We start from the raw sequence: 56,253 nt of genomic DNA on the forward strand, positions 1-56,253 counted from the left end.
ATCGATGTCGGCCGCTTCGACCACGAGGAGAACACCGCGCTGCTGGAGAAGCTCGCCGTGCTGAAGCAGCCGAAGTTTTTGATCCTCAACAAGATCGACACGATCCCGAAGGAGAAGCTGCTCGCCATCACCGCGGCGGTGAATGAGAGCGCCACGTTCGAGACGACCTTCATGGTCGCGGCGCTGACCGGCTATGGCGTCAAGGACATCCTGAGCTGGCTGGAGACTCGGCTGAAGCCCGGCCCCTGGCTTTACCCGGAGGACCAGATCTCGGACGCGCCGCTGCGCTTCCTCGCCGCCGAGATCACCCGCGAGAAGATCTTCGAGCGCCTGCACGACGAACTGCCCTATCGCTCGACCGTCGAGACCGAGAGCTGGCAGCAGCGCCCGGACGGCTCGGTCCGGATCGAGCAGACGATCTATGTCGAGCGCGAAGGCCAGCGGAAGATCGTGCTCGGCGAAGGCGGCCAGACGATCAAGGCGATCGGCCAGAAGGCGCGTGTCGAGATCGCCGAGGCGGCCGAAGCGAAGGTGCATCTCTTCCTGTTCGTCAAGGTTCGGGAGAACTGGAGCGACGATCCGGAACGATATCGCGAGATGGGGCTGGAGTTTCCGAAAAGCTGAATAGTGCGGCTTTCGCACGCGCAAATGGCAAAATTCGCTCGCAACCTTGCGCGGTACGCCGCATTCACCACATAAACGCCGAAGGGCTGCTCGATTTGGAGCGCCAGCCTGACATTATTCAACCTTGATCCGTGCCGATTCTTATTGATCGACCGTATTTGAGCCAGGAGCCATTACATGGCAGGTGAGCCGCGCATCGCGCTCTTCATCGACGGTGCCAATCTCTATGCGACATCGAAGCAGCTCGGCTTCGATATGGACTACCGACGTTTGCTCAAGGAGTTCCAGGGTCGCGGCAATCTGATCCGGGCCTTCTACTTCACGACACTGGTGGAAAGCGAAGAGTACACCTCGATCAGGCCGCTGGTCGACTGGCTCGACTATAACGGCTACCGGGTCATTACCAAGGCCGCCAAGGAGTTCACCGACGCGACCGGCCGCCGCCGCGTCAAGGGCAATATGGATATCGAGCTGGCCATCGAAATGCTCGAGCTCGCCCCTCATCTCGACCACATCTACCTGTTCTCCGGCGATGGCGACTTCCGCCCGCTGGTCGAGGCGGTGCAGCGCAAGGGTGTCAAGGTCTCGGTGGTCTCTACCATCAACACCAATCCGCCCATGGTCGCCGACGATCTGCGCCGGCAATGCGACGAGTTCGTCGAGCTCGCCAGCCTGATGCAGAAGGTCGGGCGCGACCCGGCCGAGCGAGCCGCCCGGGCACCCGGCCAAGCCAATCCGGGGCTGGAGCGCCGCTATGGCATCCGCCAGGGCGACGAGACGCCGGAAGGCTGAACCTGCCCCACCCTCTCGCGTTGTCGATCGAAGAGCAGTGGCGTCGAGCCGCGGGCACTTGACCGCGACCGCGGCTCGCGCAAGCTCTGTTTCCGCAACGACACCCGGAGGGCACGCCTTGGAACGCCGCAGCTTTCTTACCGGCCTCGCCGCCGGCTCCGCCTTCGTGATCGCCCGCCCGGCGCTGGTCCTGGCACAGGCGGCACCAGCGCCGGCTCCAGCCGCCGCGCCATCGGTCTTCACGCTGCCGAAGCTCTCCTATGGATACGAGGCGTTGGAGCCGACCATCGACGCGCAGACCATGCGCATCCACCACTCGCTGCACCATCAGGCCTATGTGAACGGCGCCAACGCCGCCGCCGGCCAGTGGGAGGCGCTGAAGACCACGCCGATCGAGACGGTGCTGGCCGATCTCAGCGCCGCGCCCGACACTGTCCGCACCGCGGTGCGCAACAATGTCGGCGGTCACTGGAACCACAGCTTCTTCTGGGAGCTGATGACGCCCGGCGGCGCACAACAGCCCGGCACGGAGCTGAAGAGCGCGATCGATAGCGCCTTCGGCTCGGTCGACGAATTGACGAAGCGGGTCAATCAGGCCGGCGCCACGCGCTTCGGCTCGGGCTGGGCCTGGCTGGTCGTCGGCAAGGACAAGAAGCTCGCGATCATCTCGACGGCGAACCAGGACACGCCGCTCGAGCTCGGCGCCAAGGCGGTGCTCGGCGTCGATGTCTGGGAGCACGCCTACTATCTGAAATACCAGAACCGCCGGCCGGAATACCTCACCGCCTGGTGGAAGACAGTGAACTGGGACAAGTCGAACGAGAATTTCAAGAAGGCTATGGCATAGCGAGGGAACTTCCCTCGGCTTCTCCCGTTACGGTTGCAATGGGGAAGCCTGGGGTGGCGAATGTCGCATGATGCCAGCGAGATCGCACGCGCCTGCTACCAGGCCTATGTCGACAACGATCGAACCGCGATCGAAGCGCTCATCGCCGAAGACTTCCACTTCACCAGCCCGCTCGACAACCGCCTCGATCGCACAGCCTATTTCGAGCGTTGCTGGCCCAACTGCGAGCGCATCCGAGCCTGCGGGTTCAAGCGCCTCGTAGCGATCGGCGAAACGGTGTTCATCACCTATGAGGGCGAGGCGGTCGACGGCAAGGGATTCTGCAATACCGAAATCCTGACGATCCGGGACGACAAGATCGTCGAGGTCGAGGTGTATTTCGGCTGGTCGCTTCCCCATCCGGCGCCGGAGGGAGAATTCATCGAGGCAAATGGGCTCACCGGCTAGAGCATTCTCGAGCGAAGTGGAGACCGGTTCGCGTGAAGAAAATGCGATAAAACAAGGATCTAGAGCAATTTCGCGATTCGAAGAATTGCGAAATTGCTCTAGCCGGAGCCTCAGCGCCTACCCGCCCGTCTTCAGGATGCGGGCCTTGTCGCGGTTCCAGTCGCGGGTCTTCTCGGTCTCGCGCTTGTCGTGCAGCTTCTTGCCCTTGCCGAGGCCGAGCTCGACCTTCGCCCGGCCCTTGTCGTTGAAATAGACCTTGAGCGGGATGACGGTGTAGCCCTCGCGCTGGATCGCGCCCATCAGCTTGTTGATCTGGCGGCGATGCAACAGCAGCTTCCGCGGCCGGCGGACATCGTGGTTGAAGCGATTGGCTTCGAGATATTCCGGGATATGGGCGTTGAACAGGAAGAGCTCGTTGCCCATCGGGCCGGCATAGCTCTCGCCGATCGTCGCCTTGCCGCCGCGCAGCGACTTGATCTCGGTACCCTGCAACGCAATGCCGGCTTCCAAGGTCTCGGTGATGGCATAGCTGTAGCGCGCCTTGCGGTTGTCGGCCGCAAGCTTGTAGCGCTCTGGATCTGGCTTGCTCATCGAAACACTCCGGTAGTCGGCATGGCCGACTACCTCACTTAAGCATTCAGCAGGCCGGCGTGAACCATGGCGCTGCGAATGACTTCGCCCGTCGCCGGCGTCACCGGCAGCAAAGGCAGGCGGACCTCTTCCTCGATCCGGCCGAGGCGCTTCAACCCATGCTTGGCGCCGGCAAGGCCCGGCTCCTTGAAGATGGCGTCGTGCAGCGGCACCAGCCGGTCCTGGATCTTCAGGGCGCCGGCGTAGTCGCCCTTGAGGGCGCAGGCCATCAGGTCGGCGCAGAGCTTGGGCGCGACATTGGCGACGACCGAGATGCAGCCATGGCCGCCGGCGGCCATATAGGCCAGCGCCGTCATGTCCTCGCCCGAGAGCTGAATGAAGTCGGGGCCGAGCACATGGCGCTGCTGCGAGACACGGGCGAGATTGGCGGTCGCGTCCTTCACCCCGGCGATGTTCTTCAGCTCATAGAGCCGGGCCATCGTCTCGACCGACATGTCGACCACCGAGCGCGGCGGGATGTTGTAGATGATGATCGGGATGCCGATCGCGTCGTTCACCGCCTTGAAGTGCTGGTACATGCCTTCCTGGGTCGGCTTGTTGTAATAGGGCGTGACCACGAGCACGGCGTGCGCACCGGCCTTCTCGGCGTGCTTTGCCAGCGAGATCGCCTCGGTGGTGTTGTTCGAGCCGGCGCCGGCGATGACCGGCACCCTGCCCTTGGCCTGGTCGATGACGATCTCGGTGACGCGGCCATGCTCGTCATGGCTGAGCGTCGGGCTCTCGCCGGTGGTACCGACCGGAACCAGCGCGGTCGAGCCGCTTTCGATCTGCCAGTCCACCAGCGCGCGCAACGTCGCCTCGTCGATCTTTCCGCCCTTGAAGGGCGTCACCAGCGCGGGCATAGAACCGGTGAGTGGCGCATGCTTGGTCATGGACGGTCCTGAAAACGACAAAGTTCGGCGTGAAACGGTTTCCCGCCAAAAAAACAGGCGACAGACATAGCCTTTCAGCTGCAGTCCGCAAAGCCGGCAACCCATCAAAAATCGTGGCGGCATGGTTAGGACTTCCTAAAGCTCCCTGCGGGAGCATGGACTATCGCTACGATCCGGCTTGCTTGGGGGGACCCCTTGATGGCGCTATCGCCGGGCCGACGGTTCTTCGGAGCTGGCCTGACGCTTATCCTTGTTGCTGTTGGACCCTGCTCGGCGGGCCCTGACGGCTCGCATCCGTTGCAGCTCGAGCGCCTGGCGCGCGTCGATACGAGCGACGATACCGGACCAGCGAGTGTCGATGTCGGCGTGACCGCCTCGCTCGCGCCGCAGACCGGGCCAGCTGCACCGCGCGTTCCACCGGCCGAGATCGCTCGGCCGGAAGAGCGTATCGATCTCGCCCCCCTCAAGAAGGCAGTCGCGGCCTACCGCGCCGGCAAGCTGGAGGAAGGCGACGCCATCGCTCGCGGCATCGACGACAAGGCGGTGCGCGGCATGCTCGAATGGGTGGCGCTGCGCAGTCTCGCCAATGTCGTCAGCTTCGAGCGCATCGCCGACTTCCTCGACGCCTTCCCGAACTATCCCGGCACGACGCCGTTCCGCCGGCGGGCCGAAGCGGCGCTGATCAACGACCGGCGCTCGCCCGAAATCGTCCGCGCCTTCTTCCATGGCCGCGAGCCGATCAGCCCGGCCGGGCGCGTCGCACTCGCCCGCGCGCTGGCGGCCGAAGGCAAGCAGGACGAAGCGCAGGCTCTCGCCCGCCGGACCTGGCTCAAGGACCATCTCGGCACCGGGCTCGAGAAGATCGTGCTCGACAATTTCGGCGACAAGCTCACCACCGCCGACCATCGCCTGCGCACCGAGCGCTATCTCTTCGCCGGCAAGAGCGAGGAAGCGCTGCGCAATGCCGCGCGCGTCTCGCAGGACTATGTCGCGCTCGCCAAGGTCCGCCTCGCCAGCGCCAAGGCCAAGGGGCCGATCGCGCAAAAGCAGATCGACGCCGTGCCGGCGGCCATGAAGAAGGACATCTCCTTCGCCTTCCTGCAGGCGCAGCAGGCCCGCCGCTCCGGCAAGCCGGCCGATGCTGCCAAGGCGATCGCCGAGGTGCCACGCGACCCCGCCGTGCTCGGCGACGGCGACGGCTGGTGGGAGGAGCGCCGGCTGATCGCGCGCAAGCTGCTCGACGAGGGCGACGCCAGGGGTGCCTATGCGGTCGCCGCCGGCCATGGCGCCGAGGACACGGCCGAGCGCATCGACGCCGAATGGCATGCCGGCTGGATCGCCCTGCGCTTCGAGAAGGATGCCGAGCGGGCTGCGAAACATTTCGCCGAGGCCGCCAAGATCGCGGAGACGCCGATCTCGGTGGCGCGCACCACCTATTGGCAGGGCCGCGCCGCCGACGCACTCGGCAAGACCGAGGAGGCGAAGACCTTCTACAGCCGCGCCGCCGAGCACCCGGTCGCCTATTACGGCCAGCTCGCCCGCGCCCGGCTCGGCCTCAGCGACCTGCCGGTGCGGCGCACCATGGCGGCGCCGCTGGCGCATCTGCCCGGTTTCAAGGCGGCCAAGCTGCTCTATGCGATCGAGGCGCCCGACCTCGCCGGGCAATTGCTGATCGATCTGTCGCAGCGCCTGCACGATACCGCAGCGCTCGAAGCGATCGCCGACATCGCCCGCCAGCGCGCCGACGCCAGGACCCTGCTCACCATCGGCAAGATCGCGCTGCAGCGCGGCTTCCCGCTCGACGAGGCCGCCTTTCCGACCTTCGGCGTGCCGGAGTTCCCCTCGGTGGGAGACCCGATGGAGCGCGCCATCGTCCACGCCATTGCCCGCCAGGAAAGCGCTTTCGATCCCGGCGCGGTCTCGCATGCGGGGGCGCTCGGCCTGATGCAGATGATGCCAGCGACGGCCCGCGAGACGGCGCGGCGGGCGCAATTGCCGTTCGAACTCGACAAGCTGACCAAGGACCCGCTCTATTCGGCCAAGATGGGCGCGGCCCATCTCAACGACCTGCTCGGCGACTGGCGCGGCTCCTATATCCTGACCTTCGCCGCCTATAATGCCGGCTCGGGCAATGTGAAGAAGTGGATCACCGCCTATGGCGACCCGCGCTTGCCCGAGGTCGATGCGGTCGACTGGGTCGAGCGCATCTCCTTCACTGAGACGCGCAACTATGTGCAGCGGGTGATGGAGAATCTGCAGGTCTATCGCCAGCGCCTCAACCAGCGCACCGCCTACATGATCGACTACGATTTGAAGCGCGGCGGCAAGCGCGACTGAGCGCCCTTCTCCTTCTGAAGCCCCTCTCCTCCCCGGCCCGCCGCAATAATCGCGACGCGAACCTATCCCATGCCTGGCAGCACACCGTCGCAATGATTGTTCCTGCCAATTGCAATATTTGAAACTTTCAAGTATCCGCCCTTCCAAACGCACGAGGGAGGAGTTCAGATGCTGCCGGATATCGCCGCGCATGCGCCGACTTTGCAGGCTTGGCGCCGCGACCTTCACGCCCATCCCGAAACCGCCTTCGAGGAAGTCAGGACCTCGGCCTTCGTGGCTGAGACGCTGGCCTCGTTCGGCGTCGCCGTGCATCGCGGCCTCGGCGGCACCGGCCTCGTCGGTGTGATCGAAGGCGCCGCACCCGGCCCGACCATTGGGCTGCGCGCCGACATGGACGCCCTGCCGATGGACGAGGAGACCGGGGCCGACTACCGCTCGACCGCGCCCGGCCGCTTCCATGGCTGCGGCCATGACGGCCACACGGTGATGCTGCTCGGCGCCGCCCGGCATCTCGCCGCCAACCCGCCCAAGCGCGGCAAGGTCCATCTGATCTTCCAGCCGGCCGAGGAGGTCGGGCTCGGCGCCAAGCGCATGATCGAAGACGGGCTGTTCGAGCGTTTCCCCTGCTCGGAGGTCTATGCGCTCCACACCATCCCGCTCTATGCCGAAGGCACCGCCGCGGTCCGCCCGGGCCCGACGCTCGCCGGCATCACCGCCTTCGAGGTCAGGATCGACGGTGTCGGCGGCCATGGCGCCGCGCCGCACACTACGATCGACCCGCTGCAGGTCGCGGCCCGGCTCGCGACCGAGATCTCCTCGATCGTCGGCCGGCATGTCGATCCGCTCGCACCGGCGGTGATCAGCCTCGGGCGGCTCACGGCCGGCACCGCGCCCAACATCATCCCGGCCTCGGCCGAACTCAGCGGCACGATCCGCACTTACGACCCGGCGGTCGAGGCGCTGATCCTCAAGAAACTCGACGCGATCTGCCAGGGCTTTGCGCTGATGTCGGGCTGCACGATCGTTTGCAGCCAGAAGGCGAGCTGCCTGCCCTGCGTCAACGATCCGCGTGCCGCGGCCGCCGCAGCGGCTACCGCCGGCGAGGTGCTCGGCGCCAGCCATGTCCACACCGACATGAAGCCCCTGCCCTTCTCCGACGATTTCGCGCTAATGCTCGACCAGCGGCCGGGCGCCTACATCTTCCTCGGCCAGCCCGGGGCGATGTGCCACCACCCGACCTTCGATTTCGACGACCGTCTGCTGCCGGTCGGCGCCAGCATCCTCGCCCGCATCGCCACACGCCAGACCATGGAAGGGGCGAACGCATGACCGCTGCCGCAATCGATTCCGCCCAGCCGCGCTCGGCCTCGATGGTCCGGCGCGCCGTCATCTCCTCGGTGATCGGCAACGGGCTCGAATGGTACGACTTCCTGGTCTACGGCTTCTTCTCGACGATCATCGCGCAGGTCTTCTTCCCCAGCTCGGACCCGCTGGTCTCGGCGCTGCTGACGGCGGCGACCTTCGCGATCTCCTTCCTGGTGCGGCCGGTCGGCGGCGTGCTGCTCTCGACCTATGCCGACCGCTTCGGCCGCAAGCCGATCCTGACGGTGATGATCCTGATCATGGGATTCTCGACCGTGCTGATCGGGCTGACGCCGAGCTATCAGACGATCGGCGTCTTGGCGCCGATCCTGATCATCGTCGCGCGCATCCTGCAGGGCATCTCGGTCGGCGCCGAATTCGCCAGCGCGACCGCGATGCTGGTCGAATATGCGCCGCCGCGAAAGAAGATGCTCTATGGCAGCTTCCAGATGTGCTCGCAGGCGCTGGCGCTCGCGCTCGCGGCCTTCTCCGGCTACGCGCTCTCGACGCTGATGACGCCCGAATCGCTGCAGGACTGGGGCTGGCGCATTCCCTTCCTGCTGGGATCGCTGATCACGCCGCTCGGCTTTTATATCCGCCGCTTCGTCGATGAATCGCCGGAATACGAGAAGGATAGCGGCCCCAAGGTCAAGCAGACCCCGTTCCGGACGGTTCTGGCCGAGCATCGCAACGCCCTGCTGCGCAGCTGCGGCATCATGATCCCCGGCACCGCCTCGAACTATGTCTGGTTCATCTTCCTGCCGGGCTATGTGGTACGGCAACTGAAGCTGCCATTCACCAGCGCGATGCTGAGCTCGCTGATCGGCGGCATTCTGCTCTTCATCTTCGTGCCGATCATGGGCCAGCTCGCCGATCGCTGGAGCCCGCGCCGCGTCTGGCTCTGCGGCGTCCTCGCCTTCGCCTTGCTCTCCTATCCGCTGCTCTCCTATGTCGTGGCGGTACCGAGCTTCGAGCGGCTGCTGATCGTGCAGGCGATCTGCGCTTTGCCGATCGCGGCGATCTGGGCGCCGACGCCGGGGCTGCTCGCCGGGATGTTCCCGACCACCGTCCGCTCGACCGGCATGTCGATCGCCTACAACATGGTGGTGCTGCTGTTCGGCGGGCTCGCGCCCTTCACCCTGACCTGGCTGGTGGCCAAGACCGGCTCGGACCTGATGCCGTCCTACTACCTGCTCGCCTGCACGGGCCTGGCGCTGCTCGCGCTGTGGCAGGCCGATCGCGGCGAGGCCCGGCGTTGAGCTGGAGCTGCGAAGTCGGGTAGGACGATCCTCACCACGAGAAGGAGGCTCGACCTGCCCGAAGCGTTCCTGACCTTCCGAATCGATCAGGTCAATCAGACCGCGATGGCGCGCGCCTCGCGGGTCTATAAGGAGAAGCTCGGTCTGAACATCCGCGAACTGCGCGTGATCAGGACGATCGGCGACCGGCCCGGCCTGTCGTCCAAGACGCTGTCCGAGGCGAGCTTCATCGAGCAGACACTGGTCTCCAAGCATCTGCGCAAGCTCATCGCCGAGGGCTATATCCGTCGCGACCTCGAAAGTGACGATGCGCGGCGGGTGGCGCTGCGCCTGACGGCGACGGGCGAGGCCGTCAGGCGCGAGGCCGACCGGCTCGGCGAAGTGATGGAGCGCGACTTCCTCTCCGCGCTGACGTCGGAGGAACTGGAAGTCTTCAACCGCTGCATCACCAAGCTGAAGAGCTGGGGAGCGTCGTAGCTTCCGTCATGACATTCTAAGCCCTCATCCGAGGAGCCGCGCAGCGGCGTCTCGAAGGATGCTCCAGGAGGTTCCAGAGACATCTGGAGCATCCTTCGAGACGCGATCTGCGATCGCTCCTGAGGATGAGGGCTGAGGGAAACCCGCCTTCCGCCTACCGCATCGCCATGGTTAGGTGCAAAGGGCCTGCCCTAGCCTCCGAGTCCTCCATGAATTCCGATACCGGTTTCCGCCCCCTCTTCATCAGCGCCCGCGACGGGCTGAAGCTGCATGTCCGTGAATACGGGCCGCAGGCGGCCGCGGTGCTACCGATCATCTGCCTCGCCGGCCTGGCGCGCACCTCTGCCGATTTCCACGAGCTCGCGCTCGCCCTAGCCGAGGACGGGCCGCGGCGGGTGCTGGCGCTCGACTATCGCGGCCGCGGCCGTTCCGACTACGCCAAGGACTGGCACGACTACGATATCCGCGTCGAGCTCGACGATCTCATGCAAGTGCTCGCGGCTACCGGCGTCGAGGAAGCCGTGTTCGTCGGCACCTCACGCGGCGGGCTCCTGACCATGGCGCTGGCGGCGGCACGCCCCGGAGCGATCCGCGGCGCCGTCCTCAATGATGTCGGCCCGGTGATCGATGCGCGCGGCCTGCTGCGCATCCGCGGCTATGTCGGAAAGCTGCCGACCCCGCGCAGCTTCGCCGAGGGCGCCGAGATCCTGAAACGACTCTCGGACCAGCAATTCCCGCTCTTCGGCGGGGCCGAATGGGAGATGATGGCGCGCCGGACCTGGACCGAGCGCAACGGCGCGCTGGTGCCGGACTATGATCCGCGCCTGCTGAAGACGCTGGAGGAGCTCGATCTCGAAGCCCCGCTGCCCGAGCTCTGGCCCTATTTCGCCGCGCTGAACCATGTCCCGGTGCTGGCGATCCGAGGCGAGAACTCCGATTTGCTGGCCGAGAAGACGCTGGAGGAGATGGGGCAGCGCCATCCGCGCTGCGAGACCTTCACCGCGCCGGGCCAGGGCCATGCGCCCCTGCTCGGCAGCAAAGACATGGTCCGCCGCATCAGCCGGCTGATCGCGAAGGCGGAGAAGCAGGCGGCTTAGAGCATTTTCGAGCGAAGTGGATACCGGTTCGCGTGAAGAAAATGCGATAAAACAAAGGTCTAGAGCATTTCCGTAATTCGGAGAAACACGGAAATGCTCTATAACATCGGACCGAAAAGTGGAATCCACTTTTCGGAAGAATCCGATGCGATAACAATGTGATCGATCATCTTTATCGCGTCCGATCGGACGCGCGATGATCTAGCGGCTTCGTCCTTGTTCTCCGTCATGCTCGCCCTTGTGGCGAGCATCCACGTCTTGGACACCGGTCTCGACCGGCAGAGCGAAGATGTGGATGGTCGGGACAAGCCCGACCATGACGCGCAACTCAGCGCTTCTTCTTGCGGCGCTTCGCCTTCATCGCACGCGAGTGCTCGGTCTCGCCGCCACCCGCGAGGATTTTCGCCTCGGCCTGCCATTGCTCGGCGACATCGCGGCCCGGGAAGCCGGTGTGGTGGGCAAGGAAGCGCAATTCGTCCGGCCCCAGCGCAACGATCTGATCGAAATGCCAGATGCCGAGGCCGTTCAGCGTCTCGGCGATCGCCGGGCCGACACCGTCGATCAGGCCGAGATCGTCCGGCTTGCCGCCGCGCGCGCCCGGCAGGAGATTGCCCGGCCGCTTGCCTTCGAGCGCCGCGCCGGAGAGCCGAACCGTCGCCTCCGGCTCGACCGTCGTCGCGGTCCGCGCCAGCGCGGCCGCCTGCGCCACCCAATCCTCGCGCTCGATCCGGCCCGGAAAGGCGAGATAAGTGCCGACCCATCGAACGTTTTCGGGCGTCCAGGCGGCGATCTGGCTGAAATGCCAGATGCCGAGCGCCTGCAGGCGCTCCTCGTTCTGCCGGCCGATGCCCTTGATCAGCTTGAGATCGTCGGCCTGCCCGCCGCGAGCGATCGCAAAGCCGGACGGGCGCTTGCCGGCGATGGCATCCTCACCCTCGACCTTCGGCATCGCTGCCGGCTCGGCGGGGGCCGTCCCGACAACGCTTTCCCGCGCGGTCGGCCCAGGCAGAGCCGGAGCAGGCTGGGGCAAGGCGAGGCGCGGCGACGGCGGCGCGAGTGCCGGCAGAACCTCGCCGGCCCGGCCAGCGAACAGCCCGCCGATCAGGCAGCCGGCGGCATAGGCCAGCAGATAGAGCAGCGCCGTCTCGATCCAGAACGCCGGCTGATCGTTGACGAGCCGGAACCAGACCGGTGCCGCCAAGGCAGTCCAGAGGACGGCGAGACTCGCCATCGGCCCGGCGGCAGCGCCGCGCCGGCCGGCACCGAGTGTCAGCCAGCCGAAAACCAGGCCGATGGCGAAAGCGGCGAGGAGGAACCAGGCGAACTGGATCGCAAGATAGAGCATCGCCGCCCCCTATTTCGCCACGGTGAACTGGACGCGGCGGTTCTTCACGCGCGCATCGGGATCGCCATGGGCGACCAGCGGCCGGTCGGTTCCATACCCCCTGACCTCGAGCTGGGCCGGGCCAATGCCGCGGCGGATCAGCTCCTCGCGGACGCGCAGCGCCCGACGGTTCGACAGATCGAGATTATTGAAGCCGCTGCGCTCACCGTCGAGATTGGCATGGCCCTCGATGGTGACGCGCGAGGCCGGGCACTGCTTGAGGATGGCGGCGGCCTCGGTCATCGCGCGCTCGGTCACCGGGTCGAGCGTGACGACCGCCGTGCCCTGGCCGAACATCACATAATAGCGCTGGGTCAGCGCATCGAGCTCGTTCTGGCAGGTGCTCGGCGGATCGATGACGCAGCCGGTCTGGCGCATGCCGATCTCGGCCTTGCCAGCGAAGCCGTCGGGCAGGCCGCTCGCCAGATTGGTCTCGACCTCGTCGCGGATCAGCGCCCGGCAGGTCAGCCCACGCACATTGACCTCGCGATCGACCACGCTGGCCGAGCCCAGATCAAGCCGTAGCAGGTCCTGAACCACCCCGCGCGCCGCCACTCCGAATCCGGTCGGCGCCGCCGGCAGGATCTCGGTTTCGTCGCTGACGCGCCCGCGCAAGGGCGAAGCCTCGATCAAGGCCGCAATCGCGTCCTTGGCCGCAGCATCGGGCAGATAGCCGCCCAGATAGCCACCGGATTTGTCGATCGAAGCGGTGAAACCATAGCTGCGCAGGGCGAGCAGCGGCCGGCCCGAGAGCGAGAGCCCTGCCGGCAGCGCCTTGCCCTTGAGCGCATCCTCCAAAACCTGCCAGCCAGCCTTGTCCGCCGCAGCACCGGTGAGGCTGAGCGCGGAACCGGCCAGCGAGACGCTGCCTTGCGCCATCCTGCCGAGGAGCCCGAGGGCGTAACGGGTCGCCTCACCATAATCGGGGCCGCCGCGCGGCACAGCTTCGACCACAGTCCGATCGACGACCTCGCCGCCGGATAGCGCTGCGCGCGCCGCCTCCAGGACAGCCGCCTTGGCCGCAGCATCGGGCGCGACACCGGACAGGACGATACCGTTTTCGGATTTTTCCGCACGCCATTGCAGCGGCCGCGGCGCTGTGCGTGGCGCAGGCTGCGGCTCGATGGTCGTAGCCGGGCCAGGCGTGACTGGGGCTGGATTGGCCGGTGCCGGCATGCTCGGCGCCGCCGAATCGGCTGGCGGCGCATTGGTCGATGGCGCCGGCGCCGGCTCGCTCTTCGGCGCCGGCGGCTGAGGCGGGCAGGCGATGCTGGCGAGCGCGACGGAATCGGGGCCGTCGCCCTGTGCGATGTTCAACTTCAACGCCTCGCAGGCCTCGTAGCTCTCCGGTCCCTGCCCGGAGATGCGATAGGCGTCGCCCTCGATCTCGGTCTTGCCACTGCGCAGGCGGGCGAGATCGGCGATGGCACGTGTCACCCTGGCCGCGAAGGCTGGCGGCTCGCCGGCCGCCGGCAGCATGCGGTCGCTCACCGCGCCGGCCGCGGGAAAAGCGCGCCCGAGCAGCGCCGTGATCTCGCGGCGCATCGCGTCGGATGGATAGTGGCCGGTGACCGAGACCGATCCGGAGGCATCCTTCTCGGCGCTCCAGCGATAAGGCGCCACCGTTGGCGGGCTGAGCGTGCAATCGACGCGGGTGAAGCCCTGGGGAGCGGCCAAAGAGGCCCTCTCGCGCAGGGATACGAAGCTCTGCGGTGTCGCGGCGGTGCCCTCGACGCAATAGCGGGAATCGTCGAGCGCGACCTTGCCGGCAGAGAGTTGGCCGAGATCGCGCATCAGTAAGCCGGCCAGATCGGCGAAACCGACCGGCGCGCCGAATGCGATCTTCTGCTGATCGTCGATCCGCAGTCCCGGCCCCAGAGCCCGCGCCGCGCCAAGTATCGCCAATGCGGTGGCTTCGTCCGGCACGAAGCCCGCGAGCGTCACGAGCCCCCCCTGCCGTGCCGCCGACCAGCTATAGGGCCTTTGCGCGATGACCTGAGTCAGGCCGCCGAGCACGCGCCGGACGCCGAATTCCGACTGAAGCTGTGCCAGCGCCTTGTTGGCGCCGTCGGACGTGACCGCCTCACCATCGAGATAGACATCGCGGCCGCTGATTCTGACAGATATCCCGCGCGCGCCGGACGCCGCTCCCGCGACCGCGCTTGCCGCAAGCGCCCTCGCCTCGATATCGCGCCTGATCGACTCGGTGTGCAGCACGTTGGCGGACGCCCAGACCAGGGCGACCGGAACGAGCCCCCAGAGCCAACCGGCGTGCCGCACCATGCCGAAAATCCCGTCTTGTCCCAAGGACCGCTAGCGCCGAATCCGGACGCTCGCAACCGCTTGCAATCACGCCCCATCGCGGCCCCAAGTCAAGCAAGGGGCCGATCCGCCATTGCGACAGTCAGATGATGTTTCGACGAGGCAAGGCCCGCAGCAAACGAAAAAAGCCCCGGGTTTCCCCGGGGCTTCTCTTGAACGATCGGACGATCGATCAGAAGTCGCGCTGGATGCGGAGGCGGCCAGCCCAAGCATCGTCGTTCTTGATGCCGACGCCGACGATGCGGTTGCCCGCGTTGTTGACGGCCAGAACGCGCGAGGCGAGCTCAGTGCGGGTGTAGAGCACTTCGACACCGATATCGAGACCCGAAACCGGCGACCAGATCAGGTTACCAGCGACGATGAACTCCTTCGGATCAAGCGGGCGAATCGCAGCGCCAGGAGCGTAGAAACCAGCCGGGGCCAGATAGCCGAGCTTGATTTCCGAGTACGAGCCGTAGAGCTCCGAACGCAGCTGCGGGGTCCAGAAGTGACGCAGACCGGCGACGATCGACCAGCCGGTCGAGCTCTTCGTGTTCCCGAGCACCGACACACCGATGTCGCCGATCAGGAGCTGGTTCGCAGTAGTCGCCGAAGCGAGACGGCCCGGACCGATCTGACCACCCCAGCCGAGATAGCCGAGAGCGCCGTCGGCATAGGCGGCCTGCAGGAACAGGTGATCGCCAGCCGCGAGCATCGGCAGGTTGATCTTCACACCACCCTGGATGGCGAAGCCATACTCGTCGGCGCTGCCCTGCGTCAGGACACCGGCCGCGTTGAAGGTCGAGAGAACCTTGCGCTGGGTGAGAGCACCCGACAGCTGAGCGGAACCCCAGCCCTGATCGACGCGCAGCGAGGCGACGACGTCCGGGAAGTCCTGACCGCCGAGAACCAGACCAGTGCCGGTAAAGCGGCCGAACGCGCCGTTCTCACGGACACCGGTACCGGTGTTGCGATCTTCGAGCGAGATCGTGGCCGAGAAGCCCGAACCGAAGGTGGCGGTGTAGGCCAACAGGTTCAGACGCGAGTCAGCCGTACGCAGCGTCGAGAAGCCGAAGTCGTTCGCGTAGAAGTCGAAGAACGACTGGGCGCGACCAGCGGTGATCGGGCCGAACTGGACGAAGGCCAGATCGAGGTTCGACGCAGTGGTGGCGCCGGTGTTGCGGCCGGTACCCGGGGCGATGACGCCCTGGTTGCCGTTGGTCGTGCCACCGTAGAAGCCCGAGCTGACGGTCAGCTCGTAGCGGAAGAAGGTACGCAGCGTGCCATAGGCGGTCGCGGTGCGGGCGTCGACGTTCAGACGACCGCGCGAGCGGGTGCCGTAAGCGTCCTGGCCGCTGCCGTAGCGGGTGCCGACCGTGTACTCAGCACGGACACGACCACCAACGCGAAGGCAGGTGTCGGTGCCCGGGATGTAGAAGAAGCCCGCGCCATAAGCGGAGCAAACGCGAACGTACTCGACCGGAGCGGCCTTCCGCGAAGGAAGGTCGGCGGCCTGAGCCCCGGCAACCGCGGCGATGCCGGCGGCGGAACCGAGGAGGAGGCTCTTGACGAGCTTCATTTGATTACCTCCAAAAGAGTTTCGAGACCCTCGGGCGTCGGCGCGTTCCAATCCGGTGGCCCCAGGAGACCTGTCCGGCGAACCCGCTTATTCCCGGTCTTTCGCCCGCGTCCCCGAACCGTTCGGAGGCGAAGACGAAAAACAGCGACCGGGAACGTCCCGCCGCACAGTCACCATTACGAATGCCCGGCCTCCGATCAACCACGATCACGCCACAGTCCCCATCCCAGACCCGCTTTGCCCCCCGGTGTTGCAACCGAGCCACGCTTTGACCGGCGAACTTAAGAGAGCGTTAACCGCATAGGGTGGTTTGCGGGCTTCCGGAGCCGTCCGTTCGTCGTCCTGACCGCGAATCTGCGGCGTCATCCCGGCGCTTGAGTCGGGACGTCAGTATTCCCACTCGGCGCCGACACCGACCGCGGCACTGCCGTCGGCATTGGTTTCGGCCTGGAGCTTCAGGCGGCGGGTCACGTCGATGCCGACCGAGACGCCGCTGTCCTCCGGCTTGGCGCCGGCCTTCACCCCGAGGGTGATATTGTCCGAGACCGCGCGGGAGACGCCGACCGTCGGGCCGCCCGGCCCCATCTGCACATCGAGGTTGTCGACGCCGAGCGAGCGGCGGATGCGCTCGAAGACATCGTCGCCGCCGGCGCCCGAGAACTGGGCCGCGGTCTGCGCGAGCTGCAGCGCCTGGAAAGGAGAGAGCGAGCCGGACGCACGGGCGAAGAGCAGGCGCGAGAGCACCTCGTCCGGCGGCAGCTCGGGAGAGGAGGTGAAGGTGAACTCAGGCGCAGAAGCCTCGCCGGACACGATGATCCGCGCGGTGACATCGGCGGCGCGGGTCTCGGCGACGAAGTCGAGCGTCGGAATGACACCGCCGGAGAAGGTGATGCGGCCCTTGCTGAAGTCGAGGCGCTGGCTGGCGAGATTGAGGCGTCCGCGCCGGAGCTCGAAGCCACCGGACAGCGCCGGCGCAGCCGAGGTGCCGCCGACGCGCAGGTCGCCGCCAAGCTCGGCATCGATTCCCCGTCCCCGGATGAAGACGCGGCCCGGCGCCGAGACGGTGATGTCGAGCACGGCATCGAAGGCCGGCGCGCGGGCTCCCTTGCGATTCGCGACGGCGCGCGCCCGGCGCTCGGCGGCAAGGCGGGCGGCCGCCTGGCCCTTGGCGTTGACATGGCGGATGCCATCGACCGGCCGCGAGCTCGACGGCAGGCGATCCGGCACCGAGACCTCGATGGTGACGACATTGACGCGTCCGGCGATGCGCGGCCGCTGCGCCAGCGGGCCGGCGAGGTCGAGGTTGAGATCGGTGACCACACGGACCAGCCCGCTGTCGACGAGCTGGGCGCGCTTGCCCTCGATGCGAATCGTGCCGGGGAAGCCGGCCTGCGGATCGAGCTTCACGTTGCCACGAGCCGAAAGCGTGCCGTTGCCGGGCGTCTGCGCGGCGAAGCGCTCGATGACGAGTTCTGGCCCGTTGGCCGCGACGCGCGCCTCGATGCCGGTCAGCTTCACGCCCTGGAGCGCGTCGCTGAAGCTGCCGCCGGACAGTGTCGCGCCGCCGGAGAGGCGCGGCGCGGCAAGCGTACCGCCGGCACGCAGGTCGAGCGCAAGCTGGCCGGTCAAGCGTCGGCCGTCGGCTGCGAGCTGGGCGTTGGCGAGCTGAGCGTCGGCTTTTCCCTGTATCGAGAGGTCGAGCGCGCCGTCGCCGCCGAGCGGCGCCCTGCCCTTGGCCGTCAGGCTGACGAAGCGGCCGGCATTCAGGCTGGCGTCGAGGCTGGTGTGGCGGCCATCGAGCGCGCCCTGCCCCGTGATCTCGATCGGCGGCAGACCGGCGGAGCGGGTCTGCGGCGCGACGAGGCGGGCGATACGCAGGCGCCAGGGACCGGTCGGCGCCTCGGGCGTGCCCTTGATCGTCGCCTCGGCATCAAGCGTGCCTGAAAGGTCAAGAGTAGGCGAAGCGAGGCGAACGGCCGAGAGCGGCACGTTCTGCGCGGCAAAGCGCAGGTCGAGTGCCTTGCCGGCCTCGCCGTCGAGCGTGATCCGGCCACCGTCGAGCGCGATGGCGAGATCGCGGATCGCGACGCCACCATCGATCGCGGTGAAGCTCGCGGGCTTGGCCAGCGCGATGCGGCGGCCGTCGCGGGTCGCGGTGAAGCTGGCGAGATCGAAACGCAAGGGATCGGCGACAGAGAGCCGGCCCTTCGAGGCGAGCGAGAAACCGCGCGCCGTGGCGTCGAGGCTGATGTCGCTGACGTCGGCGGCGCCCTTGGAGACGAGGCGGATCGCGCTCACCGGCTCGCCGGCGATGACGGCGCGGTCGACCTGCACGTTGCCATTGATCAGCGGCTTGCGCAGCGCATCGACGATGGCGACATCGGCATCGAGCCGATCGAGCGAAAGGCTCGGCGCGACAAGCTTCTGCGCGCTGGCCTTCAGATTCAGATTCTGGCCGCCGGTCGGGCGCGCCAGCGTCACGTCGGCTTCGATCCGGCCGCCAAGCTTGGCGAGCGCCAGCGCCGAGAGATCGTCGAGATTGCGGGCTGCGAGCTTGAGATTGCCCTCGGCCAGATTGGAGGCGTCGAGATCGAGCGCGCCGTTCAGCGTGACCGAGCCAATGGCAATGTCGAGCTGTGGCAGCGCCCAGCCGCCGGGGTCGCGCTTGGCAAAGCGCAGGGCGCCGCTCGCTGGCCGACCGTCGACCTCGCCAGAGAGCGTGGCGTCACCGGAGAGTGCGCCCTGCAGATCGCGCAGGCTGGCGTCGAGCGCGAGGCGCGGCACCGGCCGGCCGAGCGCGGTCGCGTTGGTGATGCCCGCCTTCAGCGTCGCGTCGAGCTTGTCGAGCGGGCCGGTCAGCGTCGCGTCGAATGCGCCCTGCCCTGAGAGTTTCGGATCGGCCCGGCGCAGATCGGGAATCGCGATGTTGGCCTTCAGGCTCGAGCCCTGGGCGCCGAGCGCGCCGTCGGCCGTGGCCGCGACATGGGTTCCGGCGATTCGCAGGCCGTTGACGACGAGGCCGCCGCTGCCGGGCACTCTGATCTCGCCGCCGAGCGAAAGCTTGCCGGCGAGCAGGCGGTCGAGCGCCTCCTGGCCGAGCGTCAGCGACTCGGCGCCGCCATCGAGCTTGACGGCGTAGAGCCGCTTCTTCGGCTCGGCGTCGACATTGGCGGCGACCGTGGCGGAACCCTTGAGCGGGCGGCCGGCGAGCGTGCTGAGCCGGGAAAGATCCGGCAGCCGCGCCTCGACCTTGCCGAGGATGCGAGCCGGCCCAAGCTGACCGGCATAGCCGAGCTCGGCACCGCCGAAGGCTAGCTTCAGCGTCTCGAACATGCCGCCGCCTTCGGAGGCCGTGCCGCGCAAGGTGAAGCGCAGGCGATCGCCGATGAAGCGGGCGAGCCCGGGTTCGGCGAGCGCGACGCCCGAGGCCTCGCCGTCCGAGACGAGCACGGTGCGCGTCGCCGGATCGTTCAGCGCGCCGGTCGGTGTCGCGGTGAAGCTGAAATCGAGCTTGGCGAGCTTGCCGGCCGGAACGCTCGCGCCTTCCACCTGCAGGCTGGCATTGACGCGTGGGCCGGCGGCCGGGCCGCGGATCGTCGCGTCGAAAGCGAGCTTGGCGATCTCGGCGCCGGAAGTGACGGTACGACCTTCCGCATTGGGACGGGCGGCGGCGGTGATCTTGAAGTCGAGATTCTTGTCGGCGCTGTAGACGCCATTCACGTCGAGCTGGGCCAGGGCCGAGACCAGCGCCATCTGGTCGACCGAGACGGCGCCGCTATCGGCCAAGCCGACCGTGCCGTCGAGCCGGGTCGAACCCTCGAAGACCGGCGCGACCGGCGGCGGCATCAGGCCGGCGATGCGCGAATCGAGCGCGAGCAGGAGCCGCCTGCCAGCTCCCTGGCGGCTGAGGTCGGCAGTGCCGTTGGCGCCGATGGTCGGGCCGGCGGTGAAGGCGAGCGTCGCCCGGAAACGGTCGAGCGGGCCGTCGCCGGTGAGGTCGAGCTTGACCGGCGGCCGGTCCGGCAGGTCGGCGATGGTCGAGATCAGGCCCCCCGCCGGCTCGTCGAGCTTGACCGCGAGCTGGAGCTGCGTCGTCTGCGGCACGAAGCGCAGGGTGACGTCGAGCATGCCGCCCATGTCGAGCCGGCGCCCTGCGAGCCGGAAGTCGAGGCCTTCGTTCGGCGGGCCGAGGCGGGCAGCGCCTGTCGCCGACAGCCTGGCCGGCGCGCCGATCACGGTCGGGCCGAGCGCGAGCTCACCCAGCTGGAAGGTCTCGACGATCACCTTCAGCGGCAACTCAGGGAGAATCGGAGAATTGTCGGCCGGGGGCGGCGCAGCCGGATCGGGCAGCGGCTTGCGCAGGATTTCGAGCTTGCCAATCTCGAGCCGGTTGACCTCGAGCCGGCGCAGCAGCAGGGCCGAGCGGGTCCAGATCAGCCGGGCGCGATCGAGCCGGAGCCAGGGGCCGTCGCGATCGGAGATGACGATGTCGCGGATCGACGCGTCCGAAGACAGCGCGCCGTCGACCGCGCCGATCGAGACCTGGCTGCCATCGGTGGACAGCGCTTTGGAAATCAGGTCGGCCAGGACGCCGCGCTCGCCTGCGTTCTGGGCGAAACCGCCGAGGCCGGTGACGAGGACCAGCGCGGCGGCGATGACAAGTGCCGCGAGCCCGGCGAGCCATCGCGAGATGCGGAGCGCGCCCATCAGAAGGCCTGCCCGATGCTGATATAGAGCGCGACGGGCTTGTCACCCTTGCGCGGGTTGAGCGGAGCGGCGACGTCGAGCCGGATCGGCCCGATCGGCGTGTAATAGCGCAGGCCGAGGCCCGCCGCGTATTGCATCTTCTCCTTGAAGTTCGGGAACTGCGATTCGAAAGCCATGCCGGCGTCGAAGAAGGGCACGATGCCGATCGTGTTGGTGATCTTGATGCGCGCCTCGACCGAGGCCTCGAACAGGCTGCGCCCGCCGGTCAGGTGATTGAGCGGGCCAAGCGGCGAGAGCGTGCGATAGGGATAGCCGCGCACCGAGCCGCCGCCGCCGGCATAGAAGCGCCGCGTTGCCGGGACCTCGTCCAGATCGGCGCCGGCGATCGAGCCCAGCCCGATCCGTCCGGCCAGGACGTAGCGGGCGTCCTCGTCGAGAGCGTAGTAGCCGGAGACCGAGAACTTGCTCTGGATGAACGGCGCGTCATTGTCGCCGAAAGCGGCATAGGGCGTGACCGAGGCGGCGAGCCTGATGCCGCGGGTCGGGTCGAGCTGGCTGTCGGTCGAATCATAGCGCAGCGAGAGCGGCACGCCGACCAGCATGTAGTCGACCTGGCCGAGCACGTCGCTGGTCTGGCCGCGCTCGGCCTCGAGGCCGGCCTGGATCGAGAAGACGTCGCTGAAACGATGGCGGATCGCCGCAGTGACATTGGCGTAGCGGGCGGTGTAGCCGCCATAGCGGTTGGTGCCGACGCGCTCGCGCACAGCGGAAGCGTCGATCAGCAGGTCGTTGCGGCTGCCACCGAGCGCCGGCTTCAGGAAGCTCGCCGAGAAGCGCGCGCCGAGATCGCTGCGCTCGAAATCGCCGAAGCGCTGGATCTTGGTGCCGTCGATGCGCGGCGCGAAGAAGACCGAGGCCTCCAGGCGCAGCCGCTCGGCGCCGCCGAACAGATTGCGGTGCTCCCAGTAGGTCTTCACCGCTGGACCGTCGATCGTCGAATAGCGGGCGGAGAAGCCGAGCAGGCGCTTGGGCCGTTCGTTGACCTCGACGAAGATCGGCAGGTTGCCTGCCTGGTCGAGACTCGTGCCCTCGCGGATGCGCACCGAGCCGACCGCGGGGATCGTCGCGATCGACTTGCGGGTGTCCGTTAGCGCCTTCGGCGAATAGGGCTCGCCCGGCTCCAGATAAATGAAGGAGCGGATCACCTCGGGCGGGATGTCGCCGGTCTCGGTGACCGAGACGTCGCCGAAACCGGCAACGGGGCCGGGATCGACGACCAGCGCCACATCCATCGTCTTTGCCGCATGATCGACGACGGGGCGCACCTCGACGACGCGGGCGAGCGGGCGGGACTTGCCGCGCCAGTAGTCGACCAGGGCGGCCTGCGCCGCCCGGATCGAGGCCGAGGTCGCGGGCGCGCCGGGCACGAGGCCGGAAACCTTGCCGGGATCGGTAATCACCGCCGTGGGGTCGCGGCGGGCGCCCGGCACGATCTCGACATTGCGCAGCGAGAACAGCGGGCCGGGATCGACCGTGACCACGATCGGCGCCGGGGCGCGGTTGCGATAGCGCTCGGCCGTATGCGCGAGCCCAGCCGGCGGTTCGCCGGCCTGGGTCACCGCGACGCCGTCGACCGCGATCGCGACCTGCGCGTTGAAATAGCCCTGCGCCCAGAGCGCGTCGATCAGCGGGTTGATGTCGGCGGCTGCGCGGCGGGCCAAGGTCTCGCCGTCCGGCGGCGCGTCCTCGCGCAGGCGATAGAGCAGCGATGCGTCCTGCAGGCTGCGCTTCAGCGCGCTGGCATCGGGCACGTCGCCGAGCTCGAACTTCAATTCATAGGGCAGCGTCGTCGGGCTGATCGGCGGCGGCTTGTCCTTGCTGCCGAAGAGATTGAAGACGTCGAGCGACGACAGGTCGAAGGCGCGGGCCGGCGAAATCTCACCGGCAAGCATCGCCGCGAAAGCAACCAAGCCTCCGCCGGCAATGCCGATCCTGCCCCTTCGCCATGACCGCATCAAACCTCCAACGCAACCCAACTAGAACGCAGCGAATGCGTTGATTTTGTGATCGCGCCTCCAGTTGATCACAATTCGACGCTCGAAATGAACGCACCATCAACCGAAAACCTGAACGAATCGTTGGCCATCCGGACTTCGCCGAATGGCCGAAATCAGCGCGCAGCCCGGCTCAATCGCCATGCTCCGCCAGGGCAAAGGAGATCGCCGTCACCGGATCGAGCCGAGCGATCACCGGCCCGACCGTCGGAGCAAGCACGCCGCCGCAGAGGCTGCCGGTGGTGATGATCTGGCCGGCCTTGAGCGGGCCGAGCGGCCCCTCGACCGAGCGGTTCGCCCAGGCGAGCGCCGTGACCAGCGGATCGCCATTGGCATGCAGGGCCTGGCGGTCATAGAGCACGTCGCCGTCGAGCTCGACCGTGCAATTCAGGGCCGAGACGTCGTCGAAGATGCTGAAGGGAACCTCGGGGCCGATGAGATAGCCGCCATGGCCCATCGCATCGGCGAGCCAGAGCGGGAACGGCACATTGGTCCAGTCGGCGATGCGGCTCTCGACGATCTCGATGCCGACGAGCGCGGCGTCGCAATGATCGATCAGTTCCTCGCGGGTATAGGGCTGGCCCGGCCGCAGCGGCATGTCGCGGCCAAGCCGGATCGCAAGCTCGATCTCGACGCGCAGCTCGGCGCCGTGCACGCCGCGATAGGTGTCGCCGGATTTGAGCCAGGGCCCGGGCATCAGGCCGGCCATCGGCCGGCCGCCCTCGCCGAGCGAGACCTTCCAGCCGGCGAGCGGATAGCCCATGCCCTGGTTGACCTCGGCCTGCGCGGCGAAGCCGGCATCGACATCGGCGGGGACCGGCAAGGTCGCGATGTCGACCAGCTTGTGGCCGCGGCGGGCGGCGATGAAGGCGCCAGCAGGAGTCTCGGTCGTCACAGCCATGGTCGTCTCGTCCCCGTCGTCAGCGTGGCGGAACCGCGCCGCCTGATCCTCTCTGGCTACAGCATCGACCAGCTTCCGGGAACCCGCAGATCGCGCGACAGCTACTTCCGGCTGGCGAGGACGACGCCGAGCACGGCGACCACCATGCCGGCGAGCTGGATCGGCGTCAGCGTCTCGCCGAAGAGAATCCAGGCCTCGACAGCGACCGCCGGCGGCACGAGATAGAGGAAGGTCGCGATGCGCGAGACCTGGCCGCGGCGGATCATCACGAGATAGAGCCCGATGCCGCCGAGCGAGAGCGCCAGCACCGACCAAGCCAGCACCAGGCCCATGGTCAGGTTCCACTCGATCCGCATCGGCTCGAGCAGGTAGGCGAAGGGCAGCGTGAACAGGAAGGCGGCGATGTACTGCACCGCCGTCACCGTGCGCAGGTCACCCTCGACGATGCGGGCCTTCTGCCAGAACGAGCCCAAGGTGACGGCGAACATGCCGATCACGTTGACGATCACCGGCAGCGCCACGGCCCGCAGCACCTCGGGCGGAACCCCGACCAGCTTCGGTTCCAGCACCAGCGCGATGCCGACGAAGCCGAAGACGATCCCGAGCCAGCGGATCGGCGAGATGCGCTCGCGCACCAGCAAGGGGGCGAACAGGGCGGTCAGGACCGGCTGCAGGCCGGCGATCAGACCGGAGACACCCGCCGGCAGCCCGTGGCGCACCGCCCACCAGACGCCGCCGAGATAGATGGCGTGCAGCAGGATGCCGGCAACGATGCAATCGAAGAGAGCACGTCGCGTCTTCGGCCAGGGGGCGCCGAGCACAATCGCGAGGATGGCGAGCGCCAGGCCGGCACAGCCGAAGCGGACCGAAAGGAAAGTCAGAGCGTCCGAATAGCGCGCCGAATAGCCGGCGACGATCCAGCCGCTCGACCAGAGGAAGACGAAGAGCGCCGGCGACAGGCGCAGAAAGAGCGGAGAATCGAACATGGCGGCAGCCTCGTCCGGGCGCTGATAGGCTAGAAAACGACGATTGTCGCTGCATGGGGACGCCGTGGCGGCATGTTCCGCGCACTTGCCACCGTCACGACGAACCACCAAAGATCGAGCCGGCCGCCCGAGACCCGCATGTCGCTACGTTCCGTCCCCGCCCTCGCCTTCGAGCGCTTCATCGCCCATGACGGCTGGGCGATCGCCAGCCACATCGCGCTTTCTGTGCTGATGTCGTTGTTCCCCTTCCTGATCCTCGTCACCGCGCTCGGCGGCTTTTTCGGCTCGCAGGCCGCGGCCGACGAGGCCGCGCAATTGCTGCTCGAAGCCTGGCCGCGCGAGGTCGCCGAGCCGATCGCGCGCGAGGTCCGCTCGGTGCTGACCGCGGTGCGCAAGGACGCGCTGACGCTCGGCGCGATCCTGGCGCTCTACTTCTCCTCTTCCGGGGTCGAGGCCGTCAGAGTCGGGCTCAACCGCGCCTACGAAGCCTATGAATGGCGCTCATGGTGGCGCACCCGGCTGGAATCGATCGTCTATGTCGTCGGTGGCGCGGTGTTCATGCTCGCCTTCTCGCTCCTGGTCGTGCTCGGCCCGCTGCTCTGGCGCGGCATCGTCGGCTTCGCGCCGGCGCTCGCCCCGCTCGGCTTCCTGCTCGCCTTCCTGCGCATCGCGGGCGCGACCGTGCTGGTGGTGCTGGCGCTCAGCGTCGCGCACAAGCTGCTGCCGGCCCGCGCCCCGCATATCCGGGCGATGTGGCCGGGCATATTGATGACGCTGGTGGTCTGGCTGATCGGCGGCGTCGGCTTCGGCTGGTATCTCGATTCGTTCGCCGGCGCCTATGTCACCACCTATGCCGGCCTCGCCACGGCGATGATCGCGCTCGTCTTCCTCTACTGGCTGGCGGCGATCTTCCTGTACGGGGCCGAGCTCAACGCCGCCATCGCGCTGGTCAGAGCGCCGGAGAAGTCGACCGGCGACGTGCTGAGCTCGCTTTGAGCGGTCCGAATCACCTTCACATGGACGATTCTCGATGACGATCGAGCCCCGCACCGAAGCCGTGCTGGAAGACTGGCTCGAGCTGCGTCGTTCGCTCTGGCCGGAGCCGTCGGCCGGGAGCCATCGCGTTGATATCCGCGACTTGCTCGACAGATCCGACAGCGTCGCCTTCCTGGCCCGCGATGACGATGGCCGCGCCATCGGCCTTGCCGAGGCCGCCTTGCGCCACGACTACGTCAATGGCTGCGAGACCTCCCCGGTCGGCTTCCTCGAAGGCATCTATGTCGTATCGGACCAGCGCTCACGCGGCGTGGCGCGGGCACTCTGCGCCGCAGTGGAAGCCTGGGCGCGGGCTAGCGGCTGCAGCGAGCTCGCCTCCGATACCGGCCTGACGAACACCGCCTCGCAAAGAGCCCATGCCGCCATGGGCTTCGAGGAGACCGAGCGTGTCATCTACTATCGCAAGCGCCTTCGGAAGGCCTGGCGCTGACGCCCACCGGACGCCTGTCGGGGTTCGGCTCAATTATGAACCGCTGTCCATCGTTGCCAGGGCAGAGCGTTATAACGGGCAAAATCGCCCTTGCCTGTGAACCGTCGTTCGAACGCCTCATTTGACGACACCGATCCAGGTGCAGCCTATCGCGGAGCCGCCGGGCGAGGCGGTCACCGATGAGGCTCCATCATGGGATTCAAGCTTTCGACCCTGCTTCTCGCGGGTTGCGTTCTCACGAGCGCCGCTGCCTTCGCGCAGAGCGCCGACGACAAGAAATGGATCGACCAGTGCCTGAGCGACAACAAGGAGGCGAAGGTCACGGCCAGCGTCGTCAATAGCTATTGCACCTGCATGAACGGCAAGATGGGCGACAATGAAAGCCGCTCGATCACGCAGTGGGAGAAGGACAATCCGGGCGCTCGAAAAGCCTGCGAGCAGGAAGCTGGCTGGAACTGAGCAGCCCCCTGTTGCGGCGGCCACATGACTTGCGGCCGCCATGAGCACAAAAGCGGTCAAGGCCTGAGCGCGGCGAGGCTCTCGCGATAGCGGCGGCTACCGGCGAAGCTCTCGCCTGTATCCGTCTCGACATCGAAATCGCCTGAGGGTTTGCCGGCGATGCGCCGAATGCGGCGCTGATTGACCAACCTCGTCCGGTGGATTCGAGCGAAGCCGAGCGGCCGCAGGCGTTCCTCCTCGGCCTGTAGGGTAGCGCGGATCAGATGCCGCTTGCCGCCCGCCAGACAGTACTCGACATAGTTTCCGGCGGAGACGACGGCGACGATCTCATTTGGTTCGAGGCGCAGATTGACCGTCCCGTCGCGCAACCAGAAGCCCGAAGGCGCAACGGCAGTCGAGAGTGTCGCTTGCGGCTGCGGGCGCCTACGCCAGAATTCGAACAGCCAGAACAGGGCGGCGAGCAGCAGATAGACGAGGACATCCTTGCGCAACTCGTAGAGCAGGTTGCCGCTGGAGAAGCCGAAGCTGTAGTCGCCGGCGCCGGCGGCCCAGTAGCCGAGCTTGCGCAGCAGGACCATGCCGGCGACATGGAGTGTCGAGAAGGCGATGATCGCCCCGGCATGCAGCACCGCGAGCAGCCATGGCCGATTCGCCAGCACCACCGAGGCCAGCACCAGCCGGCGGATCAAAGGTGCCAGCGCCAGGACCACGACGCCGCTCGACGCCTCCCAGAGCAAGGGCTGCCAGAGCGGCACGACGCGGCCGACGCGGGCAAGGTCGTGCAGGGTCGAGAATGCGTTGACGAGACAGGTCAGGGCGGTGCCGAGCACGATCGCCAGATAGGGCAGCCAGCCCGGCAGACGACCAGCGCCGCCATTCGTCACGGCCGCACCGCCGCTCGTCCCGGCCCGCTGGCTTTCGTCACGCAGCATCGGCTGCTCGTCCCGCACCGTCTCGACCTTTGCGCAGGCATACCGGTCTGCTCGGGGCGAGCAAGGGATAGCCGCCATGCCTGCGCAGACCGATCATTCGCCACCACAGAGAACCGATCGCCGGCTCGATCTCGACTGGATCAGGATCGGCGCCTTCGGCCTGCTGATCCTCTACCATGTCGGCATGCTCTATGTGTCATGGGGCTTCCATGTGAAGAGCGCCCACCTTCTGCGCGAGCTCGAGCCGCTGATGCTGCTGCTCAACCCCTGGCGGATGGCGCTGCTCTTCTTGGTCTCGGGCGCCGCGACGCGCTTCATGCTGGGCAAATACGAGGTCGGCGTCCTCGCGCGGCGACGCTCCGCGCAACTGCTCATCCCCCTCGCATTCGGCATGCTGGTGGTCGTGCCGCCGCAATCCTTCGCGGAGGTCGTCGAGAAGCTCGGCTTTTCCGGCAGCTATCCCGGCTTCTGGCTGCGGCACTATCTCGCCTTCGACCAGGGTTTCTGCCGGATCGAGAACGGCAGGCAGGCCTGCATTATCCTGCCGACCTGGAACCATCTCTGGTTCGTCGCCTATCTCTGGCTCTACACCATGATGCTCGCCGGGCTGGTCGCGCTGGTGCCGGGCCTGGCCGCTGGCGGCGAGCGGCTGCTGGAGCGCGCTTTGCCCAGCCTGCTCCTCCTGATCGGGCCGGCGCTGCTGCTCGGGCTCAACCGCTTCCTGATCTTTCCAGCCGCGCCACCGACCTACGTCGTCGTCGGAGACTGGTACCAGCACGTCCTCTACGGTTTCTCCTTCCTGTTCGGCTTCCTCGCCGCGCGCTCGCAAGCCCTCGCCGAGCGGACCGAGCGGCTGCGCTGGCTCGCCCTCATGCTCGCCGTCGCAGCGTTCCTCGCCATGATGTGGCTCCGCACGCAGCCGCCGGGCGATCTGCGCCGCCTCGCCGGGCCGTTCGTCTACGGGCTCGACCAATGGTGCTGGATCGTCGCGATCCTCGGCTTCGCCCGTCGGCACCTGTCACGCAGCGACGGGCCGGTGCGGCGCTATCTCGTCGATGCCGTGTTCTGCTGGTACATCGTCCATCAGACCGCGATCATCCTCGCGGCGCACTGGCTGAAGCCGTTCGCCCTGCCGGCCGGGCGGGAAGCGGCGCTGGTCATCGCGATCACGGCGCTGTGCTGCGCCGCGAGCTACGAGATCGCACGGCGTGTCGGCTGGCTGAGACCGCTGTTCGGGATCGCAGCGGACAGGCGCAAGCGCCTGCCCGCTTCAGGCCTTCAGCCCTCCAGCGCCTCGACCACGTCCTCATAGGTGCGCAGGCCCGTGCGCGGTGCGTAGACCAGGACGGCCATGTTGCCCGGCGCATGCTCGTTCTTCCACATCTTGTGGTGCGCGAGCGGGATCTTGTCCCAGGGGAAGACCTCGGACATGCAGGGGTCGACCCGGCGGTCGATGACGAACTGGTTGGCGGCGCTCGCCTGTTTCAGATGGGCGAAATGCGAGCCCTGAACGCGCTTCTGGCGCATCCAGACATAGCGGGCGTCGAAGGTGATGTTGAAGCCGGAGGTGCCGGCGCAGAACACCACCATGCCGCCGCGCTTGGCGACGAGGCAGGAGACCGGGAAGGTCGCCTCGCCCGGATGCTCGAAGACGATGTCGACGTCCTTCTTGCCGGTGATGTCCCAGATCGCCTTGCCGAACTTGCGGGCCTCCTTCACCCAGGCGTCATATTCGGGCGAGTTGACCGTGGGCATCTGGCCCCAGCAGTTGAAGTCCTTGCGGTTGATCACGCCCTTGGCGCCGAGGCCGAGCACATAGTCGCGCTTGGTCGCGTCGGAGATGACGCCGATCGCGTTGGCGCCGGAGGCCGCGCAGAGCTGCACGCCGAAGACGCCGAGCCCGCCCGAGGCGCCCCAGATCAGCACGTTGTCGCCCGGCTTGATGGTATGCGGGGCGTGGCCGAAGAGCATGCGGTAGGCCGTCGCGAGCGTCAGCGTGTAACAGGCCGATTCCTCCCAGGAGAGGTGCTTCGGCTTCAGCATCAGCTGGCGCGACTGCACCCGGCAGAATTGGGCGAAAGAGCCGTCCGGCGTCTCATAGCCCCAGATGCGCTGAGACGACGAGAACATCGGGTCGCCGCCATTGCACTCCTCGTCGTCGCCGTCGTCCTGGTTGCAGTGGACGATGACCTCGTCGCCGACCTTCCAACGCTTCACCTTCGAGCCGACGGCCCAGACGATGCCGGAGGCGTCGGAACCGGCGATGTGGAGGGAGCCCTTGTGCACGTCGAAGGGCGAGATCGGCTGGCCGAGGCCGGCCCAGATGCCGTTATAGTTGACGCCGCCGGCCATCACGAGGAGCAACACCTCCTCCTCGCCGATCGACCAGGTCGGCACCACCTCGACCTTGAAGCTGTCCTGCGGCGGGCCGTGGCGCTCGCGGCGGATCGTCCAGGCGTACATGTTGGCCGGGACATGGCCGAGCGGCGGCAATTCGCCGAGCTCGTAGAGATCCTTCAACGCGGGCTTCGCGACGGGTTGCAGCTGTGACATCCGATCTCTCCCTTGTCGCCACGCCTCTAGATCCGGTGGCGTTGCCGGCATCATGCAGAGCATTGCTGCGCTGCGCCATACGCCTATCGAATTATGCCGCAGCGCAAAAAACAAGGGAAAATGAGCAAGGTTCCAGCGGAACCTCAGCCAGCCCTCCCCGCCGCCAGCATGTAGTTGACGTCGAGATCACGCGAGCGCGACCAGCGATCGGCGAGCGGGTTGTAGGCGACGCCCTCGCGGGCGAAGACCGAAAGCCCGCCGGTCTCGATCGCCGCCTCCAGCTCGTCCGGCGTGACGAACTTCTCCCAGTCATGGGTTCCGCGCGGCAGCCAGCGCAGGATGTATTCGGCGCCGACGATGGCGAGCGCATAGGATTTCAGCGTCCGGTTGAGCGTCGCCATGACGAGCAGCCCGCCCGGCTTCACCGCGGCGCAGCAGGAGGCGACGAAGGCCTCGACATCGGTGACATGCTCGACCACCTCCATGGCGAGGACGATGTCGAAGCGCGCGCCCGAGGCGACCACCGCCTCGATCGTCTCCTCGCGATAGTCCACCGCGATACCCGCCTTCTCGGCATGCGCCCGGGCGACGGCGATGTTGGTCGTGGCCGGGTCGAGCCCCGTCACCTTCGCGCCCAGGCGCGCCAGCGGCTCGGACAGCACGCCGCCGCCGCAGCCGATGTCGACGAGGCTCAGCCCCTCCAGCGCGCGCAGCGACTTCGGATCGCCGCCGAAGCGCTCGCAGGCGAGGTCGCGGATAAAGGCGAGACGCACCGGATTGAACTTGTGCAGCACCGCCATCGGCCCCTTCGGGTCCCACCAGCTTTTCGCCAGCGCGTCGAAGCGCGCGACCTCGGCCGGGTCGATGGTGGAGGCGCTCGCGGCGGCAGCCATGCCTGTTCCTTCCTGCGGGGCCGGCCTCGTGCCGGCGATCTGCCTGGACCTCTACACCCGGAGCCAAAAACAGGCGAGCGCGACGCATGGCCTCGCCCTTGTCGCGCCGCCACCTATCTCGTATATACGAGATTGATGAAGATCGTCTGGGATGAGCCGAAGCGGCTCGCGAACCTTGCCAAGCACCAGCTCGATTTTGCCACGCTCGACTTCGCCTATTTCTTGCGGGCGGTGGTTTTACCGGGGCACTCTGGGCGGATGCGAGCCGTTGGCGTCTATGACGGCGTGCTTGTGACAGCCGTCATCTTCGTACCTCTCGGCTCGGAAGCCATCTCGGTGATCAGTATGCGCCCCGCCAATCCCAAGGAAAGGAGGCATCTGAATGCCCAAGCTCCATAAGGAATTTGTCCCGGGCCAAGGCTACAGCAAAGAGGATTGGGACGCGGTCTCCGATAATCCGGAATGGACCGCGGAGGATTTCCGCAAAGCTCGTCCTTTTGCCGATGTCTTTCCTGATCTGGCCGCCAGCCTCAGGGAAGAGATTCGCAAACGCGGCCCAACCCGCACCAAGGAAGCGATCTCCATCCGGCTCGACATGGACCTGGTCGAGAAGCTCCGGGCGACCGGGCCCGGCTGGCAGTCGCGGGTCAACGACGCGCTGCGCGAATGGCTGGAGAAGAGCGCCGCGTAAAGATGCGCCGCATTGACAGCATCGCCTGCGCCCGGCATGGACACCCGCCCTCGCCCTTCGAGGGAGATATGCGCCCGGCCCTCGCCGGGTCCGTTGCTGAGAGTCTTTGGACGTCATGGCCCGTCTAGTGATGAAATTCGGCGGCACTTCGGTCGCCACTGTCGAGCGCATCAAGAACGCGGCCCGCCACGTCAAACGCGAATTCGACGCCGGCAATCAGGTCGCGGTGGTGGTCTCCGCCATGTCGGGCAAGACCAACGAGCTCGTCGCCTGGTGCAAGGAAGCCTCGTCCGTCTACGATCAGGCCGAATACGACACCGTCGTCGCCTCGGGCGAGCAGGTCACCTCGGGCCTGATGGCGATCGTGCTGCAGGAGATGGGCCTGCCCGCCCGCTCCTGGCAGGGCTGGCAGATTCCGCTCTACGGCTCGGACGCGCATGGCTCGGCCAGGATCGAGGGCGTCGACGGCGCCGGCATTCTCGCCGGCTTCGACCGCAATCGCGAGATCGCGGTCTGCTCCGGCTTCCAGGGCATCAACCCGCGCAGCCACCGCATCGTCACGCTCGGCCGCGGTGGCTCGGATACCAGCGCGGTCGCGCTCGCCGCAGGCCTGAAGGCCGATCGCTGCGACATCTACACTGATGTCGACGGCGTCTACACCACCGATCCGCGCATCGTCCCGAAGGCGAGGCGCATGGACAAGGTCTCGTTCGAAGAGATGCTGGAGATGGCCTCTCTCGGCTCGAAGGTGCTGCAGGTGCGCTCGGTCGAGATCGCCATGGTCCAGCGCGTACCGACCTATGTGCGCTCCTCCTTCGACGACCCCGAAAACCCCAATCCAGGCACCCTCATCTGTGACGAGGACGACATCGTGGAACAGCAGATCGTCACCGGCATCGCGTTTTCGCGCGACGAAGCCCAGATCACGCTCCGGCGCGTGGCCGACAAGCCCGGCGTCGCCGCGGCGATCTTCGGGCCGCTGGCCGACGCCAACATCAATGTCGACATGATCATCCAGGTCGTCTCCGACGACCAGGCGACCACCGACATTACCTTCACGGTGCCGACCGCCGACTATGAACGCGCCAAGGGCCTGCTCGAATCGAAGCACGACACCATCGCCTACCAGGACATCCAAGGCGCGACCGAGGTGGTGAAGATCTCGGCGATCGGCGTCGGCATGCGCAGCCATGCGGGCGTTGCGGCGCGCGCCTTCCGGGCGCTGGCCGAGAAGGGCATCAACATCCGCGCCATCACCACCTCCGAGATCAAATTCTCGGTGCTGATCGACGCCGCCTATACCGAGCTGGCAGTGCGCACCCTGCACTCGCTCTACGGGCTCGACGCGGCCTGAGATCAGGGCGAGATCCCGGCGGCGCTGCCCTGTTCGCGCCGCCATATGGTCACGAAATGACCTGATCGGGTTCAGCCTCAGATCCCATTCATGGTGTCGAATCGTCCTTCCACAACCAATGGAAGGACACGCCATGCGCATGATCACGATCGCCGCTGCGAGCGCCGCCATGATCCTGGCCGGTGCCGCCTATGCCCAGGCTCCCTCGACGGACCGCCCAGCAGCCAAGCCACCCGCCTCCCCGCAGGAAGCGCCGGCGAGCGCTCCGACGATCACCTCGGTGAAGGTCGTCGAGATCGACGAACTGCCGGAGGCCAGCAAGGCCCAGGTCAACCAGCTGGTGGCGACGCGCACGGCCGACGAGCTCGAGAAGCTGCGCCAGGCAATCGAGAAGGCGCCCGCCGTCAAATCCGCCGTCGAGGCCAAGGGCTTCTCCACGCGCGACGTCGTGCTCGCCCAGGTCAACAATGACGGCGAGCTGACGATCGTGACCAGGAAAACCAGCTGATCGGAGGCGTTTAGCGTCTCCCCCGAACGCCTACTTCCAGAACGGGCTCGCCGCTTCGAATTTGCGCCAACGCCGCTTGAGCTTGCGGCCAGCCTCGATGGTCTGGCGAGATTGCCAGCCATGCACGGCGCCGGCCGCGAAATGCAGCTCCGACCCGGCCTTGCCGCCACGCAGATCAGCGAGCAACTGATGCGTCGTGGCCGCGTCGTTGGCGAGGCCGAGCGCTTCCTGCAATCGCGACAATCGGCCGAGATATCGCCGCGCCGGCGCGCCGTCATGCAGCGGCAGGAAGAACTCGGCGGTATAGCGCAGCTTCTTCAACGCCAGCCGCAGCTGATGGCGCGCCTCGGGATGGAGGCTGCCGAAGCCGCGACCGCGCTTCAGCGCCTTGCGATGCGTCCGCGTGATGATCCGGCCGCCGAAATCCGCGGCCGGCTCGGCCAGCACCGCCATGGCTTCGCTGGCGAGGCCGTTGCGCCAGCCACGCCGTTCGATCAGGGCGCCGAACGACAGAAGGAAGCGGCTGGTCTGCGGGTTCGCCAGGCGCTTCAGCACGGCGGCATAGCTTTCGGCCTGGTGCGGCTCGGCCGCCGTCCGGAGCGCCGACAGGCCCGCATCGTCGAGCCCCTCGGCCTCGATATCCGGCACGGTCTGGGTGATGAAGACGTCCCAATTGCGCGCCGGGCCGAGCACATGGCCGAGGCGCTTCGCCTCCTGGCCGATCGGCTCGAATGCGGGCGCTGCGACCTCGCGCTTCAGCACGGACAGCGCCGAGCGCAGGCGGCGCAGCGACACCCGCATCTGGTGGACGCCTTCAGGACCGGAGCCGGCGACAACAGGCGCAAGATTGGCCAGGAGCTGCCCGTAGGTATTGCCGAGGATCGCCGCGATCGCCGCATCGGCATTGTCATGCTCGCCGAGTTCGATCGGCTTGGCCTTGCTGGCGCGCGGCAGGCGGGAGAAGGCTAGGCCATAGCCGCGTGCCGACTTGCTCTGCGTTTCGAGCTGCAGCGCGGCAATGTCGAGCAGAGCCAGACCCAGTTCGTACAGCGCCGCCGCCTCGCCCTCCTTGAGCTCGAGCTCGACCTCGGCGACCGGCAGGCGCTTCTCGCCGGCCTCGATCGTGCCGTCATCGAAGGCGATCTCGATCAGCGCGCCGGCATAGTCGAGCCGGCGCAGGCGCCGCCTGATGCGTGTGGTGAAGACCGGCGCGAGCTGTCCCGCCGACAGGCTCGCCAGGGGCTCGCCGATCTCGGCGAGCGGCAGCAGAGCAAGATCGAGCGTGCCGTCCGGCAGCGCGACCTCCCATTCGTCGCGCGACAGAGGATCACCCGAGCCGGAGCGCTTCAGCGTCTGGACATGGCGCTTGCCGCTGCGGCGCACCCGCAGCGACAGGCCGTTGCGATCGAGCAAACGGTCGGGCGTGTCGTAGTAGACCGCGTCGAGCCGGCGCGTGACGCCCTGATTGCGGGCATGGCGCGCGATCAGGTCCGCACCGCGCAGCGTCTCCAGCGCCTCTGGCGAAGCTGCCAGCTTCAATTCGATCTCGCGCGGCGGCGGCTGTTGCGACGTTGGGGCCGCGGCCTGTTCGGGCTGCGCGACCTCGTTGTTCGGCACGGCGTCCAAGGTTTCTCTCCACTGGGCGTTGCGTGACGCAATGGGGACAGGGATGTCGCCGCCGGCAACTTGGCACCACTCCGCCCGGATGTGAACCCGGGCGAAGTGGTTAGAACGTCAAAGCGCCAGCCGGATGGCAGCCTCGACCGGCGAATAGGCGCCGTCCGGCCGGTCAAGGCTGAGTGGCCCACGCGGCAGCAAGGGCGGCTGCGCCATGAAGCGCGGCATCGTGCCGCGATGCGGCTGAGCCGAATGCACCAGGAAGGGATGGCAGAGATAGACTGTCCCCGCCTTCCCCGTTGCGAGCACCTCCTCGCGCCCGGCGCTGCCGGCGAAGCCGTCAGACGCCAGTTCGCCCAGCGATAATCCCGCCTCTGCTGCCGGTGCGAGCTGGCGGGCGATGTCGCGATGCGATCCCGCCCGGATACGCGTCGGCGCATCGTTCTCTCCGACATCGGAAAACAGGAAGAGCATGAGCAGTGCCCTGCCTTTCGAGTTGATGTTGACGCGCCAGTTCATGAAGTCCGGATCGTCGAAGCCGAAGCTGACATCGACATGCCAGCCGGCGTCGCCTGGATCCTCCGGCGACGGAAAGCGCACCGGAAAGGTCCCCATGGCACGGCAGGGCAGCCAACGCCCCGCGCCGACGAGCTGATCGAAGGCGCCGTGCAGCAGCGACGTGTTCGCAGCCGCGACGAAAGGCGCATCGGTGTACATGCCGAGCCGGATCACCGGCTTGGTCCAGCTCGCCGGATCGTCGGGATCGCAGCCGAGGTCGCGCCAGAGGATGGCGCGGGCCTCCCCGGCGAGTGCGGGCGGGAAAGCGTGGTCGAGACGGACGAAGCCGCGCTCGACGAAATGGGCGATCTGCGCGGCGTCGACGACGCGCGCATCGAATTCAGGGTGGGCCATTGAGAGATGTCTTTCGCTATCGGCCAGCCGAAGCGCCCGCCGCGCGGGCAGGCTGGCAAGGGACCTTCGGACGCAAGGCGCATCCGCTTGCGATGCCGGGGCGCGAAACGCGCGTCAGGCCCGCAGGCAGGTCAGGCGAGATCGAAGACGGCAAACATCATCATGGTGCGGGCAGTATCGCAGCCACCTCCGACGTGATCAAGCCGCTCGGCCGCCTGAGCCGAAAGGCGCGCTGGCCAAGCTGGCGGCGGCGCTGCCACGATGCACGCATTCCCGGATTCGGGCCGGAACTTGAATGCGGATCGCCATCCTCTCCGACATCCATGCCAACCGCGAAGCGTTCGAGGCGGTGCTGGCGGCGGTGCGTCGCCTCGCGCCCGACCGGCTGGTGCTGCTCGGCGATCTCGTCGGCTACGGCCCCGAGCCCGGCTTTTGCGTCGATGCGGCGCGTGAGCTCGTCGCGGCCGGCGCGATCTGCGTCCGCGGCAACCATGACGAAGCCGCCGTGCACGGCCCCTCCGGCATGACGCCGAACGCGCATGAGGCGGCGCTGTGGACCAAGGCGCGGCTCAGCGCCGAGCAGAGTGCTTTCCTCGCCGGCCTGCCGCTGACGGTGGAGCTCGACGGCGTGCTCTTCGTCCATGCCAGCGCCCGCGATCCCGCCGACTGGCACTATGTCCGCGACCTCCGCAGCGCCGAGGCCTGCCTTGCGGCGACAGATGCGGCGACCGTGGTCTGCGGCCACACCCATCTGCCGACGATCTTCTATGCCAGGCCCGGGCGCGAGCCGGTGGCGTTCATCCCCTTGCGCAACCTGCCCGCGCCGCTCTCGGCGGTGCATCGCCATGTCGTCGTGGTCGGCGCCGTCGGCCAGCCGCGGGACGGCGACCCTGCCGCTTGTTTTGCGCTGCTCGATACGCAGGCGCGCGAGGTCACCATGGCGCGCGTGCCCTATGACACGCAGGACACCGCGCGGAAGATCAGGGCGGCCGGCCTGCCGGACTGGCTCGGCCTGCGCCTGCAGATCGGCAGATAGGAGGCAGGATGGAACGGCCTGACACCGGCTCGGTCATCGACGGTTTCACGCTTACCGAGCGCTTGAAGGCCGGCGGCATGGCGACGCTCTGGGGCGCCACGCATCCTGACCATGCCAGCCCGCTCGTCGTGAAGATCCCGGTGCTCGATCCCGGCGCCGACGTTTCGGCCATCGTCGGCTATGAGACCGAGGTGCTGATCCACAAGCGCCTGTCGGGTCCCCATGTGCCGCGCTTCGTCGCCTCGGGCGACCTCGCCCGCATCCCCTTCATCGCCATGGGCTTCGTAGCAGGAGAGAGCCTGGCGGAACGGATCAAGCAGGCACCACTGCCCTTTTCGGAGACGCAGCGTATCGGCCTCGCGATCGCGACGGCGCTCGCCGACCTGCATCGCCAGAACGTGGTGCATCTCGATCTCAAGCCCGAGAACGTGATCCTGACCGACAAGGGTGCGGTGCTGCTCGATTTCGGCCTCGCCCGCCATGCCGAATTGCCGGACCTGCTCGGCGAGGAGAGCTCCGAGCCGATGGGGACATCAGCCTATATCGCGCCCGAGCAGGTGCTGGGCGAGCGCTCCGACCCGGCAAGCGACCTCTTCGCGCTCGGCTGCCTGCTCTATCAGATGGCCTCGGGCGAGGAGCCGTTCGGGCGGCCGAAGACCGTGCCCGGCATGAAGCGGCGGCTCTATCACGCGCCCAAGCCGCTGCGCGCCGTCAATCCGCAGGCTCCGGCCTGGCTCGAAGCAATCGTCGCGCGCTGCCTCGAGGTCGATCGCGGCCGGCGCTACGCCGATGCGGGCAAGGTCGCCTTCGACCTGCGCCACCCCGAGCAGGTCACGGTCTCGCGCAAGCGCCCGACCGCTGGGGAACGCGGCCTCGCCAAGCGGCTGGTCGACCTGTTCCAGAAGCGCGACGAGGCCGAGGTCACCGGCGCGCCTACGGTGGCGCGGCGCAGGGCCGGCCCCTCGCTCGTGCTCACCGCCGTCGATCTCACCGAGGGACCAGATGCGCTCGCCGCGGCGATCCTGGCGGAGACCAACCGGATGCTCGCCGCCCGCCCCGATTCCTCCCTGGCCTGCCTGACGGTGCTGCGGACCGAGATCATCGGTGAGACCAGGACTGTCGATGCGGAAGGGCGCTCGCTCTATATCGGCCGGCTGGTGGCGCTGAAGGACTGGGCGCGGCCGCTGCATCTGCCGGAGGACCGGGTCAGCTACCATGTCATCGAGGCGGTCAGCGCCGCCGATGCGATCCTGCGCTATGCCGAGCACAACGACATCGACCATATCGTGCTCGGCGCCCGCTCCTCCTCGGCGGTACGCCGCCATCTCGGCAGCGTCTCGACCAAGGTCGTCGCCGAGGCGCACTGCTCGGTTTCTGTGGTGCGGGTGAAGGGCGGCAGCGAGGAGCGAGCGATGTTGCGTTGACCTCCCCGCCCTCGCCTTCGAATATACGGCCCATGCCGGTTGCTCCCTCCGCCCCGCCCGAATTCGATCCCGCCCGGCTGGACGCCTTCCTGCGCTCTGCTCTGCCGGGACGCGCCTCCGGCCGGATGGATATCGAGCGGATCAGCGGCGGCCAGTCGAACCCGACCTTCTTCGTCTCCTATCACGATGCCGGCACCCGGCTCGTCCTGCGCAAGAAGCCGCCGGGGCCGCTGCTGCCCTCGGCCCATGCGGTCGAGCGCGAATACCGCATCCTCGAGGCGCTCGCCGGCTCGGCCGTGCCGGTGCCGCCCGTGCTTTTGCTGCATGAGGCGGACGATGTCGTCGGCACGCCGTTCTACCTGATGGAGCGGCTGGAGGGTCGCGTCTTCCACGATACCGCCTTGCCCGGCGTCACCCCTGACGAGCGGCGTGCCATGTATTTCGCCATGGCCGAGGCGCTGGCGGCGCTGCACGGCTTCGACTGGCGGGCAGCGGGCCTCGCCGACTTCGGCAAGCCCGGCAACTATTATGCCCGCCAGCTGGCGCGCTGGGGCCGGCAATGGCGCGAAACCCGGACGCGCGAGATCCCGGCGATCGACCGGCTGATCGACTGGCTCGGCGCCAATCTCGACGAAACGCCGGACACGACCATCGTCCATGGCGATTTCCGGCTGGGGAACCTGATGTTCGCCCCAGACGCGCCGAAGGTCGTCGCGGTGCTCGACTGGGAGCTCTCGACGCTCGGCCATCCGCTCTCCGACGTCGCCTTCTCCTGCCTGCCCTGGCATTCGACGCCGGACATGTATGCCGGCATCGTCGGGCTCGATCGCGAGGCGCTGGGGATACCGACGCAGGACGAATACATCGCCCGCTATTGTGCCGCCGCCGGGCGTGCTGAAGGGCCGGGCCGCTTCCACCTCGCCTTCTCGCTGTTCCGCTTCGCCGTCATCCTCGACGGCATCGCAGCGCGGGCGAAGACCGGAAACGCCGCCGCCGAGAACGCCGTCGCGGTCGGCGCGATGGCGGAGAGCTTTGCGCAGCGTGCGGACGCGTTGGTCGCAGGTGATGGCTAGTTTGTTTCTCTGGTCGTCCCGGGCGACCGCAGGGAGACCCGGGACCCATTCCGGAACCTCTATCGGAAGGGCTCCGGAATGGATCCCGGATCGGCGCCGCTTCGCGGCTTGTCCGGGATGACTCGGTAAGGATTGGGAGAAGAGTGATGGATTTCGCCTATTCGGCCAGGGTCGAGGAACTGCGCGCCAAGCTGCAGGCGTTCATGGATGCCCATATCCAGCCGGCGGACGCCGCCTGGAAGCACGAGGTCGAGGCTGGCCGCTATCCCAGCGCGCTGATCGACGATCTCAAGGCGAAAGCGAAGGCGGAAGGGCTGTGGAACCTCTTCCTGCCGGCGCTGAAGGCCGACGAGCCCGGCACGCGACTCAGCAATCTCGAATATGCCCCGCTCGCCGAGATCATGGGCCGGTTCTACTGGTCCTCGGAGGTGTTCAACTGCAACGCCCCCGACACCGGCAACATGGAAATCCTGCACATGTTTGCGACGCCGGAGCAGCGCGAACGCTGGCTGAACCCGCTGCTCGCCGGCGAAATCCGCTCCTGCGTGGGGATCACCGAGCCGGGCGTCGCCTCGTCCGACCCGACCAATCTGCAGACCACCATCATCCGCGACGGCGATGATTACGTCGTCAACGGCCGCAAATGGTGGACGACGGGTGCGCTGCACCCGAAGGTGAAGTTCTGCATCGTCATGGGCCTGTCCGATCCGCGGCCGGACGCCGATCCGCACAAGCGCCACAGCATGATCATCGTGCCGATGGACTCGCCCGGTCTGACGGTGATGCGCAATCTGCCGCTGCTGAACCATTATTCGATCGAGGGCCACACCGAGACCGACTTCAGCGAGGTCCGGGTGCCGGCCGCGAACCTGCTCGGAGAGGAGGGCGCGGGCTTTGCGCTGGCGCAGGCGCGCCTCGGGCCAGGGCGCATCCATCATTGCATGCGCACCATCGGCCAATGCGAGGTCGCGCTTGAATTGATGGTCGAGCGCGCGCTGGAGCGAAAGGCCTTCGGCCGCAATCTTTCCGACTACGCCAATGTCCAGGACTGGATCGCGGAAGGACGCATGGAGATCGACCAGGCGCGCCTGCTTTGCCTGCGCGCCGCCTGGATGATGGACAAGCATGGCAACAAGGCCGCGCGCACCGAGGTCTCGGCGATCAAGGTCGCGGCGACGCGCCTGCAGACCAAGATCACCGACCGGGCGATGCAGGTCTTTGGAGCCGGCGGGCTCTCCAACGATACCCCGCTCGCCTTCATTTACAGCTGGGGCCGGGCCCTGCGCTTCATCGACGGGCCGGACGAGGTCCATTTGCGCACCATCGCCCGCGCCGAGATCAGGAAGCGCAAGGAGAGCAACCGCAGCACCTTCGCGGAACAGGGCGTGCTGCGGCCCTGGGTGAAGGGAGCGAGCTAGCGCTCAATCGGCCGCGACGGGCGGCCCGGCGAGCTGGACCGCGACCGTGCCGAACCAGCGCGTCTCGACCTCGAAGCGCACCGGCACGGGAAACTCGCCGCCCTCGCGCAGCGCGATCAGGACCGAGCCCTTCAAAGGCCGCATCGCCGCCTCGCGATCATCGTCATGCCGGAAGCCGGCGATCGTCCGGACGGTGAAGCCGCAGCGCAGGGCGCGGCCGTTCAACGGGCCGTGGTCGGCGACCTGCACCCTCGCCGAGGAGGTCATGACCGCGACCGAGCGGCGGCGGCCGTCATAGATCGCCGTCGAGCCGTCGCAAGCCTCGCTCTCAGCCACCTTTTTCAGCATGCCGGCGACGCCGGAGAGCGAGTCGACCGTGCCGCGGATCAGTTCGGGCGGGACGGCTTCGCGATCCTCGTTCGACGGCTCCTGCCGCCGGACGACCGGCACTCCGCGCAGATAGTGCAATTCGCTGACATAGGTGCGGCCGCGCCATGAGCCGTTCGCGGCGTAGAGCCGCGGCTCGGGACCGCTGCGGCCCCAGCGGCCCTCCACCTTGCCGGATTGCTCGGCAGCCCCGACGAGCTGCGCCGCGCGGTAGGGGCGCGTGCGGATCTCGATGCGATAGCCGGCGCGGTCGAGCAGCGAGGTCACCTCGATCTCGCCGAGCGTGACCCCGCCCAGCACCGTGACATCGTAGCGAAGGCGCAGCTCGCGCGCCGAGGCGGCCGAAGGCGCGGTGCAGGCGAGCGCTCCGGCGATCAGAGCGCCTGCCGCGATGACTCTGGCCTGTCTCGAAGCGCTGCCGGCTGCCCTAACGCCGAGCTCAGGCATTGGTACCGTCGCCGAAGAGGCCGCGCAGCCTCGCAGCCCCTCGGTGTCGTCGCCGTCGAAGTCGCGCCCGAGCATCCGCATCATCCCGCATGGGACCGGCCGGTCCCCTTCCCTCCGCGTAAACGCCCGGTGTGACAGGGCCGAAGCGATGTGCCGTTGTAGCGCGGACGACCTGAGCCCCGCCATGCACGAAGGCGCGATGGGTTGCAGTCGCCGATCGGCGATGGAAATGCTCTAGAGCATTTTCGAGCGAAGTGGACACCGGTTCGCGTGCAGAAAATGCGATAAAACAAGGATCTAGAGCAATTTCGCGATTCGAAGAATTGCGGAAATGCTCTAGTAAGGGGTCACGTTCGCCGGTATCGTGACGATGGTTCGATCCTTCGGCACCACCGGGCCGGCGGATCTTGTTTTGCCGAGCAGCTCGAGGAACGGCAACAGCGGATCGCGGGCGAATTCACGGATCACGCGCCGCTCCAGCCAATTGAGCCGCCAAGGCAGCACAGCTGCCTTGAGGAGGCGGCCGCGATTCCGCAACTCCAGCCCATCCGGCGGCCCCTGTCTCAAGGGCTCCTTCGTCAGCGCTGCCCGGATGAAGTCCAAGCCCGCCAGTGCCGTGACATCCATCCGGAACCAGAAACGCGGATTGCTCTCGATGAAGAAGACCTGGCCGTCCGCTCTCTCGCGAAGATCGAAGCCAATCACGCCATCGAGCGCCAGATGCGCCGCGATCGCCCGACTGAAAGCCTCGACCTTGGGGCGCTGAACAAAGCGAATGCCGTAGCGCGCAAAGGTGTATGCCACCTGGCCGACGATGGTTCCGCGCTCGCAGAGGTAAAAAACGCAGAGGTCCCGGCCGGGAATGAAATCCTGCGCCAGGATCGGACTGTAGTCGACCTGCCCGCACAAATCCTCGGGTCCGTTGATCCTGCGCACACCCCAGCTGCCATCCAGGCTCGGCGGCTTGACGATGAAGGGATAGATCAACGCTCCGGTCGAGGCAGCGGCTCGCAGCTCGGACCAGGTCTCGAAGATCCGCGTGTCGGGCGTGGGCAGGTCGAGATCACGGCACAGCTGATGAAATGTCAGCTTGTTGTTCAGCCGATCGAAGGCGTCTGCCGCAGGAATCGGAAAGCAGGGTGTCTCGAACCTCTCCGGGTAGCTGGCGAGAAAACGTGTCGTATGTCCGCAAGTCGGAAGGATGCAGGAGATCTGGTGCTCTTTGGCGTATTGATCGATCGCATCCGCTTCGCCAGGCCCGGCCAGCGCGAATGGTTTTCCCAATTCGTGAAAGGCGCGACAGTGACGCGAATGCTTGAGCCAGGCGCCATCGCCTGTACCGATGATATGAATATCGTTGAAATATAGGGATACTGCTTTCAATATCCTATATTCCATTCGAAATCTATCTGCCAGAAGGATTGCGCGACCGGTCATTGCTCGGCTTCCCGTCTCGAGCACCGAGTGAGAATGGAGCACATCTGGAAATTCTTTCCGTTCTACCCTATCGCGTCATATTTGCCTGCTTGTCGGCGCATCGCAACCGATCCGCCGCGGACCAATAGTGTTAAGCCGATTTATCCCTCGCAAGCGCGAGGGCTTCGTAGATCATGAGGCATCGCATTCGGTCCTCGGGGGGCACCGGTGGACGAGGCCGATCCTCTCAACAGACTGGACACGCAGTCGGGCACGATGGCGCGCGGCGACCGGCGCTCTTGCCTGCCTCGTTCCTCCGGGGCAGTCAGAACCCATCCTGCATACCGGCTCGACCAGGCCGAGAGACTGGAAGCGGAGATCGTCACCGCCTCGGACTTTGCGCGATATCGCGATGACTGGGACGACCTCGTCGATCGCGCGCTGATCCCGAACATATACATGCATCCGACAATCGCGCTTGCAGCCGATGCGCATGGTGGTCGTCGTATCGTGGTCGCTCTGGTCTGGCGAGTGTCCGGCTTCAGGCGGGTGCTCGTCGGCGCCTGGTCCCTGGCGGAATTCCCGGAGCGCCGCCGCTTCTTCAGCGTTCTCGATACGGCGCTCAACCGGCTCGTCTTTGCCGGGACGCCGGTCGTGGACGCCGGGCTGGTCTCGGAGGTTCTCGACAAGATGCTGGATGCCATCGCCGCTCAGCCCGGTCTTCCCAGGATCATCGTCGCGTCCGACCTGAACGCGGATGGGCGATTGCTGCCCAGCCTACGCGACGTTCTCGCCCGGCGCCGGTCCCGCGCTCTGGTCGTGGGGCGGCGGCGGCGAGCGGTCCTGACGCGCCGAACCGCCAGGGAGCTCCCGGACCAGCCGGGAGCGTCCGCGAAACAAAGGCAGGATTTCCGCAGGCGAGGCAGACGCCTGGCGGAAGCCGGCATCGAACCTGTCGCCCTGATGCGCGGGGCGGAGATCGCCGATGCTTTCCAGGCGTTCCTTCACATCGAGGCCAGCGGCTGGAAGGGCAAGAAGGAGCACAGCGGCTGGGCGATAAGGCTCGACCCGGCGCTGGAGCCGTTCGCAGCGGAGATGATTGACGGTCTGGTGCAGGCCGGATGCGCCAGCATTGAAGCCCTGAGGCAGGGCGAGCGCTGGATCGCCTTCTCGATCTGGCTTCGCTCCGGTTCGCGCGCCTTCGGCTGGAAGATGGCCTATGACGAGGCGTTCGCCAGCTTCGGGCCCGGTCGCCAGCTCTCCGAGCTGGTGACGGCAAAATTCCTGTCCGATCCCGCTTTGGCGAGTTTCGACAGCTGCAACGGCTCGGAGACCTCGTTTCACGCCGCGATCTGGCCGGAACGGCTCGAACTGGTCGACATCGTCATCGACGCCCGTCGCGGCGGCTCCGTCTCGGGCACGCTCTTCATGATCGTCGAATTGACGTATCGCCGGGGACGAGGCTGGCTGAAGGCCGCGCGCGATACGGTGCGCGCCTATTGGCGGGGCTTGCGCTCGGCACAGTGACCGCGCTGCGGCCCCAGCGGCCTTCGACCTTGCCGGATTGCTCGGCAGCTACGACGAGCTGCGCCGCCCGGTAGGGGCGCGTGCGGATCTCGATGCGATAGCCGGTGCGACCCGGCAGCGAGGTCACCTCGATCTCGCCGAGCGTGACCCCGCCCAGCACCGTGACATCGTAGCGAAGGCGCAGCTCGCGCGCCGAGGCGGCCGAGGGCGCGGCGCAGGCGAGCGCCCCCGGCGATCAGGGCGCCTGCCGCGATGGCACTGGCCTGTCTCGATACGATGCCGGCTGCCCTCCCGCTGCGCTCGGGCGTCATCGCCGTCGTCGGAGAGGCTGCGCGGCCTCGCAGCCGCTGCGCGTCGTCGCTGTCGCATTCGCGCCCGAGCATCCGCATCATCCCGCACGAGACCGGCCGGTCCCCTTCCCTCCGCGTCACCGCCCGGTGTTACAGGGCCGAAGCGATGTGCCGTTGTAGCGCGGACGACGGGAGCCTCGCCATGCACGAAGGCGCGACGGGTTGCAGTCGCGGATCGGGCGATGCAAGGCCTCAGTGCAGGCGGGCTCGCCAACGATACGCCGCTAGCTTCATTAACTGCTGGAGCCGGGTTCTGCGCTTCATCGACGGGCTGGATCTGGGCACCACCGCGCGGGCGGAGATCGAGAAGCGCAAGGAGAGCGGGCGCAGCGCGTTTGCCGAACAGGGGTAGATAAGGCCCCAGATGCAGTATGAGCCTATAAGATAATGACGATTCGGGGGGCACTTGAATGACAACGCTTAGTGACCGACAAATTAGGTCGGAGATCGACGCGCAGCGGCTGATCCACAATGCCGACTCCACCCGACTTGCAGGTGCATGCTACGAACTGCGAATGGGCAATGTTTATTATGACCTTACGGAAGGTGGAAAGCGATTTTCTCTCAATCCCGATGAAGCGGTTCTAATCAAGCCCGGGCATCGCGTCGTACTCATAACGGCCGAAGAGCTTGAGGTCCCCGCCGACATTTTGGTCCGTGTAGTAAGTAAAGGCTCTTTATTCAGCATCGGTCTAAGTCCAGTTGCTACCTACGCTGATCCTGGTTTCGCTGGAAATCTTGGCATAGTGACAGAGAACGTTAGCGATAAATATATCGAACTCCCGCAAGGCGAGCCTATAGCCAAGGCGGATTTCACTCGCCTTAGCGCGCCTGCAAACAAACTTTACCGCGGACAACATGGCTTCCAAGCGGGCGTTTGGCCGATCAAGACGCAGTTGCAAAAAACGCATGCAGACGTCGCTAGTGATCCACGCGTCCTCTCAGAAAAGGAAGAAGCCTTGGCGCTACTCCCAACGGCGACCCGGACCGTTATCCGCAGGATCGAATGGACGCAGAACATTACCGACATAGGCCTTGTCTTAGCAATTATCTTAAATGCTGTGGCACTGTTTAACCTCAGTGGAAAACTTGCGGACGGCTTCTATGGCGTGGTTGGTAACCTTGTCGCCAGCGCTATCCTCGCTCTCGGTGCTATCATCGTAAAATTCACACGGAGGACCTGACCATGGAATTGTCGGCCCTCATTGAGCTGCAGATCGAGCGCGATCGTCGACGTGGTTTCCAAGTCGACTTCGCATCGGACAGTGATCGATTAGATCAACTGATGCGAGATCTTGTCGGATTGCTGGGAGAGGTTGGCGAATTCGCAAACCTGCTAAAAAAAGTAGGGTTGGCGCACACAACTCCGGGATATGTCGCACCCTCACTCAAGGAGGCCAACCCCGAGCTACGCGAAGAATTAGCAGATGCAACAATTTATATATTTCGGCTCGCGGCGCTATTAGGCGCCAATCTTGAGCATGATCTACTTCAAAAAATGAGCATCAATGATAAACGGTATAGCGACCTTGAACGATAGGCGTATCTTCTTTCTTGGCGTTAACACCGGCTTTCTCGCCGACGGTAAACCAGATGAGAGGTATTTGCGCTTCTACGCGACCCGCAGCTCTTCCAGTTTGCACTGTGCAATCATCGGCAACGTCGTGGTGCCGGGAGGATATGGCAGCAACGCTGTTTCGCCAACCCTCACAGCGGAACCGGTTTGGACTGACCTCGCCGCCGCAATCCGGAGAGGTGGCTCCATGCCGGGAATTCAACTCGCGACCGCGTGGGAAGGCTACGCTGGCTCAAGAAGATTTGTCGGAGCTAAACCCCACGAAATCATTCAGAAGGCTCGTCAACTCGTCACTGGTATGGGCCGCGGACGCATAGCGGGAGTCCTTGACTCATTTGAAGCGGCGGCAGCCATGGCCGAACGACATGGATTCAGCCACATCCAGCTACATGCGGCTCACGGTTACCTATTAGGTTTGCTTGTGGACTCGCGCATTAATAGCGACTCAATGTACGTACTCGAAAGGCTGGCCACACTCGCAGTTATTTTACGGCGAGCAAAAGTCGAAACCTCGATCCGCATTTCGCTTAAGACTGGCGAACCGAATTTCGACAATATCGGTACAGCTGATTTTCAAGATACTATCGCTCGCCTACCTTTTGATTATATTGATCTTTCTTCTGGATTCTATAATATAGACAAGCGACTTATATATCCAACACACCCTAATATTCTTGCTGCCCGGCTTAATGAAAGCCTCGAAACGGGAGCCCGGCATCCTGATCGTGCCTTTATTCTCTCTGGCCGCGCCATACGGCACGATTGGACCAAACTTCCATCTAACGTTCACCTCGGTCTTTGCCGAGACTTGATTGCAAATCCGAATTTCTTGCAAGAACCGCATAGCGGCTGTCACAATCATAATAAATGCCACTACTACTCGCGTGGTAGTAGTCATTTGACATGTGGGCGCTGGCTGAACGCTTAAGAGCGAACAGCCCCGATCATCTGTTGGCAGGGTCACAGCAAACCCGCAACCCCGCCAGCACTCCCACTACGCCGCCTCGGCGATGTGCTCCCTGCCCTCCACCCCATGCTGCCGCAGCGGCTTGTTCCCCGAGAGCTTGCGCATCAGCACGTAGAACACCGGCGTCAGGAAGATGCCGAAGGCGGTGACGCCGATCATGCCGGCGAAGACCGCGATGCCCATGGCCTGGCGCATCTCGGCGCCCGCCCCGGTCGAGAGCACGAGCGGCACCACGCCCATGACGAAGGCGAGCGAGGTCATCAGGATCGGCCGCAGGCGCAGGCGGCTGGCCTCGATCGCGGCCTCGACCGGCGTCCTGCCCTCGAATTCGAGCTCGCGCGCGAATTCGACGATCAGGATGGCATTCTTGGCCGATAGTCCGACCAGGACGACGAGGCCGATCTGGGTGAAGACGTTGTTATCGCCGCCGCTCCACCAGACGCCGGCCATCGCCGCGAGCAGGCCCATCGGGATGATCAGCAGGATCGCGACCGGCAGGGTCAGGCTCTCATATTGCGCCGCCAGCACCAGGAAGACGAGCAGGATAGCGACCGGGAAGACCAGGATGGCGGAATTGCCGGCCAGGATCTCCTGATAGGTCAGCTCGGTCCATTCGAAGGCAAAACCCTTGGGCAGGGTCTCGGCGGCGATGCGGGTGACGGCGTCCTGCGCCTGGCCCGAGGAGTAGCCGGGGGCCGGGCCGGCATTGATGTCGGCGCTGAGGAAGCCGTTATAGCGCATGGCACGTTCGGGGCCGGCATCGGTGCGCACATTGAGCACGGCCGAGAGCGGCACCATCTCGCCCGAATTCGAGCGGACCTTGAGCTTGCCGATGTCCTCCTGATAGGCGCGGAAGGGCGCATCGGCCTGGACGCGCACCGTGTAGGTGCGGCCGAACTTGTTGAAGTCGTTCACATAGGACGAGCCGAGATAGATCTGCAGCGTCTCGAAGACATCGGTGACGGGAACGCCGAGCTGACGCGCCTTGGTGCGGTCGATGTCGGCATAGAGCTGGGGCACGTTGACCTGGAAGCTCGAGAACATGCCGGCGAGCTCTGGCGCCGCCGCGGCCTTGGCCATGAAGGCCTTGGTCGCCTCGTCAAGCGCCTTGTAGCCGAGGCCGGCGCGGTCCTCGATCTGCAGCTTGAAGCCGCCGATGGTGCCGAGGCCCTGGACGGGCGGCGGCGGGAACATCGCGATGAACGCCTCCTTGATGCCGGCGAACTCCTTGTTGAGCTGCATGGCGATGGCGTTGCCCGAGAGCTCGGGGCTCTTGCGCTGGTCGAAGGGCTTCAGGCCGACGAAGACGATGCCGGCATTGGACGAGTTGGTGAAGCCGTTGATCGACAGGCCCGGGAAGGAGATCGCGTTCTCGACGCCGGGATGCTTCAGGGCGATCTCGTCCATCCTGCGGATGACATCCTCGGTGCGGTCGAGCGTCGCCGCATCGGGCAGCTGGGCGAAGCCGACGAGGTACTGCTTGTCCTGGCCCGGCACGAAGCCCGACGGCACCTTCTGGAAGAGCACGACGGTCAGGCCGACGAGGCCGGCATAGACCACGAGCATCACGGTCTTGCGGCCGAGGATGCGGGTGACGCCGCCGCCATAGGCCTCCGACGACCGGTTGAAGAAGCGGTTGAAGCCGCGGAAGAACCAGCCGAACAGGACGTCCATGCCGCGGGTCAGCGCATCCTTGGGGGCGTCGTGGCCGCGCAGCAGCAGCGCCGCGAGCGCCGGCGACAAAGTCAGCGAGTTGATCGCCGAGATCACCGTCGAGATCGCGATGGTGAGCGCGAACTGGCGGTAGAACTGGCCGGTCAGGCCGCTGATGAAGGCGAGCGGCACGAAGACCGCGACGAGGACCAGCGCGATCGCGATGATCGGGCCGGAGACCTCGCGCATCGCCTTGTAGGTGGCTTCGCGCGGCGACAGGCCGTTCTCAATGTTGCGCTCGACATTCTCGACCACGACGATGGCGTCGTCGACGACGATGCCGATCGCCAGCACCAGGCCGAACAGCGAGAGCGCGTTGATCGAGAAGCCGAAGAGATACATCACCGCGAAGGTGCCGACGACCGAGATCGGCACGGCGACGAGCGGGATGATCGAGGCGCGCCAGGTCTGCAGGAAGACGATGACGACGAGCACGACCAGCGCGATCGCCTCGAGCAGCGTGGTGATCACCGCCCTGATCGAGGCGCGCACGAACTGGGTGGTGTCGTAGACGATCGCGTAGTCCACGCCCTCCGGCATGTTCTGCTTGATCTCGCGCATCGTCTCCTGGACGCGGTCGGCGATGGCGATGGCGTTCGAGTTCGGCGCCTGGAAGACCGGCACGGCGACGGCCGACTTGCCGTTGAGCAGCGAGCGCAGCGCGTATTCGGCAGCGCCCAGTTCGATGCGGGAGACGTCCTTCAGGCGCACGACCGCGCCTGAGGGGGCCGTCTTGACGATGATCTCGCCGAACTCCTCCTCGCTGGCGAGGCGCCCCTGCGCATTGACCGAGAGCTGCAGATCGAGCCCCGGCCCGCTCGGCGAGGCGCCGATGACGCCGGCCGCTGCCTGGACGTTCTGGGCGCGGATCTCGCGGACGATGTCGGAGGGCGAGAGGCCGTGCTCGGCGACCTTCTGCGGGTCGAGCCAGACGCGCATCGAATAGTCGCCCGAGCCGAAGAGCTGGACCTGGCCGACGCCGTCGATGCGCGCCAGCCGGTCCTTGACGTTGAGGACGGCGTAATTGCGCAGATAGGTCATGTCGTAGCGGCCGTTCGGCGAGGTGATGTGCACCACCATCGTCAGGTCCGGCGAGCTCTTGATGGTGGTGACGCCGAGGCGGCGCACCTCCTCCGGCAGACGGGGCTCCGCCTGGCTGACCCGGTTCTGGACCAGCTGCTGGGCCTTGTCCGGGTCGGTGCCGAGCTTGAAGGTGACGTTCAGCGTCATCACGCCGTCGGTCGTCGCCTGGCTCGACATGTAGAGCATGCCCTCGACGCCGTTGATCTGCTCCTCGATCGGCGTCGCCACGGTCTCGGCGATGACCCGGGGATTGGCGCCGGGATATTGCGCGCGCACCACCACGGTCGGCGGCACGACTTCGGGATATTCCGAGATCGGCAGGGCCCGCAGCGCCAGCAGGCCGGCGAGGAAGATCAGGACGGAAAGGACGCCGGCGAAGATCGGCCGGTCGATGAAGAACTTCGAGAGGTTCATGGGGTGCCCCTTCAAGGCGGCGGCCCCGCCGGTCCCGAAGCGGCCAGCGGGAGCGAACAGGGTAGGATGCGAAGCCACTTCGTCATTCCGGGGCGGGCCAGAGGCCCGAACCCGGAACCCATGACCACGACGGCTCCAGAAAGCCCGTAAACCGTGCCGAGCTCGATCCGGCTCGGACTGTGTTCATGGGTTCCGGGCTCAGGCCTTCGGCCTGCCCCGGAATGACGGTGGTGGTTCAGCGCTGGGCGAGCTCGGTCGTGGGCTTCTTCAGTTCGGAGCGCTCGGCCATCGGCACCTGCTCGGGGGCGACGGAGGCGCCCGGGCGGATGCGCTGCAGGCCGTTGACGACGATCTGCTCGCCGGCTTCGAGCCCGCTGGTGACGATGCGCAAGCCCTCGGCGGCCGTGCCGAGGGTGACCTCGCGCCAGACCGCCTTGTGGTCCTTACCGACGACGAAGACGAACTTCTTGTTCTGGTCGGTGCCGACGGCACGCTCATTGATGACGAGCGCCGGCTCCGACTTGGCCTGGCCCATGCGCAGCCGCACGAACTGGCCCGGCATAAGCGCGCCGTCCTTGTTGTCGAAGATCGCCCGGACACGGACCGTGCCGGTCGCGGCATCGATGCCGTTGTCGACGAAGTTGAGATGGCCGGCGATCGGCGCGGCCTCGTTCGTCGCGGTGGTCATCTGCACCGGGATGCGCTTGAGGTCGCGCGGCTTGCCGGGTTCGGCCGGCAGGGTCGCCAGCGCCTTGAGCAGCGAGGCTTCATCGGCGTTGAAGCCGGCGTAGACCGGATCGACCGAGACGAGCGTCGTCAGCAGCGGCGCATTGGCGCCGGCGGCCACGAGGTTGCCGACGGTGACTTCCAGTCGGCCGATGCGGCCGCCGATCGGGGCGCGGATCTGGGTGTAGTCGAGGTTGAGTCTCGCCGACTGCAGCGCGGCGCGGGCGGCGCGCTCGTTCGCCTGCGCCTCGCGCAACGCATTCAGCCTGGTATCGAGGTCGCGCTGCGAGACGTTCTGCGTCGACATCAGTTTCTGGCCGCGCTCATGCTCGCCTGCGGCAAGCGCGACGCGGGCCTCGGCGGCGAGCAACTGGGCCTGGGCCCGCTCGAATTCCGCCTGGTAGGGCGCCTGATCGATGCTGACCAGCAGATCGCCCTGCTTGACCAGCGCGCCCTGCGCGAAATGCACCTGCTCGACGACCCCGGAGACGCGCGAGCGGATCTCGACGCGCTCGATCGCCTCGAGCCGGCCGGAGAATTCGGCCCAGCTGACCAGCTCGCGCTGTTCGACGGTCGCGACCGAAACCGGCGTTGCCGGTGGCGCAGCGGGAGCAGTGTCGCTCTGCGCGGTGTTCGAGCCATGGACGGCGGCAGTGAGCGCCGCGAGCGAGACGCCGGCGGTGATGGCAACGCCCAACAGGGCATGACGGATCGTTCCCGGAATCATGGGTTCATTCCTTCGTGGAGAGAGGTTGAAAGAGCGGACGACCGGCGGTGCTAGGACGGTGCGGTCGCGGTGAAGAACTCGCTGACGTGATGACAGGCCGCGCACAGACAGGAGCCGTCGCGGGGCCCTTCGGCGAAGGCGTCCGGCCAGCGGCTCGGGCCGCCGACGATGCGGATGGTGGTGTCGACGCCGGCCGCCTTCAGCCGGTGGGCATAGTTGATGCTCTCGTCGCGCAGCAGATCGTCCTCGGCGGTGACGATCAGGGCCGGGGCGAGCCCGGTCAGCCTGACGGCGTTGACCGGCGCGGCATAAGGATGCGCCGCCTTTTCGGGCGAGCCGAGATAGGCATGCCAGCCGTCGGCCCAGCGGCAGCCGACCGGGCCGGCCTCGGCATTGCGGAAGGAATAGGTGCCGAGGCAGGAATCGAGCATCGGCGAGAACAGGATCTGGCCGGCGAGCGGCGGGCCGTGCCGGTCTCGCGCCATCATGGCGAGCGCCGCGGCGAGGTTGCCGCCGGCCTCCTCGCCCGCCACATAGAGCGGCGCGGTCTTCCCGACCCAGCGTGCCTTGTCGCGGGCGATCTGTTCCAACGCTGCATAGGAGGCTTCGAGCGCCTGCGGGAACGGATTGGCCGGAGCGAGCGGGTAAGGCAGCGAGATCACGATCGCGCCGGCCTCGGCCAGCGTGGTCGCGACAGCTTCGCCGGATGCAAGCGTGCCGCTGTCGAAGGTGCCGCCATGCAGGTGGACGACGAGGCCGGCCGCGTCCGGCACGGCAGCCGGCGCATAGAGGCGGCCGGCGAGCTTGTCGCGCCCGACCGCAACGCTCTGCTCGCGCCAGAAGACGGCGCGGCGATAGCGGCTTTCGGGAACGGACGGGACGAGCATGGCGACGGCGCCTGACGAATGTTGCGGTGCATCACGATTTAGGTGATGCCCTGAACTTAATAAACCGCCGTTCTGCTCCTACATTGTTTCCATACGGAAACAATCGACGGACTATCCGGAGCCTCGATATGGACCAGCTCAACGCCATGCGCGCCTTCGTGCGCGTCGTCGAAGTCGGCACCTTCACCCGCGCGGCGGAACTGCTCGACCTGCCCAAACCGACCGTGACCAAGCTGATCCAGCAGCTCGAAGGGCATCTGCGCGCGCAATTGCTCAACCGCACGACGCGGCGCGTCACCGTGACGATGGATGGCGCCGCCTATTACGAGCGGGCGCTGCGCGTGCTCGGCGAGATCGACGAGCTCGACCAGAGCATGACCTCCTCGCAGGCCCGGCCAAGCGGACGGCTGCGCATCGATGTCAGCGCCTCCTTCGCCACGGACATCATACTGCCGGCGCTGCCCGGCTTCCATGGGCGCTATCCCGAGATCCAGATCGACATGGGCCTGTCCGACCGACCGGCCGACCTGATCGGCGAGAATCTCGACCTCGCCATCCGTGCCGGCGCGATCGACGACCAGAGCCTGATTGCCCGCCGCATCGGCGAGATGATGCTGATCACCTGCGCGACGCCGGGCTATCTGGCGAAGCACGGCACACCGCGGCACCCGCGCGATCTGGAGGATGGGCATCTCGCCATCGGTTATCGCCGAGCCGGCACCAGCCGCATCATGCCTTTCACCTTCGCCAGCCCAAAGGAGACGATCGAGATCCAGGGCAACTATGTCGTCTCGTTGAACGACGGGACCGGCTATGTCGCCGCCGGGCTGGCGGGGCTCGGCGTCATGCAGGTGCCGACCTTCATGGCGATGGCGCACATCGCCTCCGGCCGGCTCGTACCGATCCTGACCGATTGGTGCACCAAGCCGAAGCCGCTGCACATCATCTACCCGCCGAACCGGCACCTCTCGAACAAGGTCCGCGTCTTCGTCGACTGGCTGGCCGAGTTGTTCGCGCGGAACGAGTTGCTCCAGGGCAAGCCGCTGCTGCCCTGCCCCGGCGGCGTGGCGACAACACCGGAGGCGGTCGCCCGCCAACCCGAGCAGGCAGCGTAAAAATCCGTCATTGCGAGCGCAGCGAAGCAATCCAGGAGGGCGTGGAGTTCCGCGGCCTCTAGGTTGCTTCGTCGCTGCGCTCCGCGCAATGACGACACTGGCGATCCCACCGGATCGACAAGTGCTCTGGTCGCGCAGGCCGGGATGACAGGCCGGTGGTTCCATCGCGTGGCGAACTGGCCTAACCAGAAGCGCTGGCTTTCCGCCGCACGCCCTCCAGCAGCCCAGGTCCGCCCGATGTCCCGCAGCGTCCGCGACAAGCTCGAAGCCACCTTCGCCCGCATCCGCGACGGCGCCCCGGTTTTCACCAAGCTCCTCACCGAATCCGCCCGCGCCGAGGCCGATGCCGCCGACCGCCGGCGCGAGGCCGGGTTGGAGCTGAGCGCGATCGACGGCACGATCGTCTCGGTCAAGGATCTGCTCGATGTGAAGGGCGTCACGACCTGGGCCGGCTCCAGCGCGCTGAAGGGCGCAGCTCCCGCGGGTCAGGATGCGCCCTCGGTGGCGCGGCTGCGCGGGGCCGGCGCGGTGATCATCGGCAAGACCAACATGACCGAGTTCGCCTTCTCCGGCATCGGCCTCAACGCCACCTTCGGGACGCCGGGGAACGCCATCGACAAAGCACGAATCCCGGGCGGCTCTTCCTCCGGCGCGGCGGTCTCGGTGGCGGAAGGCTCTTCGGAGCTGACGGTCGGCACCGATACCGGCGGCTCCTGCCGGATCCCCGCCGCCTTCAACGGCATCACCGGGATGAAGCCGACGCACAAGACGGTTCCCGACGAGGGCTGCTTCCCGTTGGCGCCAAGCCTCGATTCGATCGGCCCGCTGGCCAAGGACGTCGCCGGCTGCGCGCGCTTGCTCTCGGTGCTGGCCGACCGGCCCTTCGATCTCGCGGACGGTATCTCGCCGGCCCGCATCCGGCTCGGCGTGGCCCGCGGCGGCTTCCTGGCCGAGGCCGATCCGTCCGTCGCCAAGGCCTATGAGGCGGCGATCGAGCGCGTGACGCGGCTCGGCATCGCGGTCGAGCCAGTCGATCTCGACGGGTTCTACAAGGAGATGCTGGCGATCGCGCCGGTGCCGCTCGTCACGGTCGAGGCGGCGGCCGTGCATCGCGACCTCCTCGCCACCAAGGCCGACACCTACGACCGGCGCGTCGCGGCCCGCATCGCCATCGGCGTGCCCTGCAAGGCGGCCGACTACATCATCGCCATGGAGAAGCGCCGGGCGCTGATCGCAAGGCTCGCGGCCGAACTCGACGGGCTCGATGGCTTCCTGGCGCCGACCGTACCGATCGAGGCGCCGACGATCGCCGCCGTGGAGGCCGGTGACGAGGCCTTCTTCACCGCCAACCGCCTGATCCTGCGCAACCCGGCCTTCGGCAACCTGTTCGACCTGTGCTCGATCTCGCTGCCGATGCCGCTCAGCGACAAGCTCTCGGGCGGGCTGATGCTGAGCGCGGTCGCGGGCCGGGACCTGCAGCTGCTCAACATCGCCAAGTTGATCGAGCCGGCGGCGGCGGGACACTGAAGCCCGGCGGCTTGACAAACCCCGCCACAATGGGCCCTTCACGAGCCATGATCGCGCGCAGCCTTCAGCAAACACCCTTTGCAGCCCTCGCGGCGGCGGGCGGCTACGCGCGCCTCGGCGGCCGAGGTTGACGGCAGCGCGTCGCGCGCCTCCCTCTCCGCCCCAAAGCTCAATTCCTTATCGAAGGGCCGCCCCGCCGGCGGCATCATGCCATGCCCGACCGCACCTGCGTGCTCACCCTCGCATGCCCCGACCGCCCGGGGATCGTCGCCGCCGTCTCGACACTTCTGTTCGAGGCCGGCTGCAACATTCTCGACGCCCAGCAATATGACGACATCGAAACCGGCCGCTTCTTCAT

Annotated in this window: 47 protein-coding genes (1 of these 47 cut by a window edge); 28 read left to right on the plus strand and 19 right to left on the minus strand. The window is 66.8% G+C overall.

The window, feature by feature from the left end; genetic code table 11:
* The 4 genes from era to BMZ69_RS17270 all read left to right on the plus strand — a co-directional run.
* Nucleotides 1–624: the 3' portion of a GTPase Era gene (gene era, locus BMZ69_RS17255; RefSeq protein WP_092158763.1), read on the plus strand. The gene continues 288 nt to the left of window position 1, outside the view; only the last 624 of its 912 coding nucleotides appear in the window; the start codon falls outside the window, past its left edge; the stop codon is at nucleotides 622–624.
* A 177-nt stretch (nucleotides 625–801) separates the two neighbouring features.
* A complete protein-coding gene (locus tag BMZ69_RS17260) occupies nucleotides 802–1,416 on the plus strand; it encodes a LabA-like NYN domain-containing protein (RefSeq protein ID WP_092158765.1) in 615 nt (204 codons plus the stop codon).
* A 118-nt stretch (nucleotides 1,417–1,534) separates the two neighbouring features.
* Entirely contained in the window at nucleotides 1,535–2,263 is a 729-nt protein-coding gene (locus tag BMZ69_RS17265) for a superoxide dismutase (protein WP_348272482.1), read from the plus strand.
* 60 nt (nucleotides 2,264–2,323) lie between these two features.
* The gene (locus tag BMZ69_RS17270) at nucleotides 2,324–2,710 is read left to right on the plus strand and encodes a nuclear transport factor 2 family protein (protein ID WP_092158769.1); all 387 of its coding nucleotides are present in this window, start codon (nucleotides 2,324–2,326) and stop codon (nucleotides 2,708–2,710) included.
* Nucleotides 2,711–2,827: 117 nt separating this feature from the next.
* Here the strand turns inward: BMZ69_RS17270 and smpB are convergent, their stop codons facing one another.
* Nucleotides 2,828–3,301: an SsrA-binding protein SmpB gene (gene smpB / locus BMZ69_RS17275; protein ID WP_092158771.1), complete on the minus strand. Its 474-nt coding sequence runs from the start codon at nucleotides 3,299–3,301 to the stop codon at nucleotides 2,828–2,830.
* 38 nt (nucleotides 3,302–3,339) lie between these two features.
* Nucleotides 3,340–4,233 (minus strand): 4-hydroxy-tetrahydrodipicolinate synthase, encoded by an 894-nt coding sequence (dapA, locus tag BMZ69_RS17280; protein WP_092158773.1) that lies wholly within the window; start codon nucleotides 4,231–4,233, stop codon nucleotides 3,340–3,342.
* A 297-nt stretch (nucleotides 4,234–4,530) separates the two neighbouring features.
* Here dapA and BMZ69_RS17285 point away from each other — a divergent pair, with 297 nt between their 5' ends.
* The 5 genes from BMZ69_RS17285 (at nucleotide 4,531) to BMZ69_RS17305 (ending at nucleotide 10,765) form a co-directional block, all read left to right on the plus strand.
* Nucleotides 4,531–6,570, plus strand: coding sequence for a lytic transglycosylase domain-containing protein (locus BMZ69_RS17285; RefSeq protein ID WP_175506844.1), 2,040 nt, complete (start codon nucleotides 4,531–4,533; stop codon nucleotides 6,568–6,570).
* Nucleotides 6,571–6,738: 168 nt separating this feature from the next.
* On the plus strand, nucleotides 6,739–7,899 hold the full coding sequence (locus tag BMZ69_RS17290) for an amidohydrolase (protein WP_092158777.1): 1,161 nt from the start codon (nucleotides 6,739–6,741) through the stop codon (nucleotides 7,897–7,899).
* On the plus strand, nucleotides 7,896–9,191 hold the full coding sequence (locus BMZ69_RS17295) for an MFS transporter (RefSeq protein WP_092158779.1): 1,296 nt from the start codon (nucleotides 7,896–7,898) through the stop codon (nucleotides 9,189–9,191). The genes BMZ69_RS17290 and BMZ69_RS17295 overlap by 4 nt, the downstream gene beginning before the upstream one ends.
* 105 nt (nucleotides 9,192–9,296) lie before the next feature.
* Nucleotides 9,297–9,668 (plus strand): MarR family winged helix-turn-helix transcriptional regulator, encoded by a 372-nt coding sequence (locus tag BMZ69_RS17300; RefSeq protein ID WP_092158781.1) that lies wholly within the window; start codon nucleotides 9,297–9,299, stop codon nucleotides 9,666–9,668.
* Between the two features lie 209 nt (nucleotides 9,669–9,877).
* A complete protein-coding gene (locus tag BMZ69_RS17305; RefSeq protein ID WP_092158783.1) occupies nucleotides 9,878–10,765 on the plus strand; it encodes an alpha/beta fold hydrolase in 888 nt (295 codons plus the stop codon).
* A 328-nt stretch (nucleotides 10,766–11,093) separates the two neighbouring features.
* On the opposite strand, the gene BMZ69_RS17310 is transcribed toward BMZ69_RS17305, so the two are convergent.
* The 7 genes from BMZ69_RS17310 to BMZ69_RS17340 form a co-directional block, all read right to left on the minus strand.
* Nucleotides 11,094–12,110, minus strand: a complete 1,017-nt coding sequence (locus tag BMZ69_RS17310) for a hypothetical protein (protein ID WP_092158785.1) — start codon at nucleotides 12,108–12,110, stop codon at nucleotides 11,094–11,096.
* A 9-nt stretch (nucleotides 12,111–12,119) separates the two neighbouring features.
* Complete coding sequence (locus BMZ69_RS17315) at nucleotides 12,120–14,432, minus strand: OmpA family protein (protein WP_092158787.1); 2,313 nt, start codon at nucleotides 14,430–14,432, stop codon at nucleotides 12,120–12,122.
* Between the two features lie 211 nt (nucleotides 14,433–14,643).
* Complete coding sequence (locus BMZ69_RS17320) at nucleotides 14,644–16,029, minus strand: porin (protein WP_092158789.1); 1,386 nt, start codon at nucleotides 16,027–16,029, stop codon at nucleotides 14,644–14,646.
* Nucleotides 16,030–16,416: 387 nt separating this feature from the next.
* Nucleotides 16,417–20,736 carry a translocation/assembly module TamB domain-containing protein gene (locus tag BMZ69_RS17325; RefSeq protein WP_092158791.1) on the minus strand — a complete coding sequence of 1,440 codons (4,320 nt, stop codon included), beginning with the start codon at nucleotides 20,734–20,736 and terminating at the stop codon, nucleotides 16,417–16,419.
* Complete coding sequence (locus BMZ69_RS17330) at nucleotides 20,736–22,706, minus strand: autotransporter assembly complex protein TamA (RefSeq protein WP_348272483.1); 1,971 nt, start codon at nucleotides 22,704–22,706, stop codon at nucleotides 20,736–20,738. The genes BMZ69_RS17325 and BMZ69_RS17330 overlap by 1 nt, the downstream gene beginning before the upstream one ends.
* Nucleotides 22,707–22,923: 217 nt before the next feature.
* Nucleotides 22,924–23,691, minus strand: coding sequence for a fumarylacetoacetate hydrolase family protein (locus BMZ69_RS17335; RefSeq protein WP_092158795.1), 768 nt, complete (start codon nucleotides 23,689–23,691; stop codon nucleotides 22,924–22,926).
* Between the two features lie 101 nt (nucleotides 23,692–23,792).
* Nucleotides 23,793–24,677, minus strand: a complete 885-nt coding sequence (locus BMZ69_RS17340; RefSeq protein WP_092158797.1) for a DMT family transporter — start codon at nucleotides 24,675–24,677, stop codon at nucleotides 23,793–23,795.
* A 138-nt stretch (nucleotides 24,678–24,815) separates the two neighbouring features.
* Between BMZ69_RS17340 and BMZ69_RS17345 the strand changes: the two genes are divergently transcribed.
* The 3 genes from BMZ69_RS17345 to BMZ69_RS17355 all read left to right on the plus strand — a co-directional run bounded on the left by BMZ69_RS17345 (nucleotide 24,816) and on the right by BMZ69_RS17355 (nucleotide 26,622).
* Nucleotides 24,816–25,673: a YihY/virulence factor BrkB family protein gene (locus BMZ69_RS17345; RefSeq protein WP_092158799.1), complete on the plus strand. Its 858-nt coding sequence runs from the start codon at nucleotides 24,816–24,818 to the stop codon at nucleotides 25,671–25,673.
* Nucleotides 25,674–25,707: 34 nt separating this feature from the next.
* Nucleotides 25,708–26,163, plus strand: coding sequence for an aminoglycoside 6'-N-acetyltransferase (gene aac(6'), locus BMZ69_RS17350; RefSeq protein WP_092158801.1), 456 nt, complete (start codon nucleotides 25,708–25,710; stop codon nucleotides 26,161–26,163).
* 192 nt (nucleotides 26,164–26,355) lie between these two features.
* Nucleotides 26,356–26,622: a hypothetical protein gene (locus BMZ69_RS17355; RefSeq protein ID WP_092158803.1), complete on the plus strand. Its 267-nt coding sequence runs from the start codon at nucleotides 26,356–26,358 to the stop codon at nucleotides 26,620–26,622.
* Nucleotides 26,623–26,678: 56 nt separating this feature from the next.
* On the opposite strand, the gene BMZ69_RS17360 is transcribed toward BMZ69_RS17355, so the two are convergent.
* Nucleotides 26,679–27,554 carry a LytTR family DNA-binding domain-containing protein gene (locus BMZ69_RS17360; RefSeq protein ID WP_175506845.1) on the minus strand — a complete coding sequence of 292 codons (876 nt, stop codon included), beginning with the start codon at nucleotides 27,552–27,554 and terminating at the stop codon, nucleotides 26,679–26,681.
* A gap of 76 nt (nucleotides 27,555–27,630) precedes the next feature.
* On the opposite strand from BMZ69_RS17360, the gene BMZ69_RS17365 reads away from it, so the two are divergent.
* On the plus strand, nucleotides 27,631–28,866 hold the full coding sequence (locus BMZ69_RS17365; protein WP_092158807.1) for an acyltransferase family protein: 1,236 nt from the start codon (nucleotides 27,631–27,633) through the stop codon (nucleotides 28,864–28,866).
* Here BMZ69_RS17365 and ccrA read toward each other — a convergent pair.
* On the minus strand, nucleotides 28,833–30,107 hold the full coding sequence (gene ccrA / locus BMZ69_RS17370) for a crotonyl-CoA carboxylase/reductase (RefSeq protein ID WP_092158809.1): 1,275 nt from the start codon (nucleotides 30,105–30,107) through the stop codon (nucleotides 28,833–28,835). The genes BMZ69_RS17365 and ccrA overlap by 34 nt on opposite strands.
* 143 nt (nucleotides 30,108–30,250) lie before the next feature.
* Nucleotides 30,251–31,000: a bifunctional 2-polyprenyl-6-hydroxyphenol methylase/3-demethylubiquinol 3-O-methyltransferase UbiG gene (gene ubiG / locus BMZ69_RS17375; RefSeq protein ID WP_092158811.1), complete on the minus strand. Its 750-nt coding sequence runs from the start codon at nucleotides 30,998–31,000 to the stop codon at nucleotides 30,251–30,253.
* A 135-nt stretch (nucleotides 31,001–31,135) separates the two neighbouring features.
* On the opposite strand from ubiG, the gene BMZ69_RS17380 reads away from it, so the two are divergent.
* The 4 genes from BMZ69_RS17380 (at nucleotide 31,136) to BMZ69_RS17395 (ending at nucleotide 33,553) form a co-directional block, all read left to right on the plus strand.
* Nucleotides 31,136–31,399, plus strand: coding sequence for a BrnT family toxin (locus BMZ69_RS17380; protein WP_092158813.1), 264 nt, complete (start codon nucleotides 31,136–31,138; stop codon nucleotides 31,397–31,399).
* Complete coding sequence (locus BMZ69_RS17385; protein WP_092158815.1) at nucleotides 31,383–31,691, plus strand: BrnA antitoxin family protein; 309 nt, start codon at nucleotides 31,383–31,385, stop codon at nucleotides 31,689–31,691. Before BMZ69_RS17380 ends, BMZ69_RS17385 begins: the two co-directional genes overlap by 17 nt.
* A gap of 115 nt (nucleotides 31,692–31,806) precedes the next feature.
* Nucleotides 31,807–33,045 carry an aspartate kinase gene (locus BMZ69_RS17390; protein WP_092158817.1) on the plus strand — a complete coding sequence of 413 codons (1,239 nt, stop codon included), beginning with the start codon at nucleotides 31,807–31,809 and terminating at the stop codon, nucleotides 33,043–33,045.
* Between the two features lie 133 nt (nucleotides 33,046–33,178).
* On the plus strand, nucleotides 33,179–33,553 hold the full coding sequence (locus tag BMZ69_RS17395; protein WP_092158819.1) for a hypothetical protein: 375 nt from the start codon (nucleotides 33,179–33,181) through the stop codon (nucleotides 33,551–33,553).
* Between the two features lie 30 nt (nucleotides 33,554–33,583).
* On the opposite strand, the gene BMZ69_RS17400 is transcribed toward BMZ69_RS17395, so the two are convergent.
* On the minus strand, nucleotides 33,584–35,170 hold the full coding sequence (locus BMZ69_RS17400; RefSeq protein WP_244543418.1) for a CYTH and CHAD domain-containing protein: 1,587 nt from the start codon (nucleotides 35,168–35,170) through the stop codon (nucleotides 33,584–33,586).
* A 117-nt stretch (nucleotides 35,171–35,287) separates the two neighbouring features.
* On the minus strand, nucleotides 35,288–36,082 hold the full coding sequence (locus BMZ69_RS17405; protein ID WP_092158823.1) for a phytanoyl-CoA dioxygenase family protein: 795 nt from the start codon (nucleotides 36,080–36,082) through the stop codon (nucleotides 35,288–35,290).
* A 295-nt stretch (nucleotides 36,083–36,377) separates the two neighbouring features.
* Here BMZ69_RS17405 and BMZ69_RS17410 point away from each other — a divergent pair, with 295 nt between their 5' ends.
* The 4 genes from BMZ69_RS17410 (at nucleotide 36,378) to BMZ69_RS17425 (ending at nucleotide 41,033) form a co-directional block, all read left to right on the plus strand.
* The gene (locus BMZ69_RS17410) at nucleotides 36,378–37,118 is read left to right on the plus strand and encodes a metallophosphoesterase family protein (protein WP_092158825.1); all 741 of its coding nucleotides are present in this window, start codon (nucleotides 36,378–36,380) and stop codon (nucleotides 37,116–37,118) included.
* Nucleotides 37,119–37,126: 8 nt separating this feature from the next.
* Complete coding sequence (locus tag BMZ69_RS17415) at nucleotides 37,127–38,542, plus strand: bifunctional serine/threonine-protein kinase/universal stress protein (RefSeq protein WP_092158827.1); 1,416 nt, start codon at nucleotides 37,127–37,129, stop codon at nucleotides 38,540–38,542.
* A 32-nt stretch (nucleotides 38,543–38,574) separates the two neighbouring features.
* Nucleotides 38,575–39,615: a phosphotransferase family protein gene (locus BMZ69_RS17420; RefSeq protein ID WP_092158829.1), complete on the plus strand. Its 1,041-nt coding sequence runs from the start codon at nucleotides 38,575–38,577 to the stop codon at nucleotides 39,613–39,615.
* 146 nt (nucleotides 39,616–39,761) lie between these two features.
* Nucleotides 39,762–41,033, plus strand: a complete 1,272-nt coding sequence (locus tag BMZ69_RS17425; protein ID WP_092158831.1) for an acyl-CoA dehydrogenase family protein — start codon at nucleotides 39,762–39,764, stop codon at nucleotides 41,031–41,033.
* Nucleotides 41,034–41,036: 3 nt separating this feature from the next.
* Here BMZ69_RS17425 and BMZ69_RS17430 read toward each other — a convergent pair whose 3' ends face one another.
* Both BMZ69_RS17430 and BMZ69_RS17435 read right to left on the minus strand, forming a co-directional pair.
* A complete protein-coding gene (locus BMZ69_RS17430) occupies nucleotides 41,037–41,942 on the minus strand; it encodes a DUF3108 domain-containing protein (RefSeq protein ID WP_175506846.1) in 906 nt (301 codons plus the stop codon).
* Nucleotides 41,943–42,203: 261 nt separating this feature from the next.
* On the minus strand, nucleotides 42,204–43,250 hold the full coding sequence (locus BMZ69_RS17435) for an ATP-grasp domain-containing protein (protein WP_175506847.1): 1,047 nt from the start codon (nucleotides 43,248–43,250) through the stop codon (nucleotides 42,204–42,206).
* Nucleotides 43,251–43,511: 261 nt separating this feature from the next.
* Here BMZ69_RS17435 and BMZ69_RS17440 point away from each other — a divergent pair, with 261 nt between their 5' ends.
* The 4 genes from BMZ69_RS17440 (at nucleotide 43,512) to BMZ69_RS31205 (ending at nucleotide 47,664) form a co-directional block, all read left to right on the plus strand.
* On the plus strand, nucleotides 43,512–44,810 hold the full coding sequence (locus tag BMZ69_RS17440) for a GNAT family N-acetyltransferase (RefSeq protein WP_092158837.1): 1,299 nt from the start codon (nucleotides 43,512–43,514) through the stop codon (nucleotides 44,808–44,810).
* A 760-nt stretch (nucleotides 44,811–45,570) separates the two neighbouring features.
* Entirely contained in the window at nucleotides 45,571–46,344 is a 774-nt protein-coding gene (locus tag BMZ69_RS31195) for a dCTP deaminase domain-containing protein (protein WP_139219080.1), read from the plus strand.
* A gap of 2 nt (nucleotides 46,345–46,346) precedes the next feature.
* Nucleotides 46,347–46,700, plus strand: coding sequence for a hypothetical protein (locus BMZ69_RS31200; protein ID WP_139219081.1), 354 nt, complete (start codon nucleotides 46,347–46,349; stop codon nucleotides 46,698–46,700).
* Nucleotides 46,690–47,664 (plus strand): beta/alpha barrel domain-containing protein, encoded by a 975-nt coding sequence (locus BMZ69_RS31205; RefSeq protein WP_175506848.1) that lies wholly within the window; start codon nucleotides 46,690–46,692, stop codon nucleotides 47,662–47,664. The genes BMZ69_RS31200 and BMZ69_RS31205 overlap by 11 nt, the downstream gene beginning before the upstream one ends.
* A gap of 66 nt (nucleotides 47,665–47,730) precedes the next feature.
* On the opposite strand, the gene BMZ69_RS17455 is transcribed toward BMZ69_RS31205, so the two are convergent.
* The 3 genes from BMZ69_RS17455 to BMZ69_RS17465 form a co-directional block, all read right to left on the minus strand.
* Nucleotides 47,731–50,913 (minus strand): efflux RND transporter permease subunit, encoded by a 3,183-nt coding sequence (locus tag BMZ69_RS17455; protein ID WP_092158843.1) that lies wholly within the window; start codon nucleotides 50,911–50,913, stop codon nucleotides 47,731–47,733.
* Between the two features lie 235 nt (nucleotides 50,914–51,148).
* A complete protein-coding gene (locus tag BMZ69_RS17460; protein WP_092158844.1) occupies nucleotides 51,149–52,366 on the minus strand; it encodes an efflux RND transporter periplasmic adaptor subunit in 1,218 nt (405 codons plus the stop codon).
* 50 nt (nucleotides 52,367–52,416) lie between these two features.
* Nucleotides 52,417–53,253, minus strand: coding sequence for an alpha/beta hydrolase fold domain-containing protein (locus tag BMZ69_RS17465; RefSeq protein ID WP_092158845.1), 837 nt, complete (start codon nucleotides 53,251–53,253; stop codon nucleotides 52,417–52,419).
* A gap of 128 nt (nucleotides 53,254–53,381) precedes the next feature.
* Here BMZ69_RS17465 and BMZ69_RS17470 point away from each other — a divergent pair, with 128 nt between their 5' ends.
* The 3 genes from BMZ69_RS17470 to BMZ69_RS17480 all read left to right on the plus strand — a co-directional run.
* Nucleotides 53,382–54,368: a LysR family transcriptional regulator gene (locus BMZ69_RS17470; protein ID WP_092158846.1), complete on the plus strand. Its 987-nt coding sequence runs from the start codon at nucleotides 53,382–53,384 to the stop codon at nucleotides 54,366–54,368.
* Between the two features lie 237 nt (nucleotides 54,369–54,605).
* Entirely contained in the window at nucleotides 54,606–55,895 is a 1,290-nt protein-coding gene (locus tag BMZ69_RS17475) for an amidase (RefSeq protein ID WP_092158848.1), read from the plus strand.
* A gap of 212 nt (nucleotides 55,896–56,107) precedes the next feature.
* Nucleotides 56,108–56,253, plus strand: a 146-nt coding sequence (locus tag BMZ69_RS17480; RefSeq protein WP_139219083.1) for an ACT domain-containing protein, incomplete at its 3' end; no start/stop codon positions are given.

It is taken from the genome of Allobosea sp. CRIB-10 (assembly GCF_900112185.1).
Classification (GTDB): Bacteria; Pseudomonadota; Alphaproteobacteria; order Rhizobiales; family Beijerinckiaceae; genus Allobosea.

Bases quoted from the DNA above. Each gene is read 5' to 3' on its own strand.
- BMZ69_RS17260 (WP_092158765.1), top strand. From the start codon at position 802: ATGGCAGGTGAGCCGCGCATCGCGCTCTTCATCGACGGTGCCAATCTC.
- BMZ69_RS17270 (WP_092158769.1), top strand. From the start codon at position 2,324: ATGTCGCATGATGCCAGCGAGATCGCACGCGCCTGCTACCAGGCCTAT.
- smpB (WP_092158771.1), bottom strand. From the start codon at position 3,301: ATGAGCAAGCCAGATCCAGAGCGCTACAAGCTTGCGGCCGACAACCGC.
- dapA (WP_092158773.1), bottom strand. From the start codon at position 4,233: ATGACCAAGCATGCGCCACTCACCGGTTCTATGCCCGCGCTGGTGACG.
- BMZ69_RS17290 (WP_092158777.1), top strand. From the start codon at position 6,739: ATGCTGCCGGATATCGCCGCGCATGCGCCGACTTTGCAGGCTTGGCGC.
- BMZ69_RS17295 (WP_092158779.1), top strand. From the start codon at position 7,896: ATGACCGCTGCCGCAATCGATTCCGCCCAGCCGCGCTCGGCCTCGATG.
- BMZ69_RS17300 (WP_092158781.1), top strand. From the start codon at position 9,297: ATGGCGCGCGCCTCGCGGGTCTATAAGGAGAAGCTCGGTCTGAACATC.
- BMZ69_RS17305 (WP_092158783.1), top strand. From the start codon at position 9,878: ATGAATTCCGATACCGGTTTCCGCCCCCTCTTCATCAGCGCCCGCGAC.
- BMZ69_RS17310 (WP_092158785.1), bottom strand. From the start codon at position 12,110: ATGCTCTATCTTGCGATCCAGTTCGCCTGGTTCCTCCTCGCCGCTTTC.
- BMZ69_RS17315 (WP_092158787.1), bottom strand. From the start codon at position 14,432: ATGGTGCGGCACGCCGGTTGGCTCTGGGGGCTCGTTCCGGTCGCCCTG.
- BMZ69_RS17320 (WP_092158789.1), bottom strand. From the start codon at position 16,029: ATGAAGCTCGTCAAGAGCCTCCTCCTCGGTTCCGCCGCCGGCATCGCC.
- BMZ69_RS17325 (WP_092158791.1), bottom strand. From the start codon at position 20,736: ATGGGCGCGCTCCGCATCTCGCGATGGCTCGCCGGGCTCGCGGCACTT.
- BMZ69_RS17335 (WP_092158795.1), bottom strand. From the start codon at position 23,691: ATGGCTGTGACGACCGAGACTCCTGCTGGCGCCTTCATCGCCGCCCGC.
- BMZ69_RS17340 (WP_092158797.1), bottom strand. From the start codon at position 24,677: ATGTTCGATTCTCCGCTCTTTCTGCGCCTGTCGCCGGCGCTCTTCGTC.
- BMZ69_RS17345 (WP_092158799.1), top strand. From the start codon at position 24,816: ATGTCGCTACGTTCCGTCCCCGCCCTCGCCTTCGAGCGCTTCATCGCC.
- BMZ69_RS17355 (WP_092158803.1), top strand. From the start codon at position 26,356: ATGGGATTCAAGCTTTCGACCCTGCTTCTCGCGGGTTGCGTTCTCACG.
- BMZ69_RS17360 (WP_175506845.1), bottom strand. From the start codon at position 27,554: ATGCTGCGTGACGAAAGCCAGCGGGCCGGGACGAGCGGCGGTGCGGCC.
- BMZ69_RS17365 (WP_092158807.1), top strand. From the start codon at position 27,631: ATGCCTGCGCAGACCGATCATTCGCCACCACAGAGAACCGATCGCCGG.
- ccrA (WP_092158809.1), bottom strand. From the start codon at position 30,107: ATGTCACAGCTGCAACCCGTCGCGAAGCCCGCGTTGAAGGATCTCTAC.
- ubiG (WP_092158811.1), bottom strand. From the start codon at position 31,000: ATGGCTGCCGCCGCGAGCGCCTCCACCATCGACCCGGCCGAGGTCGCG.
- BMZ69_RS17380 (WP_092158813.1), top strand. From the start codon at position 31,136: ATGAAGATCGTCTGGGATGAGCCGAAGCGGCTCGCGAACCTTGCCAAG.
- BMZ69_RS17385 (WP_092158815.1), top strand. From the start codon at position 31,383: ATGCCCAAGCTCCATAAGGAATTTGTCCCGGGCCAAGGCTACAGCAAA.
- BMZ69_RS17390 (WP_092158817.1), top strand. From the start codon at position 31,807: ATGGCCCGTCTAGTGATGAAATTCGGCGGCACTTCGGTCGCCACTGTC.
- BMZ69_RS17395 (WP_092158819.1), top strand. From the start codon at position 33,179: ATGCGCATGATCACGATCGCCGCTGCGAGCGCCGCCATGATCCTGGCC.
- BMZ69_RS17405 (WP_092158823.1), bottom strand. From the start codon at position 36,082: ATGGCCCACCCTGAATTCGATGCGCGCGTCGTCGACGCCGCGCAGATC.
- BMZ69_RS17410 (WP_092158825.1), top strand. From the start codon at position 36,378: ATGCGGATCGCCATCCTCTCCGACATCCATGCCAACCGCGAAGCGTTC.
- BMZ69_RS17415 (WP_092158827.1), top strand. From the start codon at position 37,127: ATGGAACGGCCTGACACCGGCTCGGTCATCGACGGTTTCACGCTTACC.
- BMZ69_RS17420 (WP_092158829.1), top strand. From the start codon at position 38,575: ATGCCGGTTGCTCCCTCCGCCCCGCCCGAATTCGATCCCGCCCGGCTG.
- BMZ69_RS17425 (WP_092158831.1), top strand. From the start codon at position 39,762: ATGGATTTCGCCTATTCGGCCAGGGTCGAGGAACTGCGCGCCAAGCTG.
- BMZ69_RS17430 (WP_175506846.1), bottom strand. From the start codon at position 41,942: ATGCTCGGGCGCGACTTCGACGGCGACGACACCGAGGGGCTGCGAGGC.
- BMZ69_RS31195 (WP_139219080.1), top strand. From the start codon at position 45,571: ATGACAACGCTTAGTGACCGACAAATTAGGTCGGAGATCGACGCGCAG.
- BMZ69_RS31200 (WP_139219081.1), top strand. From the start codon at position 46,347: ATGGAATTGTCGGCCCTCATTGAGCTGCAGATCGAGCGCGATCGTCGA.
- BMZ69_RS17455 (WP_092158843.1), bottom strand. From the start codon at position 50,913: ATGAACCTCTCGAAGTTCTTCATCGACCGGCCGATCTTCGCCGGCGTC.
- BMZ69_RS17460 (WP_092158844.1), bottom strand. From the start codon at position 52,366: ATGATTCCGGGAACGATCCGTCATGCCCTGTTGGGCGTTGCCATCACC.
- BMZ69_RS17465 (WP_092158845.1), bottom strand. From the start codon at position 53,253: ATGCTCGTCCCGTCCGTTCCCGAAAGCCGCTATCGCCGCGCCGTCTTC.
- BMZ69_RS17470 (WP_092158846.1), top strand. From the start codon at position 53,382: ATGGACCAGCTCAACGCCATGCGCGCCTTCGTGCGCGTCGTCGAAGTC.
- BMZ69_RS17475 (WP_092158848.1), top strand. From the start codon at position 54,606: ATGTCCCGCAGCGTCCGCGACAAGCTCGAAGCCACCTTCGCCCGCATC.